Consider the following 57,671-nt stretch of genomic DNA (forward strand, 5'->3'; position numbering starts at 1 on the left):
TTCTTGATATGACATACCTGTCCACTCGTAACCAATTCCTTCAGGCAGGTTTTCAGTGGTGAGTTTTTCCATTAACAGCATCGCATCACCCGTACTTTTCCCAGGAGCTGCTTGGCCTTGAATGTTCATCGCAGGGACACCGTTATAACGCTCTAAACGTGGTGAACCATACTTCCAAGGGTCCTTGGATTCGTCCATAAAGGCAGAGAACGGAACCATTTTACCTTGGTTATTACGAACATATAGGTTACTGATGTCAGAAGGTAACATACGGCTTTCTGCGTCACCTTGTACGTAAACTTTCTTCACACGACCACGGTCGATAAAGTCATTCACGTAGCTTCCACCAAACATAGAACTCAATGTTGCGTTGATATCACTAATAGCAACACCTTGAGCCTGTGCTTTTTGTTGGTCAATATAAATACGGTATTGCGAGGTATCATCCTGACCATTTGGACGAACACCTTGAAGCATTTCTGGGTGCTGAGCAGCTAATCCAAGTAACTGATTACGGGCTTGCATTAATTTATCATGCCCCAAGTTACCTTTATCGACTAACTCAAAGTCAAACCCGTCTGCGGTACCTAACTCAACAATTGCGGGTAGGTTAAAGGCGTAAATCAATGCCTCTTGTTTTTGTGACAGTGCGATATTCGCGCGCTGTACAATCGCATCAACGTGGTTTTCATCACCTTTACGTTCGCTCCAATTTTTTAGAACGACGAAAGCGAGACCCATATTTTGTCCTTGACCTGCGAAGCTAAAGCCCCCTACGGTAAAGACCGATTCAACGTTTTTAGCTTCTTCGGTATGGTAGTAGTTATTTACTTCATCCAATACCGCTTGGGTTTGTTCCTGTGTTGATCCTGGTGGTAACTGGATCATAGACAAGAATACCCCTTGGTCTTCCGCGGGTAAGAAGGAAGACGGTAAGCGAACGAACATGAACGCCATACCAACCACTAACAGCAAGTAAATCACTAAATAACGGCCAGTGCCGTTAAGCATACGGCTTACACTGTCGGTGTAGTGGTGTGCTTGTTTTTCAAATGTACGGTTAAACCATCCAAAGAACCCTTTTTGGCTACCATGGCTGCCTTTTTCAATTGGCTTTAACATGGTGGCACACAGTGCTGGTGTTAAGATCATCGCAACCAGTACTGACAAGATCATGGACGATACAATGGTAATAGAGAACTGACGATAAATTGCCCCGGTAGAACCTCCAAAGAAGGCCATTGGGATAAATACCGCAGATAGAACCATTGCAATACCAACTAACGCACCTTGGATTTGACCCATTGATTTTTTGGTCGCTTCTTTTGGTGACAAGCCTTCTTCTTGCATAACACGCTCAACGTTCTCAACAACGACGATGGCGTCATCGACGAGAAGCCCGATGGCGAGTACCATCGCGAACATGGTCAAGGTGTTTATGGAATAACCAAATGCCGACAAGATAGCAAAGGTACCTAACAATACGACAGGTACTGCAATTGTTGGTATCAGCGTTGCACGGATGTTTTGTAGGAACAAATACATAACGACAACAACCAGCATGATTGCTTCCACTAACGTTTTAACTACTTCGTTAATTGAAATTTTAACGAATGGAGTTGTATCGTATGGATAAACAATCTCTAACCCTTGAGGGAAGAAAGGTTTCATTTCCTCAAGTGCAGCACGGACGTTATTAGACGTGTCTAACGCGTTCGCACCAGTTGCCAGTTTAATACCGATACCTGCTGCTGGCTTACCATTAAAGCGGGCAATCGTACTATAGTTTTCAGCACCTAATTGGACATCAGCAACATCCTTAATACGCACTTGTGAACCATCTTGGTTTACACGTAATAAAATATTGCTAAATTCTTCAGGGCTATTCAAACGTGTCTGCGCAATGATAGAAACGTTTAAACGCTGGTTTGCTATAGACGGTGAACCACCGAGTTGCCCTGCTGCGACTTGGTTATTTTGTACCTTGATCGCATTAATGACATCCGTTGTGGTCATGTTGTACTTAACGAGTTGCTCTGGTTTTAACCAAATACGCATTGCATATTGGGTACCGAACAGTTGAGTTTCACCTACACCGTTAACTCGGCTAAGTGGGTCTTTAATGTTTGACCCTACGTAGTCGGCAATATCGTATTGCCCCATTGAGCCATCGCTAGAAACGAAACCCGCAACCATTAAGAATGAACTAGTTGATTTATCGACACTAATACCTTGTTGCTGAACTTCTTGTGGCAACAATGGCATCGCCAGTTGCAATTTGTTTTGCACCTGTACTTGCGCGATATCACCATCAGTTCCTGCTTCAAATGTCAGCGTAATGCTAGCAGAACCTGATGAATCACTGCTCGATGACATATATACCAAGTTATCGATACCGTTCATATTCTGTTCGATAACCTGCGTTACTGTATTTTGTACCGTCTCAGCATCCGCTCCCGGATAGTTAGCTGAAATAGAAACAGCCGGTGGCGCGATGGTCGGGTACTGTGAAACAGGTAACTGGATAATTGCCAACAGACCAGCAAGCATGGTGATAATTGCAATTACCCACGCAAAAATTGGTCTTTCTATAAAAAACTTAGGCATTAATCAGCCGCTCCCTTATTTAGACTTTTCTTCAGGTTTTGCCTGATTGTCTATGGATTGCGTTTCTAAGTTTGCTTCCTTAGGATTCACAACAATTCCTGGTTTGATTTTTTGTAAGCCGATGACAATGACACGATCACCTGCTTGTAGACCTTCAGTTACCAGCCATTTGTTGCCAACTGCTTGTCCTGCTTTAACTTGTCTGACTTCAACTTTATTCTCAGCGCCAACAACCATGACTTGAGAAGTTCCTTGAGCCGTACGAGATAATCCTTGTTGCGGAACTAGAATCGCATTTTCAACAACACCATCTTCTAATACAGCACGAACAAACATACCTGGAAGTAACTCTTTGTTCGGATTAGGGAACATGGCTCTCATCGTGATAGACCCTGTTGTTTCATCAACAGTGACATCAGAGAATTCCAAAACCCCTTTTTGTGCGTATTCTTGACCGTTATTATTGATCAAACGGACAGGCGCTTGCCCTGACTCTTGCTGTACAGCACCTTTCGCTATCTCATTTCTCAGACGTAAGAAATCGTCACTCGACTGTGTTACGTCCACATAGATAGGGTCAAGTTGCTGAACACGCATTAATTCAGTGGCTTGTCCTGATGATACTAAAGCTCCCTCAGTCACACTCGATTTGCCAGTACGGCCGCTAATCGGCGCAGTAACTTTGGTATAATTCAGGTTAATACGTGCAGTTTCAACCGCTGCTTCAGCCGCTTTGACGGCAGCAAGTGCTTGTGCATAGGTTGAGGTCGCTTGGTCGTATTCCTGACGACTAATGTAATTAGTTCCTAACAATGGTTTATAACGCTTCACCGTTAAGGCAGCCAGATTTGCATTTGCTTGTGCTTTTGCTAGCTCCGCTTTTGCGCTGTCATAGGTTGCTTGGAATGGTGCTGGGTCAATTTGGTATAAAGATGTCCCTGCTTCTACGTCGCTACCTTCTTTATAGTTGCGCTTTAAAATGATGCCACTAACCTGAGGGCGAACCTCGGCAACACGAAATGCGGATGTACGGCCTGGTAACTCGGTTTTGAGAGTCAGAGGTTCGGCTTTAAGCGTAACAATTCCTACTTCAGGCGCCGGGCGTTCTCCGCCACCTTGTTGTTCATCGTTACAACCAGATAAAGCCAAGCCACCTGAAAGAACTAACAGAGCCAGAGGTAACACCCCTCTGTTTTTTCGCATAAGTTAACCTCAATTAATCAATATGAGTTCAAAACAAAAATAAGAAAAATGGTAAACAATATGATTTATCACTGTGCTATAGTACAAACATACACGAATGTATGTAAATCAGCTTTCGATAGAAACGGGTCACAATGGCACGAAAAACTAAACAACAGGCTGAAGAAACCCGTCAGGAAATATTAGATGCTGCCATCAAAACATTCTCTGAACGAGGAGTTTCTGCCACATCATTAGCCGATATTGCAAAAGCAGCGGGGGTTACCCGAGGTGCAATATATTGGCATTTCAAAAACAAAGTTGATCTCTTTTATCAAGCTTGTGAATTTGGTGATAACCAAATAATACAAGCTGAAGAATATTATCGTTCTAAATATACCAATGATCCACTTTCAATACTAAGAGAATTATTAGTTTATATTTTGACTGGTTTTATTGAAAGTCCTAAAAATCGCGCTTTGATGGAAATTTTCTTTTTGAAGTGTGAATTAGTGGGTGAAATGGCAGAGTTAGTTGATTTTAAACGCGCTAACTATGTTGCGAGTCAATGCCGAATAGTTGACAATTTGACTGCCTGTATTGATGCAGGTCAACTTCCTGCTGACCTTGATGTGGAAGCAGCCGCGATTATGATCCGTTCATTAATGTCTGGTTTATTAGAAAACTGGCTACTCCAATCAGAAAATTTTAATATTAATCAACATACAATTACATTGGTTGATACACTATTAGAAACACTAAAGTGTAGTACGACAATCCGGTTAAAACCAATTCAAACTGAATAAGTGGAGTCCATATGACCTCTATCTTGATTATTGCCAATGGGGCACCTTACGGCAGTGAAACACTGTTCAACTCATTGCGACTAGCGATAACGTTAAAAGAGCAAGAGCCGCAGTTAGATTTAAAAATTTTTCTGATGTCAGATGCTGTGGGCGCAGGATTGGCTGCTCAAAAGCCGAAAGAAGGCTATAATCTTCAACAAATGTTAGAGATTTTAACGGCACAAAATGTCCCCGTTAAATTATGTAAAACTTGCACAGATGCCCGCGGTGTAAGTGAGTTAACTCTTGCTGATGGTGTTGAAGTAGGCACGTTAGTTGAGCTTGCAAGCTGGACATTAACGGCAGATAAAGTATTAACTTTCTAATATTTTACGTAAAATATGTTTAATTAGGTGAAAGTAAGTGTGGGTAGGCGACTATCGGCACTTTGCTTAATTAAACAATATAATTATTTGTATAAAGGAATGCCATTATGATGAAACAACAATGGAAGTGGCGGCAGTTAGTATCGATAACACTGTTTTTTTTCATCATATCTTTTTCCAGTTCAATTACGGCATTAACATCAAATAACTTACCTGATAAGAATGAAATAAAAAGTGCGCTCAGCGCATTGAATAAAAAAAGTTCACTCAGTGAAGAAGATAAACTTGCTCTCGCTGATCTGGAAAAAACCTCAGATTTTTATAACGAGCTGGATAAACTCGAACAGCGAACGGCTGAACTGCAAAAAAAACTGAGTAACGCGAATGAAGAATCGAAACAAGCAGCACAAGGTTTGTTGCAAATAAAAAATGAAAATGAGCAGCGCACCGAAAATTTCCTACGAAAAATACAAGATAGTTCTCTTTCACAATTAGAAGCATTACAAGCCTCTTATTTAGAAAATCTGCAAACAGAACAAAATGACCTTGCAACCTATAGTAGCCAATTAATTGGCTTACAAACGCAGCCTGAAAGGGCACAAGCGATGATGTTGGAAAATGCGAGGCGCTTACAGGAAATTCGTAATGAGCTAAATAGTTCATTGAATGAATCTGTGAATTTAAGACCAACTCAAATTACCATGCTGCAAGTTGAACAGTATTTATTGCAGCAACAAAATGAATATCAAAAACGTATTCTACAGGCTAACACTCAATTACAAGATGTGCTGCAAAAACAGCGTGATTATACCGCCGCCTATATTGAGCAATTGGAACATCATATTCAGCAAGTACAAAACGCGATTAGCCATCGTCGCCTAAATGACTCCCAATCAACAGTGCGTGAAGCGTTGAGTACTTCTGAAACCGATATTGAAGCGCAACAGAATCCCATTATTCAAAAAGAAATTGCGATTAATAATGCGCTCAGTGACCGTTTAATCGCAGTGACAGAAAGTAGTAATAAACTGGTGCAAAATGGTATTCGAGTGAAAACATGGCTTGAAAGAGCGACGCAGTCAGAACGAAATCTAAAAGAACAAATTAATGTATTACGCGGTAGCTTATTGCTTTCACGAATTTTATTTCAACAACAAATTGATTTGCCTCCTGACATTTTAACTAAAAATTTACCTACAACGATTGCCGATTTGCGGCTTGAACAGTTTGATATTAACCAACAGCGTGATGAGCTTTACCAACCTAATGATTATATTACGAAGTTGGAACAGCAATTTGAGATAAAAACAGGGGATGAGCCAGCAAATAGCACATTATTATCAGCTGAAGATAAATCCTCGTTATTGAAACTATTGGAAGTACGTCGGGGGTTATTAGACGAACTTAACCAGCAGCTTGGTGGGCAAATTTCGCAAGCTATCAACTTGCAATTGGATCAAAACCAATTATTGAGTGTGGTGAGTTCTCTTGAAAACACATTAGCCCAGCAAATATTTTGGGTGAATAGTAATAAACCAATTGATTTGGAATGGGTTAAAGGTTTCCCTGAAGCCGCAGCAACACAAATTAATAGCTTTGATTTTAGTTTATCGAATCGCAGTATTAAACGGGGAATGAGTAATTCACTGTTAGTTGTTATTCCACTTGTATTGGTCGCGCTGTTGTTTATTTGGTTTAACCGTAAAATTAATAATCGATTGCAAGATATTGACCAACGGCTTTCCAGTTTGCGTAACGATAGTGTGTTAAGCACACCTTTTGCGCTACTGCTGACATTAATGCAAACCTTACCTATTTCACTGTTTTTACTGGCATTTGGCTATTGGTTCTTGAAAACAGGAAATGTACAAGGGCCATTCTTCTGGCAATTTTGCCAACAGTTGGCGATATTTTGGGCATTATTTGAGCTGACTTTTCGCGTGTTAAAACCGCAAGGTATTGCGCGAAAACATTTTGGTATCGAAAAAGAGAAAATATCCCAGACGCGGCGCCAAATGCTCCGGTTATCGATTCCGTTGGTACCACTCATTTTCTTCTCCACTTATGGGGTTACTAACCCACTGAAAGTGTCTGAGGACGTGATAGGTCAGTTGATCGTGCTGGTTTCTCTTATCCTGTTATGTATCTTTACTGTTCCTTTTTGCAAACAAGTTTGGCAAGAGAAGGGTAGCCACTTAACGCGTAGTATTGTCGTGACATTGCTGACATTTTCGCCATTAATTTTAGTGGGCTTAATGATGGCAGGCTACTACTACACCACTTTACGCTTAGCAAATCGTTGGATAGACAGTTTATACCTGTTATTGCTGTGGTATATCACTTATAGCGCATGTTTGAGGGGGTTAACATTGGTTGCCCGTAAATTGGCGTATCAGCGTGCTATTGAGCGGCGTGCGATGTTGAAGCAAGAAGAGGTTGAGAACGAACCTATTAAAGAACCCCCAATGACCATTGAGCTGATTAGCCAACAATCGTTACGTCTCACCACGATGGTGTTGTTTATTATCTTTGCATTGGCGTTTTACGCAATTTGGTCTGATTTCATCACTATTTTCTCTTTCTTAGATAGCGTGAATTTGTGGAGCTATACCGCCACATCGGCAGATGGGGGAAATATCTTACAATTCGTCACGTTAGCGAATTTAATTTTGGCTCTGGTGATCATTATTGTTGCTTGGGTGATGACGCGAAATCTCCCCGGGTTACTGGAGGTTTTGGTCTTATCGCGGTTAAAACTTCGTCAAGGCTCCACTTATGCCATCACGACAATATTGACTTATATTATTGTGGGAATTGGGGCGATCGCCTCATTAGGGATGATTGGTGTCACGTGGAACAAGCTGCAATGGTTGGCGGCAGCCTTAACGGTCGGGTTAGGGTTTGGTTTACAAGAAATTTTTGCTAACTTTGTTTCAGGGATCATTTTATTGTTTGAGCGGCCGATCCGCATTGGCGATACGGTCACTATTGGGACCTATTCAGGAACAGTCAGTAAAATTCGCATTCGTGCAACAACGATCGTCGATTTTGATCGTAAAGAAGTGATCATACCCAATAAAGCATTTGTGACTGAGCGGTTGATCAACTGGTCGCTATCAGACACCGTTACACGTATTACGATTGCGATCGGGGTAGCGTATGGTTCTGATCTTGATAAAGTAAAACGCGTTTTACTATCTGCCGCAACCAGTAACAGTAAGGTAATGACGGAACCTGCTCCCAATGTTTATTTCACCAGTTTTGGCGCGAGCACGCTAGATCATGAATTGCGTTTTTATGTGCGGCAGATAGGTGACCGTGGTGTGACCAGCGATGAAGTGAACCGTGCGATAGATAAATTATGTCGAGAAAATGATATTGATATTGCATTCAACCAGTTAGAAGTTCATTTGCATAATAGCAAAGGGGATGAAGTGCAAGAAGTGAAACGTACACCAAAAGACAGTGATGACAACCTACCAAGTTAATTAGATTTCATCTGTGCGGGTGGCTTGTGCCGCCTGCATCTGTTTGGAAATATAATCATTTTTAACAATATCAAGAGCTTTTAATACAATATCGGCTTCAATATCTGAATTCTCGAGTAAATAAATCAAATCAACGGCAAGTTGTACTTCTTGTGGGGCATCTTTGAGCGAATTCATAGCGTTCCCTTCTAATATTTAATCAAAGTATTGATTTTCTTGATGTTCAATGGCTTTTTCAATGCGCAAAAGTGCTTGGCGGCATCGGTACAAACGGCCTGCGAGTACAGCGAGTTCTTTTTGGCATTGGTGCTGCAAACGGTGGTCGGTTAGCTCACTTAAATGAAGTTCTTTTTCACTCACCATGGCTTGCAAGCGTCGTTCATAGTCTTGGTGTTGTGATAAACGTTCATATAAATCAACCTGTTCCCTTTTTTTAGTGAAACTAGACTCTTTTTCACGTAAAGTTTGTGTAGAGATCTCTCGTGAAATTGCCTGCATTTGATGGACAATTTTCTCAGTCAGAAAATTGACCTGCTCGCTGTGGTTTAACGTTACGCTATGGCACAATTGCTGGTATAAGGTCTGTAATTCGTTTTGGCAATCACCCAAACGGGTTGATTTGCGACTAAACAATTGCATATCGAAGCGTGAATGTGAAAACTCAAGATCCTTTATGGGTTCCACTCGTGTTTTCAATTCATCAATTTGCTTTTTTAACGCGTCCAAAAGAGCGGGAATTTTCATTTTTTGTTCTCATTAAGTGTCAAAAATAGCGGAATATTGATATTCAGCAACAAAACTGATGCCAAATTGACGGCTTCTTATTGCATTTTTATGGTACTTTACATAGATTCTACACTTTCGTGTTTACTACATGGCTTTTATTATGACCGCTAAAGAGCAACAACTGCAATTGATTAAAGAAAGTATCGCATCGATTCAAAATTATCCAATCGAAGGCGTGATCTTTCGTGACATTACGACTTTATTAAATAACCCTGCTGCATACCAAGCAACGATTGATATGTTAGTGGAACATTATCAAAATAAAGGCGTCACTAAAATTGTAGGAACTGAAGCGCGTGGTTTCCTATTTGGCGCGCCAGTTGCATTACGTTTAGGCGTAGGTTTTGTCCCTGTGCGTAAAAAAGGGAAATTACCACGTGAAGTATTGAGTATGACTTACGACCTTGAGTATGGCACCGATACGCTTGAGATCCATAAAGATAGCATCAGCCCTGAAGATAACGTCTTAGTTGTTGATGACTTACTCGCGACCGGTGGTACCGTGGAAGCAACGGTAAGAATGATCAAACAGCTTGGTGCTAATGTTGTTGATGCGGCATTTATCATCTGTTTACCTGATCTTGGCGGCGTTGAACGTCTACAAAAAGAAGGTGTTTCTTCTTATAGCCTTGTTGAGTTCCCAGGCCACTAATCTTTATTTTCCCTCTATTTTTATCACAGCCTCGCTGTATAGGTTGAGGCTGTGGTAGCATGGTACTATGATTATATATATTCACGTACCATGTTAAATGACAGTGGAATCCATGAGCTATCAGGTACTTGCCCGTAAGTGGCGCCCCCAAAAATTTTCAGACGTTGTTGGCCAACAGCACGTTTTGACTGCACTCGCTAATGGGCTAACGCATCAGCGGCTTCATCACGCCTATCTTTTCTCAGGTACACGTGGTGTAGGGAAAACGACAATTGCGCGCCTATTTGCTAAAGGTCTTAATTGTGAAACAGGGATCACCGCCTCGCCTTGTGGACAATGCGCTAATTGCCTTGAAATAGAACAAGGGCGATTTGTCGATTTAATTGAAATTGATGCGGCTTCCCGTACCAAAGTCGAAGACACTCGTGAATTATTAGACAACGTCCAATACGCACCCGCACGTGGGCGCTTCAAAGTTTATTTAATTGACGAAGTACATATGCTGTCTCGTCATAGTTTCAATGCGTTGTTAAAAACCCTTGAAGAACCGCCTGAACATGTGAAGTTTTTATTGGCGACGACGGACCCGCAAAAACTCCCCGTGACCATTTTGTCTCGCTGTTTGCAATTCCATCTAAAAGCGTTAGATGTCACGCAAATCAGTGAGCAACTTGAACTCATCCTAAATGCAGAAAATATTGAGCATGACCAACGTGCTCGCCAGCTGATAGCAAGAGCGGCTGATGGTAGTTTACGTGATGCATTAAGCTTAACTGACCAAGCCATTGCGATGGGGCAAGGGAAAGTCACGGCTGATATTGTCAGCCAAATGCTAGGAGCCCTTGATGACGAGCAGCCATTAGCCATTATTGAAGCACTAGTACGTGCCGATAGCATGGCGGTAATGGAGCAGGTGGAGCAAGCTGCCAGTCGCGGAGCGGATTGGGAGAACTTGCTGGTGGAAATTTTGTCGCAATTACACCGTATCGCGATGATCCAACTGCTTCCTGCTGAACAAGAAACAGACCCGTCATCGACAGAAGGGCGGCTACGGCAGGTCGCAAGGGTCATTTCCCCAGCAGACCTTCAACTGTTTTACCAAACGTTATTAGTCGGAAGAAAAGAACTCCCCTATGCCCCTGAGCGGCGTATGGGGGTTGAAATGGCACTATTACGTGCATTAGCTTTTCATCCTAAAAATGTGATTGCTGAAATTGAAGCACCGCCAAAAGTTATTCCACAAGCCGCTGTTCAATCTGCACCGTCTGCGGCATCAAATATGACGCAAAGGGTGCCTCCGACACAAGCGCGAGCAGAAAATCTGCCAGACAATAGCCCAACGTTACAGTTATTGAAGGCTAGACAGGCGTTACAATCTCCACAAAGTGAGGATCCTAGCCCAAAAAAGGCTAAACCGGTGACGCCTGAAAGGGCTAAGCCGGCGGCATCAGCACTGGAAAGGCTGGCCGCCGTGACCAGCAAACATCAACAAAATGTGGTTAATAAAGCGTCTCAGGCGGCAAAACCACAAAAACCAAAGCAATACCAATGGAAGCCTCAAAATGAAGAGGCGATGGCGCCAAAAGAGGCAGTGACAACGCCAAGCGGGATCAAAGAGGCGTTAGAATATGAAAAAACGCCTGAGTTAGCCGTTAAAATTATTGAGGAAGGGCGAGTTCGTGACAGTTGGTCAGGGAAAATTGCAAAATTAAATATTCCCAAACTGGTTGAACAATTAGCTTTGAATTCATATATAGAAGAGTTAAGCGAGTCGCAAATTGTTTTACATTTGCGCTCGGCTCAGAAGCATCTCGATAAACCATCGGCACACAAAGCGTTGGAAGAAGCTCTGAGCGAACTATATGGTCGTACTGTTGAACTGAAAATCGTTCATGATGATAATAGCGAGGTGAAAACCCCGCTAGAATGGCGACAGGCGATTTATGAAGAAAAACTGGCACAAGCGCGCCAGTCTATTATTGCGGATAAAACGATTCAAAAACTGCGCTCAATGTTTGATGCGCAATTAGATGAAGAGAGTATTCGCCCCGTTTAACGCTACAGTCTCATTGTTAAGCTGTAGCCTCAGTTGTGAGAGATAACTATGTTTGGTAAAGGTGGATTGGGTAACCTGATGAAACAGGCCCAGCAAATGCAAGATAAAATGCAAAAAGTTCAGGAAGAAATCGCTCAACTCGAAGCTACAGGTGAGTCTGGAGCTGGCTTAGTTAAAGTGACCATTAATGGTTCACACAACTGCCGTCGTGTTGAAATCGACCCTAGCTTGCTTGAAGACGACAAAGAAATGTTAGAAGATTTGATTGCCGCGGCATTCAATGATGCTGCACGTCGTATCGAAGAAACTCAGAAAGAAAAAATGGCGAGTGTTTCCAGTGGTATGCAATTACCACCAGGCTTTAAGATGCCATTCTAATGCAAACAAGTCCGCTTCTTGAATCGTTGATGGAAGCTCTGCGCTGTCTTCCGGGGGTTGGCCCCAAGTCAGCGCAGCGAATGGCTTTTCATCTTTTACAGCGTGACCGTAGTGGTGGAATGCGTTTAGCACAATCACTCACTCGAGCCATGTCTGAAATAGGCCACTGTCGTGATTGCAGAACATTTACAGAACAAGATGTTTGTAATATTTGTGATAACCCACGCCGCCAACAGAATGGCTTAATTTGTGTGGTTGAAAGCCCCGCAGATATCTATGCAATCGAACAAACCGGGCAATTTTCCGGCCGCTATTTTGTACTTATGGGGCATTTATCACCACTTGATGGCATTGGCCCTATGGATATCGGTCTTGATAGGCTCGAAGAGCGTTTGGCGTCAGAGACGGTCAATGAGGTGATTTTAGCAACTAACCCAACGGTAGAAGGGGAAGCGACGGCAAATTATATTGGGCAAATGTGTGGCCAATATGGAGTGGCGGCGAGCCGAATTGCACACGGGGTGCCTGTTGGCGGAGAACTGGAGCTTGTCGATAGTACGACGTTATCGCATTCGCTCTCCGGCCGCTCTCGATTGTAATATCCTCGTCATATTTCAAGCTGTAGGGGTGTTGGCTGCACTCGGCGACTCGGGTCACATACTGATGTATGCTCCCCGAGATCTCCTCATTTGCCGCCTACCTACAACTTGAACTATTTAGAGGATAGTATTGATTTCGTTTTTCTAAAATCACCCTACAGAATTCAGTTACTAATTTAAGCCGTAGGGGGCTGCACTCGGTGACTCAGGTCATATACTGGTATGCTCCTAGGGATTAACGCATTTGACGCCTAGCTACAGCACAAATTATTTAGAGGATATGTTTGGGGGTGATTAAAACGATCCCTTTCATCAACTTCCTTTAGAATGATGACGGATGTGATTATTTTCTTTCTAATCATTAGCTTTTGGTTCTGATGGTTTAAATTTTTTGTTCTTTTCGCTTGAATTTCTGTTTTTCGCCCCCAACTAATCTGCATCGATAAGTCAAACCTATCCAATTAGATTGATGAAATAGAGGCGATTAATGAGTATGAAAGGACAGGAAACGCGTGGTTTCCAATCAGAAGTTAAACAACTCCTCCAATTAATGATCCACTCTCTTTATTCAAATAAAGAGATTTTCCTACGCGAATTGATCTCCAACGCATCAGATGCGGCGGATAAACTGCGTTTTCGTGCATTATCTAAACCCGAACTGTATGAAAACGATGGTGAGCTGCGCGTGCGCATTAGTGCTGACAAAGACCAAGGTACATTGACCATCAGCGATAACGGTATCGGTATGAGCCGTGAAGAGGTGATTGAAAACCTCGGAACTATCGCGAAGTCCGGCACAAAAGCATTCTTAGAATCATTAGGTAGTGACCAAGTCAAAGATAGCCAAATGATTGGTCAATTTGGTGTGGGCTTCTATTCTGCATTTATCGTGGCTGACAAAGTAACGGTACGTAGCCGTGCGGCAGGTGCTCCTGCAAATGAAGGTGTGTTCTGGGAATCTGCTGGTGAAGGTGAATACACCATCGCTGATATTGAAAAAGCCGAACGCGGCACCGAAATTACCTTGCATTTGCGCGATGACGAAAAAGAATATTTGGATAACTGGCGCTTGCGTTCAGTGATTAGCAAATATTCTGACCATATTGCTTTACCAGTTGAAATCGAAGAAAAAAATGAAGAAGACGGTACGGTCACTTGGGAAAAAATTAACCAAGCAAAAGCATTATGGACGCGTAGTAAGTCTGAAATTTCAGACGAAGAATATACCGAGTTCTATAAACATATTTCCCATGACTACGCAGACCCGCTGACATGGAGCCATAACCGTGTAGAAGGTAAGCAAGAGTATACCAGCCTGCTGTATGTACCTTCTAAAGCGCCATTTGATTTATGGAATCGTGACCAACAACACGGCTTGAAACTCTATGTTCAACGCGTATTTATTATGGATGACGCAGAACAGTTCATGCCGAATTACCTGCGTTTTATTCGTGGGGTGTTGGACTCCAATGATTTACCGTTGAACGTTTCGCGGGAAATACTGCAAGACAGCGCATTAACTCGTAGTTTGCGCAGTGCATTAACCAAGCGCGTCCTGCAAATGCTGGAAAAACTGGCTAAATCAGATGCAGAAAAATACCAAACCTTCTGGCAACAATTTGGTTTAGTGATGAAAGAAGGCCCTGCGGAAGATATGGCAAATGGTGAAACTATTGCTAAACTCCTGCGTTTTGCAACGACTCATACTGATAGCAGTGTACAGAACGTCTCTTTAGACGATTATGTAAGCCGTATGGTTGAGGGCCAAGATAAAATTTACTACATCACGGCAGACAGCTATGCAGCGGCAAAAGGCAGCCCGCATCTTGAGTTATTCCGTAAAAAAGGCATAGAAGTCTTGCTGTTATCTGACCGTATTGATGAATGGATGATGAATTACTTATCGGAATTCGACGGTAAACAGTTCCAATCCGTAAGTAAAGCCGATGAGTCATTAGATAAGCTAGCGGATGAAAACAAAGCGGAACAAGAGGAAGCTGATAAGCAATTAGAGCCCTTTATTGAGCGCGTTAAGTCATTCCTTGGTGAGCGTGTTAAAGAGGTTAAACTCACGCATCGCTTAACGGATACACCTGCAATTGTCACGACAGATGTAGATGAAATGAGTACACAGATGGCGAAACTGTTTGCAGCAGCAGGACAAGCCGCGCCAGAAGTGAAATATAACTTCGAATTGAACCCAACGCACCCTTTGGTTAAAAAAGCAGCTGAAGTCACTGATGAGTCCGTGTTTGCTGATTGGGTTGATGTCCTGTTGGATCAAGCATTATTAGCAGAACGTGGTACATTGGAAGATCCAAACCTATTTATACGAAAAATCAATGAATTACTTCTAAAGTAATTTAATCTAGTATTTTCGTTATTGAGCATAAACCACGCTTTTGCTTGTGCTTTAGCGTGGTTTTTTTCTTTTGCGAAAAAAGATAAATGCGAAATCGTTTACGTGTGTTCTTGAGTAAAGCGGCATGCTAATGGTATGGTAGCTTGTTTTCTTTTCAAATTATAAAAATCTAAATAGCAAGGGGTTTACGCAATGCGTATCATTCTGCTTGGCGCTCCAGGCGCTGGTAAGGGCACTCAAGCTCAATTTATTATGGAAAAGTTTGGGATCCCTCAAATTTCAACCGGTGACATGTTACGTGCCGCTGTTAAATCAGGGAGCGAACTTGGTTTACAAGCTAAAGAGCTGATGGATAACGGTAAATTAGTTACTGATGAATTAGTTATCGCATTAGTTAAAGAGCGCATCAAACAAGATGACTGCCGCAATGGCTTCTTGTTGGATGGGTTCCCCCGTACTATCCCTCAAGCGGACGCCATGAAAGAAGCTGGCATCACTGTTGATAACGTGCTGGAATTTGATGTACCTGATGAAATCATTGTTGAGCGCATCATTGGTCGTCGTGTGCATGCACCATCAGGCCGTGTTTATCATATCAACTTTAACCCACCAAAGGTTGAAGGCAAAGACGATGTAACAGGTGAAGAACTAACCATCCGTAAAGATGACCAAGAAGACACCGTACGTAAGCGTCTGGTTGAATACCATGCATTAACTGCACCTTTAATTGCGTATTACCAAAATGAAGCTAAACAAGGGAATACCAAGTACTTCAAATTAGACGGTACGCGTAAAGTAGCAGAAGTTAGTGAAGAACTGGCGAAAATTTTAGGTTAATATTTGTACTTATCATGATGTGTATTGCAGTAATAGTCACTGCAATTCGAATTATTTTAAGTATAAGGTATTATATGGAGGCAGCGATGATCGCTGCCTTTGTTTTTTATACCACTTGGTGACAAAAATCGTTAATTAACTGTGCTAAAGTTGGGAATAATTATCAATTAGGAGTTGTTTCATGTCAGAAAAAAAATACGGCATTTTGTTAGCTAACCTAGGAACCCCTGATGCCCCAACGACCTCAGCAGTGAAACGCTATTTAGCCGAATTTCTTAGTGATAAACGCGTTATTGATGTACCCCGCTTGATTTGGAAACCCATTTTGCATGGGGCGATTTTACCGCTTCGTTCTTCTAAGGTAGCGAAATTATACCAATCTATTTGGTTAGAAGGTGGCTCGCCATTACTGGTTTATTCTTTACGTCAAAAGCAAAAGCTCGCTGAATTATTGCCGAATACTGCCGTAGAGATAGGTATGAGTTATGGTTCACCTTCAATTAAAAGTGCGGTGGATAGCTTGCTAGACCAAGGCGTGACCGATTTAGTGGTACTTCCACTGTATCCACAGTACTCCTGTACGACAACTGCAGCGGTGTATGATGCATTAACGAGAGCATTTGCAAGCAGACGTACCATTCCAAGTGTGCAATTTATTCGGAGCTATGCGACACATCCCGCTTATATTCAAGCGCTAGTCAGCTCGATAGAAGAAAGCTTTGCTCTGCATGGTGAGCCAGATAGGCTTATATTGTCTTTCCATGGTATTCCGCAGCGTTATTGTGATACCGGAGATATTTACCAGCAAGAATGCGAAAAAACGGCGGAGGCACTCCGTGAGGCGCTGAATTATCCAAGTGACAAAGTCATGCTTACCTACCAGTCACGTTTTGGACGTGAGCCTTGGTTGATGCCTTATATGGATAAAACGATGCATGAATTACCCGCGCAAGGAGTAAAGTCAGTTCAGGTCATTTGCCCAGGGTTTTCAGTTGATTGCTTAGAAACATTAGAAGAAATTAGCGAGCAAAATAAAGAGTTTTTTATGAGTAGTGGCGGTAATAAATATAATTACATACCGGCGTTAAATGATAATCCAAATAGTATTCATATGATTAATTCAATAATTCAAGATGTACTGAAATAAGTAATTCAGTAAATTAATGCAGAAAAGTTTGCTTATCGATATATCAATAAGCTGATTATAGACTATAATCACTTATCTGAAATTATAAATGATTGAATGAATGTTATGTCTTTTGGAATTAATATGAGCAATAAGCAGCAGCCACCACAAGGTAATATAGAGCAGAAGTCGTCTTCTGCTCATCAATTTCATATACAGCAAAACGATGAAATTGATTTGATGGCCTTGTTTTCCATTTTGTTAAAACATAAATTTTTGATTCTTATATTTACGATTGTTTGTATTGGGGTAAGTGTTGGTGTTGTTAAGTTATTACCTCAAAAATGGAGCAGTACTGCTATTGTTATTCCTCCTGCATCTGAAGAGCTTAAAGAAGTCAATGCATTTAAAGCGCAATTGGATGTCTTAGATATTCCTATTGATCTCAGTGCTCAACGTGTTTTTACTGCATTTATTGACCAATATCGTTCGAAAGTTAATCAAGAGAGTTATATAAGAAGTACTGAGTATTATCATAATCTTGCAGAGAAAATTGACCCAAAAGATGATGTTATCGCTCAGCAAAGGTTAGTAAACTCAATCATTTCTAATGATATTAAAATTCAAGATCTCTCAAAAGAGAAAAACAGTACTTCAAGTGATATTGTTTTGAGCTTTACTGCCCCTTTGCCAACGGAAGCCCAGGACTTACTTGAAGGTTATATTCGCTATAGTGCATCGAAAGTAAGGCAACAGTTAAAAGTTGAAATCGACAATATGATTTCAGAGAAACTTATTTATGCCAGTGAGTCACTAAAACGCGAAGTCAGCAAAATTCAAACGGAATACGATGTTAAGGTTGAAAGGCTTAAACGAGCTGTTGATATTGCAAAAGCGGCTGGAATTGAAAAGCCGATAGCCAGCGATTCTGTTGCTATCAATGATGACCCTGATTACCCTATTGCGTTAGGAACTGAAGCTTTAGAGAAAAAATTACTGATCGAAACCCAAAATCGTGATTTGGCATTGATGAGCGAAAACCTACAAAACCGTAAAATTTATATTGATGATTTACAAGAGTTAACCAGTAAAGAATTAAATTTTACGCCAGTTAAATTTATTTTAACGCCAGACTTACCGTTGCATAAAGATTCACCAAAATCATCGTTAATTGTTGCATTAAGCGCAATACTTGGTTTAATTTTGAGTTGTGCATTTGTGTTAAGTCGGGAACTTTACCGCGATTATAAATATCAAAATCAGTAAAATAACTTCCAAATGACAAACAATGGAGCCAGTGCCTTCTTTGCAGGTGCTGGCTTTACTTTATCGTGCTAGAATAGGGCGATGTTCCATTGTTAATCTTCTAATTATGAAATTCCCCGGTCAACGCAAGTCAAAACACTATTTTCCTGTTAGCCTCAGAGATCCTTTATTACAGCCTTTAAAAGAAACATTGGCGGATGATGAGAATTGTAAGTCCTATATCGTTGGTATCGATCAAACACTAGTCGATATTGAAGCGAAAGTGGATGACGATTTCATTCAGCGCTACCAGTTGAGTAAGGGACATTCATTGGTTATTGAAGATGATGCCGCTGAAGCTTTATATAAAGAACTTACAGATAATGCATTGATTACTCATGAGTTTGCGGGTGGGACAATTGGCAATACACTGCACAATTATTCAGTATTAGCCGATGACAGATCTGTGTTATTGGGCACAATGTGTAATAACATCCAAATTGGTAGCTATGCCTATCGCTATTTATGCCACACCTCAAGCCGTATGGATTTAAATTTTCTACAAGGTGTGGATGGCCCTATTGGGCGTTGTTTTACCTTAGTTACTGAAAATGGCGAGCGAACTTTTGCTATCAGTCCAGGCCATATGAACCGCTTGCACCCAAATAGCATTCCCGAAGATATCATTGCGGGGGCTTCCGCGCTGGTTTTAACGGCTTATTTAGTCCGCTGCAAACCCGGAGAAACTATGCCGGATGCGACTATGCAGGCTATTGCGTATGCGAAAAAGCATAATGTTCCCGTTGTGTTGACGCTTGGAACTAAATTTGTCATCGCTCAAGACCCTCAGTTCTGGCGTGATTTCTTAGCGGAACATATTTCAGTAGTTGCAATGAATGAAGATGAAGCACAGGAGCTGACAGGGCTGAGTGACCCATTACTTGCCTCTAATATGGCATTAGACTGGGTCGATTTAGTTTTATGCACAGCGGGCCCGTCAGGCTTGTATATGGCTGGCTATACGGAAGACGCTTATAAACGTACGACGCAGCACCCACTATTGCCGGGGGCGATTGCAGAATTTAACTTATACGAGTTTAGCCGAGCAATGCGTCAGCAAGATTGCCAAGTTCCATTACGAATTTTCTCACATATTGAGCCATACATGGGCGGGCCTGAGAAAATCATGAACACGAATGGGGCGGGAGACGGGGCTTTATCTGCATTACTTCACGATATTACTGCCAATTCTTACCATCGCTCTAATGTGCCTAATTCCAGTAAACATGAGCGCCAATACTTAACTTATTCATCTTTAGCCCAAGTGTGTAAATATGCTAATCGTGTAAGTTATCAAGTATTAACTCAGCATTCGCCTCGCTTGACTCGTGGCTTACCTGAAAAAGAAGATAGCTTAGAAGAATCTTATTGGGAACGTTAAAGCGAAATAATTCTCATTTTAATTAATGATATCGATTTTAAGGCACTTCAATATAATTGTTATTGAGGTGCCTTTATTTTTGAACAATTATTTTGATGAATTGTTGTCACTAAATTTTATTAATTGAAGTAATTATTTACATTCAAATTATGTATCTATAAATAATGTAATGGTTAATGATGACTAATATAAATAACCATATAGTGAGTGCAATGTTAATAATTGATGAGAGTTTGAATTAATTTCAGACCAATAAATAAAAGCTGCATACTACTTTATGAGTATTCATATTTAGCATGCAGCGAGTTGTATATTTAAATATATAAATATGGTTAATGTTAATTAATGTTGCTTCGCAACAGCGAGTTCACTTTCTTCTTTGGCTATTTCAGCCGCTTTTATATCTTCAGCTTCATAGCGCATTGCTTGTGGCACTGATATTTTAATCGCAATAAATACCGCTAAGAAGCCACCAACCAACTTACCAAGCAGAATAGGTAAAACAAGCGTGGGTTGGAAATTGGCCGTGAACGCAAGGTGGTCACCGATGGTGGCTTGCGCACAAACACCAAATGCAACGCAGAGTACTTTGTCTCTAGCTCGCATTTCTTTGAATAAATGATAAGTTGCAATAATGTTTGCCATAACCATAATAAAACCCAAAGACCCGGTATCACTCAGTTTTAAACGGTTACTTAATGCACGTACTAAAGGTTTACAGTAGCGTTGGAATAAATAACAAATTGGGAATGTACCCGCTAACATAATACCGATATAGCCCGCAATCTCGATGGCGCGGAATAACTCATTTTGGTCCGCAAACAGTGGGTCGAAGCCCCATGCCCCGAAAACTTTAGTGAATACCCCGGTAAAGTGTTCAACGATTGAAAATGCTAAGACTAATTTGACGAATGCATCCATGATTTTACCGAAAATCAGGAAACCCGTTACCATTAACATTGGGCGATATTTTAGCCCAGCAGCTAATAAAAAACAGAATACAAACAGCGGCATCAAGTATTGCAACATGGTAAAGAAATCTAAGGTTAATTGATGTGCTGCCGGTGAGTTCGTAGAGATAATATCCCTGACAGGAATATTATTGAACGTAATTAATAGCAGTGAAGCGAGTACGCCAAATGGTATTGAGATCAACCCAGCCATTGCACCAAGCGCAAGGTATTTATGATCTTTGCGATTTAGCATTGTTAACCCTACTGGGATCAGGTAAACAATAGTGGCCCCAGAGGTATAACCGATCAACATTGCGGTGATCCACATGTCTCGATTCGTCGTCAGTGCATCGGCTAGTTGGTAACCGCCCATGTCAACTGCAATAATCGATAAGGCCGCAATGGAAACGTCTGATCCAACAGAGGAAAAGACAGGCCCAAGAATGTAAGAGATTAACTGTGAGAGTAGTGGAACTGCAGCCATGATCCCCGCTTGGGCAAGAAACACGGGACCAATAGAAAAGATCCCGTTAACAAACTCTTTTCCAAGATCGCTGGTGGGTCTGACAATGGATGCGACTGCGCCAATGATGGCTCCGCACATGATCAAGTAAATAATGTAATTTCCGAATTCAGCCATGGTAGGGTTTCCTTTTATTATTTTAGTGTCTTAATTGGCGAGAACGGGCAATGATGTCGCGATATTGTTCCATCACACCTTGCATGTTCGTTCCATCAGGATGTGTCACAGTAGCGTTGCGTCTTACCGCCATTTCGTGAGTGATACCGATGCCTTTGCGAGCCAGCAAGGCTGCGCCTAGTGCGGTGACTTCACGGTTTGCTGGTGCTTCAATGTCTTTCTGTAATAAATTCGCTAAAAATTGTTTAAAATATTGATTTGAAGAAAGCCCTCCATCGACTGAGATTGATTGGCCTAACGGTGAAATTTTTTCCATTGCAAAAATAACTTCAGCGGAGCGCGCTGCGATGCCTTCCAAAACAGACTGCATCATATCTTTTTTGTCAGTATCTAATGAAAGCCCCGCCCAGAGACCCGCAGCACTGCGATCCCAGTATGGGCAGCCTAAACCAGATAACGCTGGGACAAAGGCGAGACCACGTTTAATCGCAGATTCAGCCCTGAAATCACCAAGCTCATCGAATGAGTCAAATAAACCGATTTTGCGAGCCCAATTGATGGCAGACGCTGCGTTGTACACGCCACCATCTAAGCCAAATACAGGGGGTTGATTGGGGAACTTCCAGCAGAGTGTGGGTAGTAAACCGCTGTCATGAGTTTGTGGTATATCTGTACCAGTCAATGCTTGCAAAAAAGCGCCTGTACCGAAGGTAATTTTTGCATCACCTTTTTCACGACAGCCATGGCCAAATGTGCCAGCAAATTGGTCAACAATAATGGCTGTGACTGGTGTGAGATGCCCATCGAGATTTACTGCACCAAAATCACCGATGTTATCTTTAATTGGTGGTAAGCAGTGGATGGGAACACCAAAAATGTCACACAGTTCTTGGTCCCATTCTAATGTATGAATGTTGAGTAATGACGTTCGAGATGCTGAGTTATAGTCGGTGACGAATACGCCACATAAACGGTCGAGAAAAAAAGCATCCATCGTACCGATACGTAGTTTATTTTTATCCGCTAATGTTTTTGCTCCGACGACATTTTCAATTATCCACCCCATTTTGCTGGCGGAAAAATACGGGTCGAGAGGTAATCCCGACTTAGATTGCACCAGTGGCTCTAACCCTGCCTCTTTGAGCATTGAGATGGTTTTCTCTGTCCGCAAGTCTTGCCAGACAATGGCATTGTATAAAGGACGCTTGCTGTCCGCATCCCATGCCACAATACTTTCACCTTGGTGACAAAGCCCAATAGCATCAACAACTTCACAGCTGTGTAAGCACTTAATGATGTTTGCCAGTATTTCCTCTGGGTCGTGTTCAACCCAACCACTATTCAATGTGATTTGCTTATGAGGAATGCTCATAGGGGAGTGGTAATGGCCGCCTTCTTCAAAGACAACGACCCGGGTTCCCGTTGTTCCCTGATCGATAGCCGCATAACGTTGATTGAGCATCACAGTATTCCCAGTGTTATAAATGTTGTAAATAGGTCTGTTTTTTTGCTTACTATCGTTTAATCGGAAATAAAATCCACAAAAAACTCACAGCAAGTTTCACTAATGTGACAAAACTCACAATAAAGTAACAATGTGAGTAAGTTTTTGGTTGTTGTTGTGCTTTGTGTTGTTTTAATTATTGTGATTGTGGGAATTATGTGGTTTTATGTGTGCAAGTTTTAAGTTAAGGATCTCAGCCATGGAAATTAATAATAAAAAGATTTGGGATGTCATTGTCATCGGCGGTGGTGTCATTGGCTGTGCAGTGACACGCAAATTCACACTGATGGGTGCCAACACGTTGTTACTCGAACGTGGAGGTGACATTCTTTCGGGAGCAAGTAAGGCAAATAGTGCGCTATTACATACAGGTTTTGACGCCACACCAGGGAGTCTAGAACTTGAGTGCATGCAAGAAGGGTATCGTGAATTCATTGAAATCAGAGAAAAAATGAATTTACCTCTTCTTGAAACAGGAGCATTAGTGGTTGCATGGAATGATGAGCAACTCAGTAAATTACCTGCGATAGTTGAGCAAGCGCACACTAATAATGTATTAGATGTGACAATTATTGATAAAGAAGAACTCTATCGTAGAGAACCACATTTAGCACAAGGCGCACTTGCGGCCGTTTCTGTGCCAGGTGAGGCGGTTATCGACCCATGGAGTACACCACTTTCGTATTTAACACAAGCTGTGAAACATGGGGCTGAATACCGTTTTCATTGTGAGGTAAGCGGTGGAGCACTCAATGATGGAATATGGCGTTTAACCACATCAAAAGGTGAGTTTTCTGCCCGTTTAGTCATTAACTGCGCAGGGATCAACGGGGACATTGTTGAATCAATTTGCCACCCATCACCGTTCCAAATAAAACCACGTAAAGGACAGTTCCTCGTTTATGATAAAGCCGCAGCAGCAGATATCAATGCGATTATCTTGCCAGTGCCAACGGCTATCACAAAAGGTGTTTTGCTATCAAAAACCATCTTTGGCAACCTCTTACTTGGCCCAACAGCGGAGGAACAAGATGACCGTTGGAAGGCAGAAGTAAAACAAGAAGTCCTTGAGGACTTAATTGCCCAAGGTTCACGTATGTTACCTTCATTGCACAATTACAGTGTGACCGCAACCTATGCGGGGTTACGTCCTGCCACAGAAGAAAAGTATTACCGTATTAATGATTATCCTGAAAAACAGTGGATATGTGCGGGGGGAATTCGTTCAACAGGCTTAACTTCGGCTTTAGGGGTGGCAAGCTATCTTGGTAAATTGTATCAAGAAAACTTCACACCACTTTTTGAATTATCACCGCCAGAAGCACTAATTTGGCCAACCATGCCAATGATTTCTGAATATCATCAGCGGGATTACCAATGCAAAAGCAATGGCGGTATTGTTTGCCATTGTGAATTAGTGACTCAGCGGGAGATTGAGGCCGCATTTGATTCGGATATTCCTCCCGAATGTTTGGGCGCTTTACGCCGCAGAACGCGAGTGATGATGGGGCGCTGTAATGGGTTTTATTGTAGTAGCCAGGTGGCTGAAATCATTAATGGTCGTTTCGACCACACACTGGCAGTGGAGGCCGTAAAATGAGTTTAAATTATGATGTGATTATCATTGGCTCGGGCCCTACTGGTGTTGCTGCTGCACAGGCTTTGCGTCGTCGCGGTATTCAAAATATCGCCATTATTGAACGTGAAGCGCAGGCAGGAGGCGTTCCGCGTCATTGCCAACACCCAACTTTTGGCATACTCGCATTCAAGCGCCCGATGAAAGGCAATCAATTTGCAGAAAAAATTGTTAATCAACTGGGAAATACACCAATTTTCACCCGTAGTACGGTAACGGCACTGCAGCCTAATGGAAAATTAACAGTTTCAACACCAGAAGGCCTTGTTGAAATGCAAGCTAAGCGGGTTCTGATAGCGACTGGGGTCAGAGAAACACCTAGACACCCGCGCTTAGTTTCAGGCTTGCGCCCTCAAGGGGTATTAACAGCCGGGGCATTACAGCAATTTGTTTATCTAAATGGTAAGAAGCCTTGCCGCAATCCAGTGATAGTAGGCAGTGAATTAGTGAGTTTTTCTGCATTATGGACACTAAAAAATGCAGGTGTTAAAGCCCAAGCGATGATTGAAAGTGGCGAACGGATTTTAGCGTTTAAACCCGCGACTTTATTTGCCAAAGCGATGGGAACCCCCGTTTATTTGAATAGTAAAATTACTGAAATTGGTGGATTAGATCGCGTGGAATATGTGGTTATTGAAACCAAAGGTAAAAGCCACAAAATTATGTGTGATTCGGTCATTTTTACGGGACAATTTGTTGGTGAAAACACCTTAATCCGTAAAAGCCATTTGGGGTTTGATGCGGCGACAGGAAAACCGGTAACAGACCAATATGGGCGTTGCTCAGATGCTAGTTATTATGCTGCGGGCAATATGTTGCATCCGGCCGATATGGGTGACCAATGCTATCAAGAAGGTTTAGTGACAGGAGGGCGGATAGCAGACGATTTATTAGCGAATCATCATCAACAACAATTGAAAGAAACCCAACATATTCCTGTGCAGTTTGACTCGAAAATTTGTTTTAGTGTTCCTGCATGTATTGATATTGATAATTTATCAGTGCGACAAATTGATTTTAATATCAAAGTTGAACAACCTGTGAGCGGAACTATTCGAGTTATGGCAGGAAATACCCTGTTATATGAAAAACGCCATCGCTGTTTACCAACACGACGTATTTTACTGAAAAATATTGATTTAACAAAAATACAACGGGACGCTACTGAAATTAGTATCACTGTTGTATAGTGCTGGAAAGTTAAATGGTTAAGAAGGATTAAACTATGTGTGAGGGACGTTCCTCAAAAGTACGTCATCAAACCATCATTGAGCTGCTTTCTACTCAAGGGCAGGTTTACGTACAGGAGCTTGCAAAACATTTTAATGTCGCGCAAGAAACTATCCGTCGTGACCTTAGTAAACTTGAAACTCAAAAGTTACTGAAAAAAGTCCATGGTGGAGCCGTTAATATCCAGTCAAAATTTGAGCGTAATTTTACGGAAAGAGCACAAGCCGCGGTTGATGAGAAAAAAGCGATTGCAGCAAAAGCGGCTGAGCTGATAAAACCTGGAGACACATTGTTTATTGATTTTGGCACAACCACCTTTGAATTTAGCCAAAGAATTAAGTTGATTGATAATTTAACCGTCATTACGAATTCGCCTTTATTGGCAAATACGTTACAAGAAAACTCAACCATCGAAACAATTTTGATTGGTGGGCAATTTAATGCAGCGCAAAATGCATGCTTAGGTGCGATTGCACTAAAAAATATTGCTGAATTTTTTGCTGATTACGCAGTGATTGGCGCAGGGGCGATACACGCGCTGCATGGTGTGATGGACCAGCACGTCGATGAAGCTGCGATTGCGCAAAAGATGATGGAAAATAGCGATAAATTAATGGTATTAGCGGATGGCACAAAGGCCAATAAGCATGCGATTAATTTTGTGACAAGTTGGGAAAACATTGACTATTTGGTGACAACCAGCAAAGAGTTTAAATTACCTGAAAATAAAAAACACCCTAAAACGAAGATTATTGTTGCGGATGTTGAATAAGCTTTAATTTTTATCATTCAATTATAAACACTCCCTATGAAATATATTTAATTATTTTTCATAGGGTTACTTTACCTAAAATTTGATTAACGCCAATACTAGGAATTATTATGAGCCTCTATTTTATTGCTTGCCCTTATTCAGACCCCGATAGCAATGTTGTGGAAATGCGCTTCCAAGAGTGCACTAAATTCGCGGCAGAGCTTGCGCTTAAAGGTATAGCAACTTATAGCCAAATCACGATGACCCATCCTATTAACCAGTACCTTGCCTCACAAGGACAAAAAGTCGCTTGGTCTTCTATTGATATGGAATTTCTAAAGCGTTGTGATGGGTTAATTGTGCTGACATTACCGGGGTGGGAGAAGAGCGGTGGTGTTGCAGCGGAAATTCAATTTTTTAAAGACCAAGGGTTGCCGGTTTGGACAGGGGATGAGTTCAAAGAACAAATGGCAGAATAACGTTTATTTATCGCTATCTTGATGATCCATGACGTTTTATCGTCATGGGTTTTTTTGTGCACAAAAAAGCCGTAACCCAAAGGCTACGGCTTTAAAGATAGGGCGGCGTTTAGTGGCTAGGTTTTAGATATTCATCTAAGTTTTTGCCTTCGACTTTTCTATTGTCGTTATCAATAAAATCATCAATAGAGCAACCGAACTCTTCCACATCATTGCACATGAGTGTCGCCATAGATTTAGCAATTTCATGTTCACCAATAATAATATGCTCAGCCCCTCGTTCTTTGATAAAGCTGACTTCATCATCATAATGGGCACGAACAATCACAGTGATATCTGGGTTCATTTCTTTTGCTGTTGCGACAATCTCCCCTGCTTCATAACCATTCGGAATGGTTAAAAGCAATGTTTTGGCGCATTCAATACGTGCAAGACTAATGATATCTTTATTTGCGCCATTGCCTAAAATTGCGCTAAAGCCATTTTCAGCAAGTTCTTCAAACCGAGCGCGGGTATCTTCAACAACAACAACCGGAATCTCCCTTCTACGCAGTTTGTCTGCAAGCATGCCACCGACTCGGCCGTAACCGACGATGATTGCGTGGCCGCAGATATCGACAGGAACTTGAGTTTCTTCTTCCAGAGTCTCTTCTAGCAGTTGCTCTTCGATAGTCTCGGTTTTCTCAAGGTACTTATCTAATAAGCTAAATAACACAGGGTTCAGCATAATAGAGACAATTGCGCCTGCTAATACCAAGTTTTGTGCGTCTTTATCCATCACGCCAAGGGTCAAGCCCATGCCTGCTAAGATAAAGGCAAACTCACCGATTTGCGCCAAACTGACGGAAATGGTTAGCGCTGTTCGCCGTGAGTGCCCAAACATCCTGACAAGAACCAAGGCCGCTGCAGATTTACCAATAATGATAATGGCCAGAACCCCTAAAATCCCTAAAGGTTGTTCAATTAACACGACTGGGTCGAATAGCATCCCAACCGAGACAAAGAACAGAACAGCAAAGGCGTCACGTAATGGCAGAGTGTCTTGTGCGGCGCGATGGCTGAGCTCAGACTCATTTAATACCATCCCTGCGAAGAACGCACCGAGGGCAAATGAAGCATCGAAAATCGCCACAGCGGCATAGGCAATACCTAATGCAAGTGCGAGAACAGCAAGGGTAAATAGTTCACGAGAACCTGTTGATGCGGTACGTGATAAAATCCATGGGATCACTTTACGACCCACGACAATCATAATGAATATGAATAGAACTACTTTACCAATTGTCCATGCAAGGCCTAATGCAAGCTCACTGAAACTTGCGTCATCCGTGTTCATAATAGCGGCTGCGGCAGGCAGTAGAACAAGTGTTAAGACCATGGCTAAGTCTTCAACGATCAGCCAGCCTATAGCAATTTGCCCACGCTGGCTTTCAATCAATTGACGTTCTTCTAAGGCCCGTAGTAATACGACGGTACTGGCAGTGGATAAACACAGGCCAAATACAACGCCTGTAAATATTCCCCAACCAAATAGCATAGAGAGGCCAAGACCCAATAAGGTGGCTACTGCGATTTGTGCAATGGCTCCGGGAATGGCGATAGCTTTAACAGCAAGTAAATCTTTTAATGAAAAATGTAGGCCTACCCCAAACATCAGTAAGATAACACCGATTTCAGCAAGTTCAGGTGCCAGTGCTGCATCAGCAACAAAACCGGGGGTAAATGGGCCTGCGAGAACACCGGCTGCAAGGTAGCCAACTAAAGGGGAAATTTTTAATCGCTGCGCGATCATACCTAACAAATATGCAAGGGCGAGACCACCAACAATGGTTGTGATTAAGGGCGTTGAATGCTCCATTTAGTCTCCTCTGGTGAATATAAAAATAGAAAGGTGGGTACATGCCGTTGACTTTTAAAATGAGGCCTTCATTTTAAAATGCAATTTGCATGTTTTTATATTCTAACTTTTTTTGAGATAAATTTCCTTAAAAAAATGAAATGTTTTTAAAAAAAAGACAGCTTAAAGGTGCTAAATCGTTACAAGCGCTATGTTTGTGAGATTTTTATCTGGAATTTGTTTGGATTGAGGAAGGAAAGACCCATACTTATTTTTAGGTAAGTATGGGTAAAATAAGAAAATAAAACTATTTGTTACCAATATTTGGCAGTAATACTGTAAAAATCCCAAGTAATGGTAAGAAAGCGCAATAATGATAAACTTGTTCAATACTGGTTTGGTCTGCGATATGACCTAAAACTGCTGCACCAACGCCCCCCATACCGAAGGCCAGCCCAAAGAACAATCCTGATACCATGCCGGTTTTACCGGGGATCAGCTCTTGTGCGTAGACTAAAATAGCTGAAAATGCGGAGGCTAAAATCAAACCAATAATGACGGTAAGTACCCCAGTCCAATAGAGGGATGCGTAGGGTAAAATTAAAGTAAATGGCGCAACACCAAGGATTGAGAACCAAATAACGTATTTACGCCCTATTTTGTCACCTATTGGCCCGCCAATCATTGTGCCAGCGGCAACGGCAAATAAGAAAACAAACAAATGAATTTGCGCATTTTGCACTGAAACACCGAATTTATCGATCAGATAAAAGGTGTAATAGCTGCTGATACTGGCCAAATAGAAGTATTTGGAGAAAATCAGGACTAATAGTACAGCTAAAGAGCCAACAATGACTTTACGTGGTAAGACTTTTACATTTCCCGCGCCGATCGGTTTTTTACTTGCGGCACGATGTTGGTGTTTATACCAACTGCTGACTTGCAGCAAAATAACAATTGCAAGTAGGGCAGCCAGTGAGAACCAGCCAATATTGCCTTTGCCATAAGGTTCAATAATCAGCGCTGCAAGTAATGGCCCAAGGGAGGCCCCTAAGTTGCCACCCACTTGGAAAAAGGATTGTGCGAGGCCATGACGTCCCCCTGATGCCATACGTGCAACACGTGAAGACTCAGGGTGGAATACGGAAGAGCCCGTTCCAACGAGTGCCGCGGCCAGTAATATAGTCGGGAAGGTTTCAGCCATTGCTAGCAATATTAATCCCGTTAACGTGAAGCTCATACCTATTGGCAGAGAATATGGCTGCGGGTGTTTATCGGTATAATAGCCGATAATAGGTTGCAGTAATGATGCAGTAATCTGATAAGTGAGGGTGATCATCCCAATTTGGGCAAAACTTAATGAAAAATCAGATTGTAATAAAGGATAAATGGCTAAGATCAGTGACTGGATCATGTCATTAAGTAAATGAGAGACACTGATGGCAGTTAGGATACTAAAGACCGTTTTCCCCGTTTTGTTTATTGGCTTTGACGGGCTTGGGTTGTTAGGGTTTGTGGTTTGCTCACTCATATTATTATCAACTTTCTGTGTTACATAATTGTTATCAATATAACTGAAATACAATTTATTTAAATGGATAAATAAATCACGTGAATAATTAGTGTCGGTTAATTATTTGATGATGATCTCATTTTTATGAAACGAATTTCTTATTCTGCAATAGGTATCAAATCCTGATCATATTTTTATGCTATAAGACAGCAGGTAGTGACAAACTATAATCTAATATGACTGAATAAAAATTCCTATATCAGCAGGGAGAAATGTATGAAGTTTGCATTTAAGGCATCCGCATGCGCATTAACGGTATCGTTAGCGTTAATACCCGCAACTATGGCAAATGCGTGGGAAAAAGACAAAACATACAATATTACCATTCTACATACCAATGACCATCACGGCCATTTCTGGCACAACGACCATGGCGAATATGGTTTAGCCGCGCAAAAAACGGTGGTTGATGAAATTCGTGACGAAGTCGCTAAGCAAGGTGGTAGTGTTTTACTGCTCTCTGGTGGTGATATTAATACCGGTGTACCAGAGTCTGATTTACAAGATGCAGAACCCGATTTTAAAGGAATGAACTTAGTGGGTTACGATGCGATGGCATTAGGGAACCATGAGTTTGATAACCCGCTTGAGACGCTGCGTCAGCAAGAAAAGTGGGCAACCTTTCCGTTTTTATCCGCCAATATTTATCAAAGCAGCACAGGCAAACGTCTTTTCAAGCCTTATCAAGTTTTTGATAAACAAGGTGTAAAAATTGCAGTGATGGGGCTGACAACTGACGACACTGTACGTATCGGTAACCCTGCTAACTTCCCTGATGTTGAATTCCGTGTGCCTGCGGATGAAGCTAAAAAAGTAGTTGAAGAGCTCCGCGCAACAGAAAAACCAGACATTATCATCGCAGCGACTCACATGGGGCACTATGACGATGGCAATCATGGCTCCAATGCTCCAGGTGATGTCGAAATGGCGCGTAGCTTACCCGCAGGCTATTTAGATATGATAGTGGGTGGTCACTCACAAGACCCTGTTTGTATGTCTCAAGAAAAGAAAAACTACAAGCAAGAAGACTATGTACCAGGTACACCGTGTGCGCCAGATAACCAAAATGGGACTTGGATTGTTCAAGCTCATGAATGGGGTAAATATGTTGGCCGTGCGGATTTTGAGTTTAAAAACGGCAAGTTTACGCTCAAGCACTACCAGTTAATCCCAATTAACTTGAAGAAAAAAGTGACAAAAGAAGATGGAACGAGCGAGCGAGTTTACTATACGCAAGAAATTGCTCACAACCCTGACATGATGAAATTATTGACACCTTATCAAGAAAAAGGTGACAAGCAACTGAGTGTTAAAGTGGGATCTGTTGAAGGCAAACTCGAAGGCGATCGCAGCAAAGTGCGTTTTGTACAAACCAATATGGGGCACCTTCTGTTAGCTGCACAGAAAGAACGTGCAGGAGCTGACTTCGCGATCATGAGTGGTGGCGGTGTTCGTGACTCTATCGAAAGTGGCGATATCACTTATAAAGATGTTCTTAAAGTTCAGCCATTTGCCAATGAGTTAGTTTATGTGGATTTCAAAGGTGATGAAGTTATCCCATACCTGACCGCAGTTGCGAATATGAAACCGGATGCAGGTGCATATTGCCAGTTCTACAATGTGAACTTAACGCTGAATAAAGATGGCACGATCAGTGATGTCAAAATTGATGGTAAGCCTGTTGACCCAGCGAAAACCTATCGTATGGCAACGTTGAATTTTAATGCGATTGGTGGTGACGGTTACCCGAAAATTGACAACCATCCTAACTACGTTAATACCGGCTTTGTCGATGCGGAAGTGCTCAAGGGGTATATTGAAAAACATTCCCCTCTGAAAGCGGCAGATTATGAACCCAAAGGTGAAATTATTTATAATAATTAAATCATTATTACCTTGAAAGCCTCACTGCTCGCGGTGGGGCTTTTTTAGCTAAAGGTGATTTAACAGCCACCAGAACCATTATGGCTTAGTGCTATTTACGTATTTCAGCGAAGGTTGCATTCAGTACTTTTGCGAGATCGTTAGGAGCAAGTTCAATATCTAATCCACGCTTTCCACCTGAAATAAACAGTGTGGCATATTGCTGAGCTTGGTCGTCAATTACCGTTGGCAGGCGCTTTTTTTGGCCTAATGGACTAATGCCACCAAGTAAATACCCAGTAGTCTTTTGGGCTATTTGTGGATCTGCCATTTCAACTTTTTTGACTTTAAACACTTTGGCGACCTGTTTTAAATCTAATTGCCCTGAAACAGGTGTAACAGCGACGGCTAACGTTTTTTGATCACCATTGAGCGCAACCAATAAGGTTTTAAACACCTGTTTGGCATCTAACCCAAGTTTTCGTACCGCTTCATCACCAAAGTTATTTTCATTTGGGTCGTGGTCATAAGGATGTAAAGTGAAGGAAATTTTTTGTTTTTCGAGTAATTTCACGGCTGGGGTCATTTTGAGCCTTCTATTTATAACTTATAGCTTAATTTCGCAAATATTCTACCAGACTATTTTCACCAAACAGATGTAATGCACCAACAGCGACAACATAGTTACCATCAGGAAGTGACTTAAGCTGCTCACTCCAATTCGCATTTCGTTGCTTCATCAATACTTGGTAAATGTCTTCGCTAAACGTATTGGGTAAAGCCGTGCGGTTATTGGGTTGGTAATCTAGCCACCAGCTTATCATTGTCTGTAGCGAGCGCGCATTTTCACGCCAGTGGTTCAATGAGTCTTGTAACAACGCTAGCCCATTATTAGGCAAAGAAAGCAGCAATTCAACTTGAGAGGCGGTTCCTTCTAACTCAATAACTGGTTTGAGTTGTGATTGCGCATTACGGATAAGTTGGTAGTCAATACCATAATGGCCTCTGAGCCCTAGCTCTTGAGCTTGGGTCGCTTGCAAGATCAGGGCGATTTGCCATGAGGGTAAGGTATCAAAGCGTTCGGGGGATTGGCGGAGCTCTAAACAATATTGTTGAAAAAGATGATATTCACCATCGGTTAACCGCTGTTCTACAGGAAGATGCTCTGCTACATCATTAGGAAATGGGGAGTGAGTTTCAGTGATATCTGCCTCAACAATTAAGGCATCTGCGAAATTAAGTTTATCTAATAATGTGGCAGACAAAGGAAACATATTCTCTGTTCCCATATGGATACTCCCCACAACGTGCAATTTAAGGTTTTTTGATAGCCGAATATCAACCGCAGGGTAAGGGTAAACTGGAGCAGTTTCCGTATGAAGCCAGTTTTTTAAATTTTCAATCAGTTTGCCCACGATTTCGTCCCTGCGCTATTTCTCATTTTACTAGGTTAAACAATCTTGCCGCAATTTGCGAATGCTCATCACCGATTACGCATTTTTTAGCTGACTGATTTTTCGTGGAGGCGAGACAAAGTAAAAAAATGCCCCTAATAAAGGGGCATCATAGGGTTAGTTATTCTTACTAATGCCTTTAAATACACTGAGTAAAGCGAATAAGCTAAAGGAACTAAACACCATTTCGATCCCAATTAGTGTTGTCAGTAAGGTAATTGATGTAATTGGACCATTACCGATGAGTAAATAGGCAATAAAGAAATCTAACAGCCCAATGATGATTTGTAACCAGCCACCTGCAGAGCTAATTTGTTGGAAGCCGACATAGAGCCGGATCACCCCACCAACAATAAATAACGCGGCCACCAAAATAGCCAACGCCACTAAACTTTGTAACGGATCTTTAATAAACGAGTAGCCGACAATAATATAAATAAGACCAATAACAAAACCAAATAACCGTGACCAACCAGTATAAATCACCGTACTCAAGATGCTGACTATCGCACCAACACCGCCAATAATCAGCAATACACCCAGTACTGTACTGACGGCAATACCGGAGATCATCGGGTTGATAATACAAAAAAGCCCACCAGCTAACAGTAAAATGGATAAGATCACCAGAAAGGTGCGTTGTTTTTTAAACTCTTCTCCCGCAAGTTTGGCGAGTTTCTCACGATCAATATTAAGCATTTTGTACTCCAAATATTAAATAACTAACTATTTATAAGTATAGGCTTAGCTTTCACATAATAACATCTTAGTTAGTATAAATTTAATCAGCTTTAGTTGTCTTCGTGTAGATTTGCATCATTTTTTATACTTTAAATAACACAGAGAGTCATGTGTAGCGTAAATAGAATCTGCTAACTACCAATATTATGGTTAATTTAGTTAACGATCTAAAATATCTAAATATTTTTCTTGATCTAAATTTGGGAAATGGCGAGTCGCAGCAGTTAAAATAATTTCTTTCATCAGTTTTTTTGCATTATGGCTGTCTTTTAAGCGGATCGCATCAAACAATAATTTATGCATTTTAACTGACTCGGTTGTTTCCCTCGCACTTTTTTCTTGCGTATGTTTGAACGACAAAATGAGTGCTTCTTGGATGGCATTCCCGATTGAAAATAAAAAAGGATTATGACAGGCTTTGAGTAATGCGTAGTGGAAGTCAATATCACCTTGTTCGAATAAAGCCAAAGAATCTTGCTCATGGCCTTTTTGCATTAAAAACCAGGCTTTCTCTAGGTCTGCTAAATCTGCTCCTGTAGCAAAGCTGGCAGCTAGTGCGGAAGCATTAGGTTCAAACATGAGCCTTAATACAACGAGTTGTTTGAATAGTTCAGGAGAAACTCCTGCTTTGCCAACCCATTTAAGTAGGTCGTAATCAAGAAAATTCCATTCATCCCTTGGATTAATAACACTTCTTTTCTTTGGCTGAATAGAGATAAGCCCTTTACTGGAAAGTTGCTGTAGTGCATTGCGAATTGATGTTCTTGATGCGGAAAATTGTTGTGCGAGCTCATTTTCACCAGGTAGCATATTATCTTTATAATACCCAAGAATAATTTGCATCCCGATTTGTTGCATAATCGATTGAGCTAATGTTTGCTGAGGCTCGGCCATTAAATTAAAACCTTATTTTGATGTAATATTGATGACTGTAACAATCTATCATGATTGGCGTTCAACTGCCTGCTGATCTTTGTTCGTGTGACTAAAATAACGTAACTGATATAGATTCTACCGCCAGTTATACGGTTTATTTTTTACTGTAAGGTGAGGTTGATACTTACAAAAAAGTAGACGTAGATAACAAATAACAAAAACTAATCCCTCCGTAAATACCAATAAATTCAACATTATCAAATGATTATCATTTTTTTATTATTTTCACCTAGTTGACACAATAAAATCATGTGATACAAATTACATTAACTTGTATTACAAGATTGAGGTGGACAAAGTGTATTGGATTGCGGTGGATTGGGGTACTACAAATTTTCGTGCTTTTTTAATGAAAAAAGATGAAATCATTGATGAGGTTATTGGAACTGAAGGAATTTTATCCGTTACTGAAAACCAATTTGATGTTGTTTTATACCGTAATATTGAGCATTGGCTAACATCGAAAGGGAACCTTCCTATTTTATTAGCAGGAATGGTTGGCTCCCAAAAAGGTTGGTATGAAGTTCCATATCAAGAAGTACCAATAACCGCAAAGGGGTTAGCCGAGTCACTGAAAGAATTAACCACATACTGGGGTAGTAAAGCGTGGATTGTTCCAGGTATTCAAAATTTAAGCCAGTATGCATTACCAGATGTTATGCGTGGAGAAGAAACCCAATTACTTGGATTAGCAGACAGTGCAGATACTTATGCAATTCTGCCAGGAACACATAGTAAACACAGCGTTATTTCCCACGGTGAAATAAAAACGTTTACTAGCTTTATGACAGGGGAGCTCTATTCCTTATTAATAAACTCATCAATGATTGGTAAAGGATTGCCAAAACAGATTGATAATGAAAAGTATTTCTTAACAGGAATCGAAAAATCTAAGGAAAATATTCCATTTACACATTTAATTTTCTCTGCCAGAACTAAACAATTAAATAAAGAAATACCTGCTGAATTTGTTGGCAGTTATTTGTCAGGTATTTTAATTGGAATTGAATTAAAAAATGTAGAGTATGAAAATAAAATATGGGTAATTACAAATGAGTCATTAGGTGAAAAATATATCGTTGCAGGTAAATACTTTGGCCTAAATATGGAATATGTATCTGGTAATGGGTGTTTTCTAAAAGGTGCATTTAAATTAATTAATCAATTAGGTAATTAAAATGAAAAATGGAACAGAGTTCGAAGTACATTGGAGTAATAATAAGTACCCATTCATTGCTATATTGAGAGGGTTAACGGTAGAACATGCAATTCCAGTTTGTAGTGGTTTGATTGATAAGGGGATAAAATATATAGAAGTGCCCTTGAATACTGATTATGCATATGAAGTTATTGAGTTATTAATTAAAGAATTTGGTAATCAAGCAACTATAGGTGCAGGAACTGTTCTCAAAATAGAACAGGTTCAAAAAATCAAAGATATTGGTGGGGAAATTATTATCTCACCTAATTTGAATGAAGATGTTGTTCGAAAAACTAAAGATCTACAAATGATTAGTTGCCCGGGCGTTTACACAGTGACTGAAGCTTTTAATGCAATAGAATATGGTGCAGATATTTTAAAATTTTATCCCGCAGATATGATAACACCAAAAGTACTTAGTGCAATGTTAACTGTTCTGCCTAAAAAAGGCTTATATTTTCCAGTTGGAGGGATCTCTGCGGACTCTAATCAATTAAATGCTTATATAGAATCAGGGGCTAATGGATTCGGTATTGGCGGAGGCCTATATAAGCCAACAATGAGCGTTGAGGAAGTCTTGAAAAATGCAGATAAATTAATAGATGCATGGAATAATCGATAATGCCAAAAAGTATTTTTGCATTTGATACTAAAGTTATAAGAAGCCCTCAAGCTGAATTGGGTGAGTCACCAATTTGGTGTCATCACACTAATTCGCTACTTTGGGTTGATATTAAAAAAGGGAAATTATTTCGGTTTTATCCTGATTTAAGTGATGTTATAGAAATACAGGATATTCCAATATTAACGAGTGCCGTTTTACCAACGAACATAAAAAATTTTTTTATTTTGATTAATATCAATGGAGTTTATGTTTTAAATTATAAGACTAAAGAGTTGAGTATTTACTTTGAATTTGAGTTTAACAATGAAGGAATAAGAACTAATGAATGCCAAATTTCACCTGATGGAAATATTTTTATCAGTGTGATGGATAAAAATGCCAATAATCCTATAGGTAGGATTTATGAGTTCAATGTTAAAAGAAAGGAATTGAACTGTATTCATTCTAATTTACTTATCCCTAATACTATGCAGTGGTTTGGCGGTGGATTTTGGTTTGCAGACTCAGGGCGTAAAGTTTTTTATCGAAAAGATTTAAACACAAATGAGATTAAAGAGTATCCAGTTAATTATATTGCAGATGGTTCGGCTCTAACCAAAGAAGGTATTTTAATTAATGCTTGCTGGGGAGATAAATGTCTTGCTTTATACGATTTGAATAATTCAATGCAATTAATAGGAAAAATAATAGTTGATTCCTCTCAACCAACGAGTTGTATATTTTCAGGAATTGACCAATCAACCCTTTATGTAACTTCTGCTTATGACGGGTTAAAAAAAATAACCACAAATGATGGAAGGGTAACTTCCATTAAAACAAGTTTTATTGGTCAACCTAGTAACACATTTGTACTGTAAAAATTGATGGAGAAAAAAATGAGTAATTGTGGAGGGTGTTCTTCTTGTAATACACACTTTAATCCTAGTTTACAAGGAGACAGTGGGGCCTTAAAACGAGCTTTATATAAAGCGAGTGGCCATACAACAGAACAATTAAAACGCCCAGTTATTGCGGTCGTTAATAGCTACACCAATGCAACGGCGGGCCACGTTAATCTTAATGAACTTACCGAAAATGTATTAAAAGGGATCGATGAAGGAGGCGGTGTTGGTATGGTTTTCGGTACTATCGCGCCTTGTGATGGTATTGCTGAAGGGCATTTTGGTATGCGTTATGTCTTAGCATCCCGTGAAGTTATCACAGCTTCTATTGAATGCATGATGAGGGCGCATCGATTTGATGGAATGGTGCTACTCGGTTCTTGTGACAAGATAGTTCCAGCCATGCTAATGGCCGCAGCGCGTTTAGATGTTCCTGCGATCCTTGTTAATGGTGGACCAATGTATCCAGCTGAATATAAAGGAAAACATTGGGACGGAAACATTATAACGGAAGCTATTGGGTGGAAAAAACAAGGGTTAATCGATGAAGCAGAATTTGAACATATAGAAAATATCGCAGAGCCTGGGCCTGGTTCATGCACAATGTATGGTACAGCGAATACGATGTGCTGCATTGCAGAAGCGATGGGGATGTCTTTATCTGGTGGTAGCACGTTGCCTGCGGTGTCGAAGGAGCGTAGGTTGATTGCTATTGAGTCAGGAAAAAAGATAGTTTCTTTAGTACTGAAAGATATCACCGCACGTCAAATTATTAATAAGAAATCCATACATAATGCAATGGCTTACCTATTGGCAACAGGCGGGTCAACGAATGCCATTCTTCACTTACAAGCGATTCATTATGAAGCAGGGCTAGGGCACTTGCCTTTAAAATCATTTGATGAATTGAGTTATAAAGTTCCTCTAGTATCTGCTTTATATCCCGCATCAGAGCACGACATGATTGATTATTGGGAAGCTGGTGGCGTTCCTGCAGTCGAGCATGAAATTTCATCTATTTTATTTTCAGACACAATGACTGTTGATGGTGAAGAAAAAGGTGCTTTGTTAGCCAGAAATATGAAGACAACACGCCCAGAAGTCATAAAAACATTGAGTGATCCTGTGCGCAAAGAGTCAGGAATTGCAGTTCTGACGGGTAATTTGTCGCCTCTAGGTTGTGTGGTTAAACCTGCCGCGGTTCCTGAAAACTTGATGTTTTTCGAAGGTAAAGCAATCACTTTTAATAGTGAACAAGAATCTGTTGATGCAATTATGAATGGTCAAGTAAAACCTGGTAGCGTTCTTGTCCTACGTTATGAGGGGCCAAAAGGTGGTCCAGGCATGCCTGAAATGTACCTACCAATGAAATTACTAGAAGGTATGAATTTATCAGACAGTTGTGCATTAATTACAGATGGAAGATTTTCAGGCTCTAATCGAGGTTTGTTTGTTGGTCATATGTCTCCTGAGGCTGTAGAAGGGGGAATTATTGGTTTAATTGAAGATGGTGATTCTATAGTTATAGATATTCCTAATCGACAAATATCACTAAAAGTGTCAGATGAAATTTTAGATTCAAGAAAGCAACACTGGATTCCAGTTCACAAAGAAGTTCCTCGTGGTTTTTTACGTTTATATCGAAAAAGTACTTCTTCAGCAGCTCTTGGCGCTATATTTATTGACGATGAGGATCTGTAATGAAATATCAAGTTAATGACATAATTGGTGTTAATCCAATTATTGCAGCACCATTTGATAGATATGGTGAAATAGATGAACAGGGTTTTTCTAACATTATTTCTTATTTAAATTCGATTGGTGTTAATGGTGCAACGCTATTTGGCGTTGCAAGTGAATTTGCTAAATTTAATGATTATGAACGTGATTTATTAGCGGATATTTATCTTAATCAATCAGAGGTTAATTTTTATAAGGCATTATCGGTCACTGATCACTCAACTGAAAATGCAATTAAAAGAGCCAAAAAATATGAACAGCTTGGTGCGGATGCTCTGATGCTACTTCCTCCCTTTTTTTTGAACCCATCTCAAGCCGCCGTCGAGAAGCATATTCAAGAGGTATTAGAATCAGTATCAATTCCTGTTATGTTGCAATATGCTCCTAATGAAACAGGGTTTCTCATTACGCCATCAAAAATGGCACAGTGGAGTGAAATTTATCCTAATGCGGTTTTCAAAATAGAATGTAACCCTCCGACAGAATATACCCAAGAATTTTTGAGCTATGTACCTGATGCTGTAGTGCTTAACGGCTATGCAGGTCTATATATGCTTGACATGCTAGATATTGGTGGGAAAGGTGTAATGCCAGGGTGTTCTTTCTCGGAAATTTATGTCGAAATATATCGTCTTTGGGTAAATAAAGAGAAAGATAAAGCGCAAAAGCTACATGGACGATTATTGAAATATATTAATCAATGGATGACACATTGCGAATATATTATTCAAGTAGAAAAAACAATTCTAAACAAAAGAGGGATTTTAAAAAGTGATTATTGTCGAAGACCTAATTATTCACTTAATAATGATGACATGAAAACAATCGCTGAATTTATGAATGAGTTTAACTTAACGCCAATTAACGGTGGAGGGTGATATGGGTAATTCATCACTGATTTCTGAAAATGATAAAATAATAGAGAAAGAAAAAGATAAGGTTTATAGAAAAGTTATATTTAGGTTAATTCCTTTTCTTGTTCTATGTTATTTTTTTGCCTACCTAGATAGAGTGAATGTTGGTTTCGCAAAATTACATATGCAGGAGGACCTTAGCTTTAGTAATACAGTTTATGGGCTCGGTGCTGGTATATTTTTTATTGGCTATTTTTTATTTGAAGTGCCTAGCAACTTATTAATGCAGCGATATGGTGCGAGATTTTGGATCGCTAGAATAATGGTCAGCTGGTCAATATTATCTGTACTAACTATGTTTGTTCAAACGCCGACTCAATTTTACGTTGTCCGTTTTTTATTAGGTGTTGCGGAAGCAGGGTTCTTTCCTGGGATTGTGTTCTATTTGACGCTATGGTTTCCATCATGGCGTTCAGCTAAAACATTGGGGCTATTTATATTAGTAACGCCTTTATCGACAATTTTAGGTAGTCCATTATCAGGTTTTATTTTAAAGATGTTTGATGGTGTTGGGCCCTGGTATAACTGGCAATGGCTTTTCTTAGTTGAAGCAATACCTTCATTTTTATTGGCATTTGTTGTTTTAAAATATTTAGATAACGATGTTAAGTCAGCAAAATGGCTAACAGATGAAGAGAAATTGGTCATACAAGATGATCTAAAAAAAGATGGAGAACAAAAGAAAAAAAACAGTGATGGAAAAGTCGCTGCTAGTCTGAAAGATTTGTTAAAAAACAAGCATGTTTGGCTATTATCACTAATTTTCTTTAGTTTTAACATTGGTTATTATGGAATTAATTTTTGGTTGCCATCCATAATTAAATCGTCTGGGATAACTGATGACTTATCAATTGGTTTTATAGCGGCATTACCTTATTTGTTTGGTTCTATATTTATGTTGTGGAACAGCTATCACTCAGATCTTAAAAAAGAGAGACGTTGGCATATTGCTATTCCAGCGATATTAGGTTCTATAGGGTTAGTCTTTAGTTCTTTAAATGAAGGTTCGACAATAGCAATGATGTTTTGGATCTGTGTTGCTATCTCAGGAACTTTAGCTCTAATTCCTACTTATATTAGTTTACCGGGTGCAATTTTCTCAGGAACTGCTGCAGCTGCTGGTATAGCGTTAGTTAATTCGGTTGGAAATCTGGCAGGTTTTTTTGGGCCGACGGTTTTAGGATGGTTAAATGATTTAACAGGTAGTTCTGGTATCGGGTTACTTATATTAGCCGGTTTTTTATCTTTATGTGCACCGTTGATATTTCTCATTCCAGCTAAATTAGTTAATCCTGAAATAAAAAATAATTAATAAACATAGCAAAAGATAGAACAGGTATCTTAATATGAATAATAATTCTAGAGTTGTTGTTGTTACTGGCGTCAGTCAAGGTATTGGCTATAGTATTTGTGAGACGTATTTGAAGAATGGAGATATTGTCATTGGATGCGCTTGTGAACCCAAAAATAAAAATATTTCTCTCTTAACAGAAAAGTACACTGATAGTTTTTTTTATTATGAAGTTGATGTTTCTAAAAAAAATGAAATTACAAACTTTTCAAAAATGGTAAGTGAAAAATTTGGAACAATTAACGTTTTAGTTTCAAATGCAGGAAAAAATATATTCAAAGGTATTGATTGTGACGAAGAAGATTGGGATCACAATTTTGACTTGAATTTAAAATCACATTGGAGAATGGCTAAAGCATTCAAGCCGTCATTAGAAAAAAGTAATGGTGTAATTATTATTATTACATCTAATCACGCGTATCACACATTACCAGAATGTGCACCCTACAATATAAGCAAAGGGGCTCTTCTATCTCTCGTTCAAAGCTTAATGTTAAATTGGGGACCCACAATAAGAACGGTCGGTATTGCACCGGGTTTTATTGATACAGAAGGTAATCAAACCTATTTTGATTCTTTTGCAGATTCACGTAAAGCACGCCAAGAAATTGAAAATAAACACTGTGTTAAGCGAATCGGTAAGCCGGAAGAAGTGGGCAAGCTTTGTTTATTTTTATCGAGTAGTGATGCTGGTTTTATTGCAGGGACAACTATTTTAATTGATGGCGGTCGTAGTGCCGTTATGCAAGATTAGTGTGGAGAATACACTATGAACACAGAAATAATTGGTTTAAGTACATTAGATTATGTGATTTTTATTACTTATGCGATTGTTATTATTGGAATTGGTTTATGGGTCTCCAGAACTAAAAATGGTCAAACAAAAACGACTGAAGATTATTTCCTTGCAAGTAAAAGTCTACCTTGGTGGGCTATTGGTGCCTCAATAATTGCAGCGAATATATCTGCAGAGCAATTTATCGGTATGTCCGGTTCTGGTTTTTCAATTGGATTAGCGATTTCAGCATATGAATGGATTGCTGCGATAGGGTTAGTGGTTGTTGCTAAATTTATATTACCAATTTTTTTAAAAGAAGGAATTTATACAATACCGGAGTTTGTTGAGAAACGTTACAATAAATCGTTAAAAACAATTCTAGCTATTTTCTGGATAGGGTTATTTGTTTTTGTGAATTTAACCTCAGTATTATACTTAGGTGCATTAGCATTAGAAACTATTCTAAATGTTCCAATGATGTATGCGATTGCAGGATTATCAATATTTGCTGTCGTCTATTCAGTTTATGGTGGGTTATCTGCTGTAGCATGGACTGACGTCGTTCAAGTTTTTGTTCTTATCCTTGGCGGTTTTTTAACTGCATTTTTAGCGATAGACTATATTGGTGGAGAACAAGGCTTTTTCTCAGGATTAGGTCAATTAACGCAAGCGGCACCAGAGCATTTTGAAATGATCCTTAGTAAAGACCACCCGCAATTTGAAAATTTACCAGGTATCGCTGTTTTACTTGGGGGATTATGGGTCGCTAACTTGTACTATTTTGGATTTAATCAATATATTATTCAAAGAGCATTAGCTGCTAAATCCACAAATGAAGCGCAAAAAGGATTAGTTTTTGCCGCATTTATTAAATTCTTATTGCCTATCATTGTGGTTATACCGGGAATTGCGGCTTATGTTATTGTAAATGACCCTGCTTTATTGGCAGGATTAGGAGAGTATGCGACATTTAATTTACCAAGTTTTGAACAAGCGGATAAAGCTTACCCATGGTTAGCTCAATTTTTACCCGCAGGTGTTAAAGGACTTGTATTTGCAGCTTTAACTGCAGCAATTGTCTCTTCATTAGCTTCAATGCTTAACTCTATCGCGACAATATTTACGATGGATATCTATAAAGAGTACATTGCGCCTAAAGCTAGCCAAAAAGTTTTAGTTAATGTCGGTCGTTTCTCTGCAATTATTTCATTAATTATTGCGAGCTTTATTGCACCATTACTGAAAAATCTAGGGCAAGCATTTCAGTATATCCAAGAATATACAGGTTTAGTCAGTCCTGGTATTTTAGCGGTCTTTTTATTAGGGATATACTGGAAGAAAGCAACATCTAAAGGCGCTATTTGGGGAGTAGTTCTATCAATTCCATTCGCTTTATTCCTGAAGTTGATGCCATTCGGTATGCCATTCTTAGATCAAATGCTATATACATTTCTGTTTACTATTGTTTGTATTTTCGTAGTGAGTTTAACAAATAATACAGGCGATGATGATCCGAAAGCGATTATATTGACCGCGAAAGAATTTAAAACGAGTGCAGCATTTAATATCTCGTCATATGCCATCTTTATTATCTTCGCTATGCTATATGCAGTTTTTTGGTAATTTCCGTAGTATTAGATACTCTTAATATAAAGGGCCTCAGCAATTTGAGGCCCTTTTATATGCTATTTATTAGCATAGGCAACGAAATATAAATAAGTTAGCCATTATTTCTCAGGTTTAAAGCGTAATAAGCGGTTGGCGTTACTGACCACGGTAATGGATGATAAGGCCATTGCTGCACCTGCAACAACAGGGTTAAGTAAAGTCCCCGTAATTGGGTATAAAATACCCGCCGCGATTGGAATGCCTAATGTGTTATAAACAAAGGCACCAAATAGGTTTTGCTTCATGTTACGCAGTGTTCCTTTTGAAATAGACACTGCATCGGCAACGCCATGTAAGCTTTGGCGCATTAAGGTAATGGATGCGGTCTCAATCGCGATATCACTACCGCCACCCATCGCAATACCAACGTCAGCTCGGGCTAGAGCAGGGGCATCATTGATACCATCACCGACCATCGCCACTTTGTGGCCTTTGGCTTGTAAGGCTTCAATTGCAGCGGATTTTCCGTCTGGCATGACGCCTGCAATCACTTCATCAATACCCGCTTCTTTGGCTATCGCATTGGCGGTTACTGGGTTGTCTCCGGTTAACATGACTAAACGGAAACCTTGTTTATGTAAACGCGCCAGCGCACTTATGCTGTCTTCACGTAATGGGTCACGGATAGATAATAGCGCAGCAACTTTTCCATCAATAGCTAGCAATACAGGGGTTACGCCTTGAGTCGCTTGTTGGTGTAGCGTTTCTTCCACGTCACGGGTATCAACATTATTTTGCGCTAACAGTTTTTGGTTACCTAACAAAATAGTTTGGCCGTTAATTATTGCACTAATACCTAACCCAGCTAAGGTTCTAAACTGTTCATTAGCCGGCAGCGTTAAACCTTTTGCGCGATTTAAAACAGCGCGAGCTAGTGGGTGATTAGAGCCATTTTCTAATGAAGCGGCATACTGTAAGGCGGTGTCTTGTTCGAACCCATTAAACACATGGATATCTGTAACTTGAGGCATTCCTTCAGTCAATGTACCTGTTTTATCAAACACAATAGTATCTAATTCACTGGCTTGCTGTAATGCATCCGCATCGCGTACTAACACGCCAAACTCAGCTGCTCGGCCCACGCCAGAAATAATCGACATTGGTGTTGCAAGGCCTAGCGCACAAGGACACGCAATAATTAATACGGTTGTTGTGATAACGAGTGCGTAAGTAATTTGTGGTGCAGGCCCAACAAAGTACCAAATAGCACCTGAAATTAAGGCAATACCCACAACAATGGGGACAAACACGGCTGAAATTCGGTCAGCAAGTTGGCCAATTTGTGGTTTACTACTTTGTGCTTGGCGAACAAGGTGGATAATTCGTGCTAAAGTCGTTTGGCTACCGACAGCAGCGGCACGAAATAGTACGGTACCATCTTGTACCACGGTTCCGGCATGGACTTGATCCCCTTTACTCTTTTGCTGTGGGATCGGCTCACCGGTTAGCATGGCTTCGTCTAGCCAGACCTCGCCTTCGATAATTTCACCATCAACAGGCACACGGTCACCGGTTGCTAAGCGTAAAACCATCCCTTTTTTGACTTGCTCCAGTGGCATATCCACTTCGCCTTGCTCTGTGAGAACACGTGCTGTTGGCGGCGTCAAATCTAGCAAACGTTCAAGAGCTTTTGATGAGCGCTGGCGAGCGCGTTGCTCTAAGGCGTGACCTAGGTTGATAAGACCGATGATCATGGCACTGGCTTCATAATAAAGGTGTCTGGCTTGATCAGGGAACCATTCAGGCCAAATATTCACCACAATAGAATAGAGCCAAGCTGCTCCTGTTCCTAACGCAACTAAGGTATCCATAGTGGCGCTGCCATTTTTCAGGCTTTGCCATGCATTGCGATAAAAGTGCCCACCTGCAAATACCATGACTGCAAGGGTTAATACACCAATGGTGAGCCAAATGGTATGGTTTTGCTCAGTCAGCACCATGTTATCGCCCATCATCCCCCACACCATCACAGGGATACCAAGGGCAAGTGCTAATGCTGATTGCCAACGGAAGCGATGCATATTAGCTTGAGCAACTTCTTGTTGGCGCTCACGACGCTTGGCTTCATCTTGAATGATCTCTGCGCCATAACCTGCTTTGACAACAGCATCGATTAAATCATTAGGTTCAGCGGTTCCGGTGACTAGAGCGCTACGCTCAGCTAAGTTGACTCGTGCATTTTCAACACCCGGTACGCTATTTAAGGCTTTTTGAACTTTATTGACACAACTGGCACAGGTCATGCCATCAAGCAGTAACTGTACACTGTCATCCATTGGGCTAATTTCAGGTTGTTCACCTAAATCAGACTCTTGTGCCGGGATCTCACAGATTGCCGCTGAATCAGCTTCCGGCTGTTCAGTTGTGGTACTCAGCGGCTCAGTTTTTGGGTGAGATCCCTCCTCTGTAGCTTGGTAGCCAGCGGCTTGAACAGCCGCAATTAAGGCTTTTGCGGATGCGGTACCATGGACAACAGCGGTTTGGGTATCGACAGTTGCGCTATCAACGCCGTCAACGGCTTCTAGCGCTTGCTGCGTTTTAGCGGCACATTTCATGCAACTTAGACCCGAAAGGGCTAAAGTGATCGCCTTAGTTTGGGCAATTTCTGCGTTATAGCCCGCTTGTTGAACGGCAGCGATTAACGTTTGCGCATCAGCAGTGCCATATACCTTGGCGCTGGTGGTATCGACAACAGCGGCAGCGACACCGTCAACCTCTTCGAGAGCTTTTTGTGTTTTACCTGCACATTTCATACAATTGAGGCCGGAAAGCTGTAACTCGGTATCTGGAGTGTTAGCCACTTCAGCTTCATAACCTGCATCAACGATGGTTTTAATTAAGTCAGCGACATTGGCATCACTTTCCATCACGGCATAATCGATAGTGACTTTTAAGTTAGCGACATCGCCACGCCCTTCGAGCGCTTTAGTGACTGAACCGACACAATGCATGCAGCTTAGTCCCTGTAGTTTTAAAATAATCATGTTACTCATTTTGCAGCCTCCAAAACCCGTTTGATGTATTGGGTCTATAACTTTATCTACAATTAGGTCTATAATTCGACAATGAACAAAGGTTACACCTTCCAGCAAGGTTAAGGTCAAGAGGAATTATGAATATTAGTGAAATTGCCAAAAAAACTGGCCTAACTGCAAAAGCTATTCGTTTTTATGAAGACAAAGGGCTAATTACCCCCCCTGAAAGAGGGGAAAATAGCTACCGTTATTATCAAGAACGTCATTTAAACGAACTTGTATTGCTCAAACAGGCAAAAGATGTGGGTTTTACCTTGGATGAATGTGGCGAACTATTAGGTTTGTTTCGTAATCCAACCAGACATAGCGCAGATGTAAAAACGACAACGATATCCAAGATAAATGAAATAGAGCAGACAATCGTTAAATTGTCTGCCATTCGAGATACATTACAAGAGCTTGTGGACGTGTGCCCTGGGGATGATGGTGCAGATTGTCCGATTATTGACCACTTGGCGCGTGGGTGTTGTCACCATGCGAAGGCTTAACCTGCAAGGTGATGCCGTCTACTGCGATGACGACGACTTCGGTGTTGGCACTTAATGGCGTGTCGCTATAGACACGCCAACTGCCATCAGCAAGGCGTACACGGCTAAAACCTTCTTCAGTATCTGACAACAAACGGCCTTTAACACCGATGAGTTGATGGCTAATTTGGTTGACGTTATCAGCCTTGTTTTTTTGCCTATTACTCAACCATTTTCGCCATAAAACAGCGGAGATCACGGTAAAAATAGCAAACAAGACCCCTTGCCACTCCCAACCGATGAATGGTAGAGCCCAAACGATAACCCCAACAAGTACCGCCGCAATACCCGACCATAAAAGGTAGCCTGCGGTTCCAAGAAGTTCACCAATCAGTAATAGCCCACCAAGACACAGCCAAAACCATGCGGGTTGAGCACTGATAAGCTCTATCATTCTTTTACCTGCTTTTTCATGGCACTGGTTTTCTTGCTTTCGCCGATTAGCTCAGTGATCCCACCAATTGCGCCCATTAAATTACTGGCTTCTAATGGCATCATGATGACTTTGCTGTTTTCGGCAGAACCAATACTGGTCAGTGCATCGGTGTATTTTTGCGCCACAAAGTAGTTAATTGCTTGCATATCCCCAGCGGCGATCGCTTCAGATACCATTTGTGTCGCTTTTGCTTCCGCTTCCGCGGCTCTTTCACGCGCTTCGGCTTGTAAAAATGCCGACTGACGTTCCCCTTCGGCTTTGAGAATTTGTGACTGTTTTTCACCTTCAGCTTTCAAAATTGCCGCTTGGCGGATCCCTTCGGCTTCAAGAATATCGGCACGTTTAGTACGTTCAGCCTTCATCTGAGCATTCATCGCACTAATCAATTCTTTTGGTGGTTTCACGTCACGAATTTCGATACGGGTAATTTTGACACCCCAAGGGTTGGTTGCTTCATCCACCACGTGCAACAAACGGCTATTAATGGAATCACGTTGTGACAACATTTCGTCCAGTTCCATGGAACCTAATACGGTACGAATATTGGTCATCGTCAAATTCAGGACTGAAAGCTCAAGGTTACTGACTTCATAGGCAGCACGTACTGGGTCAACGACTTGGATAAAGCAGACGGCATCAATCGTGACGTTGGCATTATCGCGAGAAATAACTTCTTGAGATGGGATATCAAGGACTTGTTCCATCATATTGATACGACGGCCAATTTTGTCCATAAATGGCACAATAATATGCAAGCCCGGTTGTAGCGTACGGGTATAGCGGCCGAAGCGCTCAACCGTCCATTGGAAGCCTTGAGGTACTGTTTTAACACAGGTAAAAACAATAACGACAGCGACAAAAATGATAATCGGTATTGCACCAAAGGCGAACAAGTCCATATTTAACCCTTAATTAGTAAAGTAGTGAATATACTTGGCGACGGTATTTACTGGCAATGGCGTCACCAGTACCCATTGCAGACATAATATCCATCATGGTTTTTCTTACTGCGCCGTCACCTGCACCCAAGTCGGTACGTAAAAAACCGAATAACATTTCCAGCGCTTCTTCGTTGCGGTTTACTTCATGCAGTTTTAGGGCTAATTGAACCGCTAACGTTGTATTTTGCGGATTTTGATTGAATTCATCTTGCAATTGTTGAATTTCAGGGGTGTCCGCAGCTTGCTTTAATAATTCAATTTGTGCGATTAAACCTTGGTAGCGACTGTCTTTATCCTGTAATGGGACAGCTTCTAAAGTAGCTTGTGCGTCATCAACGAGATTTAAACCAATTTGGGTTTCTGCCAATAATAATGTGATATCGCTATTTTTGGGGTTCAGCTGATGCGCTTCTTTTAGCAGTGGCAGTGCTTCTTGTATTTTACCTTCTGCTATTAATTCAGCGGCTTGTGCTGCTTTCATTTCTTCTGGGCTTGGCAGCACACGAGCTAAAATTTCCAATACCACTTCTTCTGGTTGTGGCCCTTCAAAGCCATCAACAGGGCGACCATTTTGCAACACATACACAGTAGGGATCGCTTTTAAGCCAAACTGGCTTGCGATCATTTGTTCTTCATCACAATTAACTTTAGCTAAAATAAATGACCCTGCGTAGTCGTTGGCAATTTTTTCCAACATGGTACCGAAATCTTGGCAATGAGGGCTACGCGGTGACCAAAAGTAAAACATGACGGGTAAGTTCATTGATTGTTCAATGACTTGGTGTAGGTTCGTTTCGTTAATATCAATTATCTGAGCGTTAGCAAACATAAGAAGTCTCTTTTGAATTTGTTATCAATAGAATTTGTGAGCAATAGTAATAAAGTGGGGCTGATTTTGCTTTTTTCAAGCTTTTTTCCCCTGATTTGCCAGTATTTTATCCATTATTTTGTCAGGTAGAATACGTTTTAAGATACGCACAGCGACGGTTAATAACGTGACAGAATAGCGTACTTTTGGGCGGGGGCTTTCTAACGCATGGATCAGTTTTTCTACCACATGTTCTGGTGTTAAGGTGAAACGTGAAGCAATACCTGGGTTTTTAACGGGTTTATCTTTTTGTGTTTGTTCAACATTTTGAGTAAAAGCCGTATGGATCGGGCCCGGTTCAATTAAACTCACTTTCACCCCTGTTCCTACCAATTCTAAGCGTAGCGCATCAGACCATGCTTCCAGTGCGTATTTGCTGGCAGCATAAGCGCCACGACCGGGGGTTGAAATTACTCCCATCACTGAACTAGTTTGGATAATTCGCCCTTCATGGTGCGCTAGCATTGCAGGCAATAGCAAAAAGGTTAACTGGTGAACACCAAAAAAGTTAGTGGAAAATTGCGCTTCAAGTTGTTCGCGGCTGACACTATTTAACGGGCCATACACCCCAAAACCAGCGTTATTGAATAACCCGAAAAGGCGATGATTACAGAGTGTTAGCACCGTTTGCGCCGCGGTTTCTATGCTATTCTTATTATCGAGGTCAAGGGAGACCGTGTCATAACCTAGCTCTTTTAGGCGCAAAATATCGCTTTCTTTACGGCAAGCAACAATCACATGGTAGCCACGCTGCCGAAGTGTCTGTGCAGCACAAAAGCCAATACCGCTTGATGCACCTGTGACTAGGACTGATTTTTTGTTTCGTGCCGATGTTTGCATAACTTTACCTTGGTTTCATGCAGCTGAATCTATTTCGGGTATAAAAGAGCGTTTTAATACCCTTGTTTAACGTCTGTTTTATTTACTAGACGGTAAAATGTGTTCGAAAAGCTGTTTTTCCATAAAATCAGCAATGGATGGCTGGGCTTCAACGGTAGGGTGAATACCATCTTGTTGTATCCATTCAGGCTTAGTTATCACGGTTTCCATATAAAACGGGAGTAATGGAATTTGATTACTTTGCGCCAATTTCGGATAGACTTTTTCGAAACTTGTCGTATAACGTTTGCCATAGTTAGGTGGAATGCGAATTTGCATTAAGAGCGGTTTCGCACCCGATTGCACGATTTGATCGATAATTTGCTGTAAATTATCTTCGAGTTGCTCTACAGGGAGACCTTGTAAGCCATCATTTGCACCTAATTCGATCAATACCCAGTTAGGTTTGTTTTGTTCGAGTAAAACGGAAAGGCGTTCTAACCCCTGTGCAGAGGTATTTCCACTAATACTACCGTTAACAATAGCAACGGGTGGGGAAAGTTTCTGCCAACGTTCGGCAAGCAAGGAGGCCCAAGCCTGCTCAGCCGGTAAACGGTAGCCTGCACTTAGGCTATCACCTAAGATTAATAGCTTAGTTGACGCAAGTGCGTGCCCACTTGCAGTCAGTAACAGGAGAAATACCAATATATGTCGGCGAATAATATTCTTGAAGTTCATCATCTCATTAAACGTGTTGGTCAAGGTGAACATGAACTGACTATATTGCAAGGTGTTGAGCTAATTGTCGAGTCCGGGCAAACAATTGCTTTAATTGGGGAGTCAGGTTCGGGGAAATCAACCTTGTTAGGGATTATTGCGGGGTTGGATGACGGCTCGAGTGGAACGGTTAATTTATTAGGCCAAGACCTCACTAGAATGGACGAAGAACAACGGGCACGCTTACGGGCACAAAGTGTCGGTTTTGTGTTCCAATCTTTTATGTTGATCCCAACCTTAAATGCCATTGAAAATGTGCAACTTCCTTCTTTGCTACGTGGCGAATCTGAGTCTGAAAGTTATCAACACGCGGCGAGTTTACTGACGGATTTAGGCTTAAAAGATCGCCTAAAACATATGCCACCACAGTTGTCAGGGGGTGAGCAGCAGCGTGTTGCACTTGCTCGTGCCTTTAATGGCCGCCCACAGATTTTATTTGCCGATGAACCAACGGGAAATCTCGATCGCCACACAGGGGATAAAATTGCAGATTTACTGTTTGATATGAACAAAGAGCATGGAACAACCTTGATTTTAGTTACCCACGATAACGAGCTGGCTGCGCGCTGCCAACGCCGTTTGCGCTTGGTCGATGGGCAGTTGAGGGAAGAAGTATGATTTGGCGTTGGTTTTGGCGTGAATGGAAAACACCCTCGTTATTGATTGTTTGGCTTGCGCTTACCCTTGCGGTTGCTTGTGTACTGGCTTTAGGGCGAATTAGCGATCGCATTGAAAATAGCATGAGCTACCAAAGCCGTGAACTGTTAGCGGGTGACTTAGTTTTACGATCTTCTCACCCAAGCGACCCTGCATGGTTACAAGAGGCCCAAAAAGAGGGGTTAACGCTAAGCCAGCAAATATCATTTTCTACCATGGCTTATGCGACGGAAGATGAAGACGCTCGGCCACAACTGGTGTTAGTGAAAGCAGCGGATAAGGCATATCCATTATATGGCGAGCTCATCACAGAACCGGCTGGGTTAACCCCGACAAAAGGGGAAATATTAGTCGCACCACGGTTATTAGAATTATTGAACCTCAATGTAGGGGATAACATTGATATCGGAGATGCGACGCTAAAAGTTTCGGGTAAACTAATTCAAGAGCCTGACAGCGGTTTTAACCCATTCCAGATTGCCCCAAGAGTATTGATAGCAATTGAAGATGCACCATTAACAGGGGCAATTCAATTAGGTAGCCGGTTAACTTATCGCGACATGTTTGCCGGCGATCGCCAGCTTATTGATGTATTTCAACAAAAATATGACCAAGACCTACGAAATGATCAGCGTTGGTTTACGTTAAGCGAAAATAACGGTGCAGTGGGGAAAACCTTCCAACGTGCCCAACAGTTTTTATTGTTGTCAGTTTTATTAACCCTGCTGCTAGCCATTGCTGCGGTTGTGGTTTCAATGACGCATTACTGCCGTAGCCGCCATCAATTAATTGCAGTATTAAAAACCTTAGGGGCAGGGCGTAGCGCATTACGTCAGTGGATTATTGGGCAGTGGTTAGTGATTTTAATTGCTGCGGCTTTACTCGGCTCATTATTAGGTTTGGCTTTTGAAGGCATTTTAATGCAAATCTTAGGGGCTATGTTGCCGAAGGAGTTACCGCCTGCAAGTTTAATGCCTTGGGTTTGGGCGATCGGTACATTATTTATTATTGCGATAATTGTTGGCAGCCGCCCCTATTACCAACTGATGGCAACCCAGCCTTCAAGGGTATTACGTGAAGATGCCAAATCACCCGTTTGGCCGCTATATTATTATCTGCCAATTGTTATTTTAATTGTGGTTGGCGGCTTATTTGTGTTTGCTGGCGTTAACCCTCTGTTGTGGTCAATTTTGGCCGGTATTGTCGTGGTTGCCATTCTACTTGCGCTGATTGGTTGGGTTGGCTTATGGGGGCTGCGTCATATTAAGTTTCGCCAATTAAGTTTGCGTTTATCCGTTAGTCGCCTATTGCGCCAGCCGTTACAAACCATCACACAAATGAGTGCATTTTCGCTGTCATTTATGTTGTTGGCGCTGCTAATTTTAGTGCGTGGTGATTTACTTGACCGTTGGCAGCAACAGTTACCCGCAGATAGCCCGAACTATTTTTTGATCAATATGAACCAGTCACAGCTTGAGCCTGTCACTAAGCTATTGGCTGAGTTTGATGTGAAACCCACCGAGTTCAACCCTGTGGTGTTAGCGCGCTTAACCGATATTAATGACCAGTCAGCAATTGAATGGGCCGATCAACGTGATCCAAATAATAATACGGTGCGACGTGAATTGAGCCTAACTTGGCAATCTGATTTAGCGCCAGCTAATGTGGTTGATAAAGGAACTTGGCCACCAAAAGCAGGTGAAGTCTCGATTGAACAAACGGTCGTTAAAGAGCTTGGGTTGAAATTAGGTGATAAACTCACATTTAACGCAGGGGCCCAGGTCTTTAGTGCAACAGTTAGTAGTATTCGTACGGTTGATTGGGAAAGCCTACGACCAAACTTCTATTTTATTTTCTCTGAAGAAAGCCTTTCTCAGATGCCGGCCACTTGGCTGAGCAGCTTCCACTATGAAGGCGATGGGCAGCTATTAACGCAACTTAGCCGCCATTACCCAACCATTAATGTGCTCGACACCGGTGCAATTATCACCCAAATTCAGCAAATTCTTCAGCAAGTGAGCCAAGCTCTTGAAGTGATGGTAGTGCTGGTTATCTTCTGTGGGCTGTTGCTATTATTAGCTCAAATTCAAGTCGGTATGAGCCAACGGGAACGTGAATTAGTGGTGTACCGAACTTTGGGAGCCAGTAAAAAATTGATGCGTCGAACCCTGTGGAGCGAATTTGCATTACTTGGCTTAATGGCAGGGCTTGCCGCGGCATTTGGGGCAGAAATTGCTTTATGGTTGTTGCAAAGTAAAGTGTTTGATTTCCCTTGGCAACCTGAGTGGCGTATGTGGGTGCTATTACCCTTAAGCGCGGCTTTCTTACTGTCCATTTGTGGTGGTTGGTTGGGGTTACGTTTATTAGGGACGGGGAGTCAGCACCGTCGTTTGAATGGTTAAATACTCGTCATACTTCAAGTTGCAGCGTTGTTGATTACGTTCAGCTAGCTGCAACTAGAATTATTTAGAATATAGTGGTGTTAGGGAAATATTTTAATGCCACTATTTATTGAACATTATAAAAACAACTTGTTTTTCAGTAAAATAACTGTCTCTAATCCTTCATAAAAGCTTCATTCATCGACGTTATGATTCCGCCATCAATTATTGATAGCCTTATAATGGAAACATAACAATGCAGAATAACCATTCGATTAAACGTAAGCTGGGCTCGTTATCTTTATTGGCTAGTTTAATTTCATTTAGCATCACAGGGTTTGCACAACAAGAAGTGACCGCAACGTTAGCGGGGCACTCCATTCTTCCAGTTAATTCAACGGTTTCTTCCCCCGAAAATGCACCTTCAGACATGCAAGTGAGTGGTAAATTTACCACTGGCGCTCGTGTTGATAGTTTAGGGAAAGTGGAAGGTAAATCTGCAGATCGCCCAACAGGAATGCATATTCCAATTAAAGGCCAGCCACGGCAAGGGCACTCGGGTATCAAACGCATGGTGGATGGCACTTACTGGGTTTTAACCGACAATGGATTCGGCAATAAAGTAAATTCCCCTGATTCTATGTTGTATGTCACTCAATATGATATTGATTTTCAATCAGGTAATACAACGCCATTAAAAACGGTTTTCTTCCATGACCCTGATAAAATTATTCCTTTTCATATTACGAATGAGAGTACAAAAGAACGCTATTTAACAGGAAGTGATTTTGACCCTGAAAGCTTTCAATTTGCAGGTGGTGCTCTATGGGTTGGCGATGAGTTTGGCCCTTATCTAATCAAAATGGATTTGGATGGCAAGGTATTAGCCTTGTTTGAAACACAAGTAGATGGAAAGAAAGTTGTTTCTCCTGATCACTACCAAATCACAACACCGGGTAAACCTGCTGATAAAGTGAATTTCCAAGTCAACCGTTCGAAAGGTTTTGAAGGTATGGCGTCATCACCAGACGGTTCTAAGCTCTACCCAATGCTAGAAGGTGCGATTTGGCTTGATGACAAGCAAGATCATGAAAATGTTGATGGTAAACGCGCAGCACGTATTCTTGAGTTTGATGTGAAAAAGCAAGATTGGACGGGTAGAAGCTGGTTGTATGTCTTTGAAGACAATCAAAATGCCATTGGTGATTTCAATCTTATTGATGATACCCACGGCCTAATCATTGAGCGTGATAATGGTGAAGGTACAGCAGATAAAGCCTGCACGGCGGGAAACAGTAATACTGAAAATTGCTTTAGTCATTTAGCTAAATTCAAGCGTGTATATCGTATTGAATTTTCAGATAGCAACGTAGGGAAAGCCGTAGATAAGCAAGCTTATATTGATTTAATGAATATCAAAGACCCAAGTAATATGGCAAGAAAACCATTAAATAATGGCGTGTTTACCTTCCCATTCTTCACCATTGAAAACGTTGATGTGGTTGATAGCGAACACATTATTGTTGGTAATGACAATAATTTTCCGTTTTCATCTAGCCGTGAACCAAATAAAGCGGATGATAATGAATTTATCTTATTAAAAGTCCCCGAGCTGTTAAAACCCTAATTAATTTTACGCCTCTCTTTGATTTTTCGGAGGCGCAAATAAACGCTATGTTTTGATCCAATATCTGGTCTTAAGCTTATTTTCCCTTTGGTTTCAATTTTTCCCGAGCTAATCACTCGGGATTTTTTATTTGTGATTGAGAGCAGAATAAATTAAATAATTATAGTTTAAGATTTTTTTTAGATACTATGAATAAAATAGGAATGATAACAATATTATGTTTTTATTTAATCCACTTATTTAAACTTAGGTCATATATTCTGTCCGCTGAGTTTATCATTTCAGGTCTATGTGCGACAAAAATACGTGTTATTTTTAATTCCGCTATAGCATTAGTTATATTTTTTTCATTAATAATGTCTAGGTCGCTTGTTGCTTCATCAAGTAATAGAATTTTAGGTTCTCGATAAAGGGCTCTTGCGATTGAAATTCTTTGTTTTTGACCTCCAGATAATGTATTTCCAATGTCACCAACCATTGTGTCATACCCCCTAGGGAAAGTATTAATATCATGGTCAATAGAGGCTAATTTTGCACATTTTACCATTTTTTTATGGTCAATGATTTCATTAAAGCTGCTAATGTTTTTAGATATTGAACCCGCTAATAGTTTATCATCTTGCATTACAAAAGAAATGTGATCCCTAATTTGATTTTTCCCGATTGTAGAAATGCTGATCCCATTAATTAAAACATCTCCATCAGTAGGGGAATATAAACCGGATAATATGTGTAATAATGTTGATTTTCCACACCCAGAAAAACCAACTATAGCTATACTTTCTCCGGGATTAACTTCAAAGCTAACATTTTTTATAATAAAGGGTTCATTTTGAGAACGATGGTAGGATAGATTTATAATTTTAAGATGACCATTAGTATTGTTATGAATTTTTTTCTCCTTGATCTTCAATG

Annotated in this window: 49 protein-coding genes (2 of these 49 cut by a window edge); 29 read left to right on the top strand and 20 right to left on the bottom strand. The window is 40.9% G+C overall.

The window, feature by feature from the left end; genetic code table 11:
- Both PR809_RS05820 and PR809_RS05825 read right to left on the bottom strand, forming a co-directional pair.
- A protein-coding gene (locus PR809_RS05820; protein WP_102139403.1) for an efflux RND transporter permease subunit crosses the window boundary here: on the bottom strand, window positions 1–2,607 show its 5' portion. It extends 552 nt beyond the left edge of the window; 2,607 of the gene's 3,159 nt are visible here — the first part of the coding sequence; the start codon lies at window positions 2,605–2,607; its stop codon lies beyond the left edge, outside the window.
- Between the two features lie 15 nt (window positions 2,608–2,622).
- Complete coding sequence (locus tag PR809_RS05825; protein ID WP_102139402.1) at window positions 2,623–3,810, bottom strand: efflux RND transporter periplasmic adaptor subunit; 1,188 nt, start codon at window positions 3,808–3,810, stop codon at window positions 2,623–2,625.
- A 134-nt stretch (window positions 3,811–3,944) separates the two neighbouring features.
- Between PR809_RS05825 and acrR the strand changes: the two genes are divergently transcribed.
- The 3 genes from acrR to mscK all read left to right on the top strand — a co-directional run bounded on the left by acrR (window position 3,945) and on the right by mscK (window position 8,448).
- Window positions 3,945–4,595 carry a multidrug efflux transporter transcriptional repressor AcrR gene (gene acrR, locus PR809_RS05830; RefSeq protein WP_102139401.1) on the top strand — a complete coding sequence of 217 codons (651 nt, stop codon included), beginning with the start codon at window positions 3,945–3,947 and terminating at the stop codon, window positions 4,593–4,595.
- 11 nt (window positions 4,596–4,606) lie between these two features.
- A complete protein-coding gene (locus PR809_RS05835) occupies window positions 4,607–4,960 on the top strand; it encodes a DsrE/DsrF/TusD sulfur relay family protein (RefSeq protein WP_102139400.1) in 354 nt (117 codons plus the stop codon).
- 107 nt (window positions 4,961–5,067) lie between these two features.
- Window positions 5,068–8,448, top strand: a complete 3,381-nt coding sequence (gene mscK, locus PR809_RS05840; protein ID WP_206275916.1) for a mechanosensitive channel MscK — start codon at window positions 5,068–5,070, stop codon at window positions 8,446–8,448.
- Here the strand turns inward: mscK and PR809_RS05845 are convergent, their stop codons facing one another.
- On the bottom strand, window positions 8,449–8,625 hold the full coding sequence (locus PR809_RS05845) for a DUF2496 domain-containing protein (RefSeq protein WP_166265695.1): 177 nt from the start codon (window positions 8,623–8,625) through the stop codon (window positions 8,449–8,451).
- Between the two features lie 18 nt (window positions 8,626–8,643).
- The gene (gene priC, locus PR809_RS05850; RefSeq protein ID WP_102139397.1) at window positions 8,644–9,192 is read right to left on the bottom strand and encodes a primosomal replication protein PriC; all 549 of its coding nucleotides are present in this window, start codon (window positions 9,190–9,192) and stop codon (window positions 8,644–8,646) included.
- Between the two features lie 142 nt (window positions 9,193–9,334).
- Between priC and apt the strand changes: the two genes are divergently transcribed.
- The 9 genes from apt (at window position 9,335) to PR809_RS05895 (ending at window position 19,930) form a co-directional block, all read left to right on the top strand.
- Window positions 9,335–9,886 (top strand): adenine phosphoribosyltransferase, encoded by a 552-nt coding sequence (gene apt / locus PR809_RS05855; protein WP_102139444.1) that lies wholly within the window; start codon window positions 9,335–9,337, stop codon window positions 9,884–9,886.
- A gap of 112 nt (window positions 9,887–9,998) precedes the next feature.
- Entirely contained in the window at window positions 9,999–11,942 is a 1,944-nt protein-coding gene (gene dnaX, locus PR809_RS05860; RefSeq protein WP_206275917.1) for a DNA polymerase III subunit gamma/tau, read from the top strand.
- A 48-nt stretch (window positions 11,943–11,990) separates the two neighbouring features.
- A complete protein-coding gene (locus PR809_RS05865) occupies window positions 11,991–12,320 on the top strand; it encodes a YbaB/EbfC family nucleoid-associated protein (protein WP_004260403.1) in 330 nt (109 codons plus the stop codon).
- A complete protein-coding gene (gene recR, locus PR809_RS05870; protein ID WP_102139395.1) occupies window positions 12,320–12,919 on the top strand; it encodes a recombination mediator RecR in 600 nt (199 codons plus the stop codon). The genes PR809_RS05865 and recR overlap by 1 nt, the downstream gene beginning before the upstream one ends.
- Window positions 12,920–13,412: 493 nt before the next feature.
- The gene (gene htpG, locus PR809_RS05875) at window positions 13,413–15,281 is read left to right on the top strand and encodes a molecular chaperone HtpG (RefSeq protein WP_195698830.1); all 1,869 of its coding nucleotides are present in this window, start codon (window positions 13,413–13,415) and stop codon (window positions 15,279–15,281) included.
- A 192-nt stretch (window positions 15,282–15,473) separates the two neighbouring features.
- Window positions 15,474–16,118, top strand: a complete 645-nt coding sequence (adk, locus tag PR809_RS05880; protein WP_102139393.1) for an adenylate kinase — start codon at window positions 15,474–15,476, stop codon at window positions 16,116–16,118.
- Window positions 16,119–16,299: 181 nt separating this feature from the next.
- The gene (hemH, locus tag PR809_RS05885; protein WP_102139392.1) at window positions 16,300–17,265 is read left to right on the top strand and encodes a ferrochelatase; all 966 of its coding nucleotides are present in this window, start codon (window positions 16,300–16,302) and stop codon (window positions 17,263–17,265) included.
- 123 nt (window positions 17,266–17,388) lie between these two features.
- Window positions 17,389–18,510: an LPS O-antigen length regulator Wzz(fepE) gene (wzz(fepE), locus tag PR809_RS05890; protein WP_181490076.1), complete on the top strand. Its 1,122-nt coding sequence runs from the start codon at window positions 17,389–17,391 to the stop codon at window positions 18,508–18,510.
- A 106-nt stretch (window positions 18,511–18,616) separates the two neighbouring features.
- Window positions 18,617–19,930, top strand: coding sequence for an inosine/guanosine kinase (locus PR809_RS05895; protein ID WP_102139442.1), 1,314 nt, complete (start codon window positions 18,617–18,619; stop codon window positions 19,928–19,930).
- Between the two features lie 342 nt (window positions 19,931–20,272).
- Here PR809_RS05895 and eutH read toward each other — a convergent pair whose 3' ends face one another.
- Both eutH and PR809_RS05905 read right to left on the bottom strand, forming a co-directional pair.
- Window positions 20,273–21,523: an ethanolamine utilization protein EutH gene (gene eutH / locus PR809_RS05900; protein WP_102139391.1), complete on the bottom strand. Its 1,251-nt coding sequence runs from the start codon at window positions 21,521–21,523 to the stop codon at window positions 20,273–20,275.
- 22 nt (window positions 21,524–21,545) lie between these two features.
- Entirely contained in the window at window positions 21,546–22,985 is a 1,440-nt protein-coding gene (locus PR809_RS05905) for an FGGY family carbohydrate kinase (RefSeq protein WP_102139390.1), read from the bottom strand.
- Window positions 22,986–23,226: 241 nt separating this feature from the next.
- Between PR809_RS05905 and PR809_RS05910 the strand changes: the two genes are divergently transcribed.
- From PR809_RS05910 to PR809_RS05925, 4 genes are all read left to right on the top strand, one after another.
- Complete coding sequence (locus tag PR809_RS05910) at window positions 23,227–24,627, top strand: NAD(P)/FAD-dependent oxidoreductase (RefSeq protein ID WP_166265683.1); 1,401 nt, start codon at window positions 23,227–23,229, stop codon at window positions 24,625–24,627.
- Window positions 24,624–25,853: an NAD(P)/FAD-dependent oxidoreductase gene (locus PR809_RS05915; protein ID WP_102139388.1), complete on the top strand. Its 1,230-nt coding sequence runs from the start codon at window positions 24,624–24,626 to the stop codon at window positions 25,851–25,853. The genes PR809_RS05910 and PR809_RS05915 overlap by 4 nt, the downstream gene beginning before the upstream one ends.
- A gap of 35 nt (window positions 25,854–25,888) precedes the next feature.
- Window positions 25,889–26,665 carry a DeoR/GlpR family DNA-binding transcription regulator gene (locus PR809_RS05920; RefSeq protein WP_102139387.1) on the top strand — a complete coding sequence of 259 codons (777 nt, stop codon included), beginning with the start codon at window positions 25,889–25,891 and terminating at the stop codon, window positions 26,663–26,665.
- A gap of 110 nt (window positions 26,666–26,775) precedes the next feature.
- On the top strand, window positions 26,776–27,126 hold the full coding sequence (locus tag PR809_RS05925) for a DUF1937 family protein (RefSeq protein ID WP_102139386.1): 351 nt from the start codon (window positions 26,776–26,778) through the stop codon (window positions 27,124–27,126).
- A 109-nt stretch (window positions 27,127–27,235) separates the two neighbouring features.
- Here PR809_RS05925 and ybaL read toward each other — a convergent pair whose 3' ends face one another.
- A complete protein-coding gene (gene ybaL / locus PR809_RS05930) occupies window positions 27,236–28,984 on the bottom strand; it encodes a YbaL family putative K(+) efflux transporter (protein ID WP_102139385.1) in 1,749 nt (582 codons plus the stop codon).
- A gap of 286 nt (window positions 28,985–29,270) precedes the next feature.
- On the bottom strand, window positions 29,271–30,494 hold the full coding sequence (locus PR809_RS05935; RefSeq protein ID WP_102139384.1) for an MFS transporter: 1,224 nt from the start codon (window positions 30,492–30,494) through the stop codon (window positions 29,271–29,273).
- 258 nt (window positions 30,495–30,752) lie between these two features.
- Here PR809_RS05935 and ushA point away from each other — a divergent pair, with 258 nt between their 5' ends.
- Window positions 30,753–32,420, top strand: a complete 1,668-nt coding sequence (ushA, locus tag PR809_RS05940; RefSeq protein WP_206275918.1) for a bifunctional UDP-sugar hydrolase/5'-nucleotidase UshA — start codon at window positions 30,753–30,755, stop codon at window positions 32,418–32,420.
- A gap of 91 nt (window positions 32,421–32,511) precedes the next feature.
- Here the strand turns inward: ushA and ybaK are convergent, their stop codons facing one another.
- From ybaK to PR809_RS05960, 4 genes are all read right to left on the bottom strand, one after another.
- Window positions 32,512–32,985 carry a Cys-tRNA(Pro)/Cys-tRNA(Cys) deacylase YbaK gene (ybaK, locus tag PR809_RS05945; protein WP_102139382.1) on the bottom strand — a complete coding sequence of 158 codons (474 nt, stop codon included), beginning with the start codon at window positions 32,983–32,985 and terminating at the stop codon, window positions 32,512–32,514.
- A 28-nt stretch (window positions 32,986–33,013) separates the two neighbouring features.
- Window positions 33,014–33,814, bottom strand: coding sequence for a TraB/GumN family protein (locus tag PR809_RS05950; protein WP_102139381.1), 801 nt, complete (start codon window positions 33,812–33,814; stop codon window positions 33,014–33,016).
- A gap of 156 nt (window positions 33,815–33,970) precedes the next feature.
- Entirely contained in the window at window positions 33,971–34,552 is a 582-nt protein-coding gene (locus PR809_RS05955) for an HdeD family acid-resistance protein (RefSeq protein WP_166265677.1), read from the bottom strand.
- 201 nt (window positions 34,553–34,753) lie between these two features.
- Window positions 34,754–35,488 (bottom strand): FadR/GntR family transcriptional regulator, encoded by a 735-nt coding sequence (locus PR809_RS05960; protein ID WP_166265674.1) that lies wholly within the window; start codon window positions 35,486–35,488, stop codon window positions 34,754–34,756.
- Between the two features lie 340 nt (window positions 35,489–35,828).
- Between PR809_RS05960 and PR809_RS05965 the strand changes: the two genes are divergently transcribed.
- From PR809_RS05965 to PR809_RS06000, 8 genes are read left to right on the top strand one after another with little or no spacing between them, the layout of a single operon-like run.
- Complete coding sequence (locus PR809_RS05965; RefSeq protein ID WP_206275919.1) at window positions 35,829–36,707, top strand: 2-dehydro-3-deoxygalactonokinase; 879 nt, start codon at window positions 35,829–35,831, stop codon at window positions 36,705–36,707.
- Window position 36,708: 1 nt separating this feature from the next.
- Complete coding sequence (locus PR809_RS05970) at window positions 36,709–37,353, top strand: 2-dehydro-3-deoxy-6-phosphogalactonate aldolase (protein ID WP_206275920.1); 645 nt, start codon at window positions 36,709–36,711, stop codon at window positions 37,351–37,353.
- Window positions 37,353–38,213 carry an SMP-30/gluconolactonase/LRE family protein gene (locus PR809_RS05975; protein ID WP_206275921.1) on the top strand — a complete coding sequence of 287 codons (861 nt, stop codon included), beginning with the start codon at window positions 37,353–37,355 and terminating at the stop codon, window positions 38,211–38,213. Before PR809_RS05970 ends, PR809_RS05975 begins: the two co-directional genes overlap by 1 nt.
- Before the next feature lie 18 nt (window positions 38,214–38,231).
- Window positions 38,232–39,938 (top strand): dihydroxy-acid dehydratase, encoded by a 1,707-nt coding sequence (gene ilvD, locus PR809_RS05980; RefSeq protein WP_166265661.1) that lies wholly within the window; start codon window positions 38,232–38,234, stop codon window positions 39,936–39,938.
- Entirely contained in the window at window positions 39,938–40,855 is a 918-nt protein-coding gene (locus tag PR809_RS05985) for a dihydrodipicolinate synthase family protein (protein ID WP_166265658.1), read from the top strand. The genes ilvD and PR809_RS05985 overlap by 1 nt, the downstream gene beginning before the upstream one ends.
- A gap of 1 nt (window position 40,856) precedes the next feature.
- Complete coding sequence (locus tag PR809_RS05990; protein ID WP_206275922.1) at window positions 40,857–42,203, top strand: MFS transporter; 1,347 nt, start codon at window positions 40,857–40,859, stop codon at window positions 42,201–42,203.
- Window positions 42,204–42,237: 34 nt separating this feature from the next.
- Window positions 42,238–42,996: an SDR family NAD(P)-dependent oxidoreductase gene (locus tag PR809_RS05995; RefSeq protein ID WP_166265652.1), complete on the top strand. Its 759-nt coding sequence runs from the start codon at window positions 42,238–42,240 to the stop codon at window positions 42,994–42,996.
- Between the two features lie 15 nt (window positions 42,997–43,011).
- Complete coding sequence (locus PR809_RS06000) at window positions 43,012–44,643, top strand: sodium/sugar symporter (RefSeq protein ID WP_166265649.1); 1,632 nt, start codon at window positions 43,012–43,014, stop codon at window positions 44,641–44,643.
- Window positions 44,644–44,747: 104 nt separating this feature from the next.
- Here the strand turns inward: PR809_RS06000 and copA are convergent, their stop codons facing one another.
- On the bottom strand, window positions 44,748–47,681 hold the full coding sequence (gene copA / locus PR809_RS06005; protein WP_206275923.1) for a copper-exporting P-type ATPase CopA: 2,934 nt from the start codon (window positions 47,679–47,681) through the stop codon (window positions 44,748–44,750).
- A 119-nt stretch (window positions 47,682–47,800) separates the two neighbouring features.
- On the opposite strand from copA, the gene cueR reads away from it, so the two are divergent.
- Window positions 47,801–48,211, top strand: a complete 411-nt coding sequence (cueR, locus tag PR809_RS06010) for a Cu(I)-responsive transcriptional regulator (protein ID WP_206275924.1) — start codon at window positions 47,801–47,803, stop codon at window positions 48,209–48,211.
- Here the strand turns inward: cueR and PR809_RS06015 are convergent.
- The 5 genes from PR809_RS06015 to tesA form a co-directional block, all read right to left on the bottom strand.
- On the bottom strand, window positions 48,165–48,644 hold the full coding sequence (locus tag PR809_RS06015) for an NfeD family protein (protein ID WP_206275925.1): 480 nt from the start codon (window positions 48,642–48,644) through the stop codon (window positions 48,165–48,167). The genes cueR and PR809_RS06015 overlap by 47 nt on opposite strands.
- The gene (locus tag PR809_RS06020; protein ID WP_004260315.1) at window positions 48,641–49,585 is read right to left on the bottom strand and encodes an SPFH domain-containing protein; all 945 of its coding nucleotides are present in this window, start codon (window positions 49,583–49,585) and stop codon (window positions 48,641–48,643) included. The genes PR809_RS06015 and PR809_RS06020 overlap by 4 nt, the downstream gene beginning before the upstream one ends.
- A gap of 13 nt (window positions 49,586–49,598) precedes the next feature.
- On the bottom strand, window positions 49,599–50,456 hold the full coding sequence (locus tag PR809_RS06025) for a co-chaperone YbbN (RefSeq protein WP_195697607.1): 858 nt from the start codon (window positions 50,454–50,456) through the stop codon (window positions 49,599–49,601).
- Between the two features lie 75 nt (window positions 50,457–50,531).
- Entirely contained in the window at window positions 50,532–51,335 is an 804-nt protein-coding gene (locus PR809_RS06030; RefSeq protein WP_206275926.1) for an SDR family oxidoreductase, read from the bottom strand.
- A 78-nt stretch (window positions 51,336–51,413) separates the two neighbouring features.
- Window positions 51,414–52,055: a multifunctional acyl-CoA thioesterase I/protease I/lysophospholipase L1 gene (tesA, locus tag PR809_RS06035; protein WP_102139375.1), complete on the bottom strand. Its 642-nt coding sequence runs from the start codon at window positions 52,053–52,055 to the stop codon at window positions 51,414–51,416.
- Here tesA and ybbA point away from each other — a divergent pair.
- From ybbA to PR809_RS06050, 3 genes are all read left to right on the top strand, one after another.
- Complete coding sequence (gene ybbA, locus PR809_RS06040; protein ID WP_206275927.1) at window positions 52,023–52,709, top strand: putative ABC transporter ATP-binding protein YbbA; 687 nt, start codon at window positions 52,023–52,025, stop codon at window positions 52,707–52,709. The genes tesA and ybbA overlap by 33 nt on opposite strands.
- On the top strand, window positions 52,706–55,150 hold the full coding sequence (gene ybbP, locus PR809_RS06045) for a putative ABC transporter permease subunit YbbP (RefSeq protein WP_206275928.1): 2,445 nt from the start codon (window positions 52,706–52,708) through the stop codon (window positions 55,148–55,150). The genes ybbA and ybbP overlap by 4 nt, the downstream gene beginning before the upstream one ends.
- A gap of 235 nt (window positions 55,151–55,385) precedes the next feature.
- Entirely contained in the window at window positions 55,386–56,756 is a 1,371-nt protein-coding gene (locus PR809_RS06050) for an esterase-like activity of phytase family protein (RefSeq protein ID WP_272524485.1), read from the top strand.
- 223 nt (window positions 56,757–56,979) lie between these two features.
- Here PR809_RS06050 and PR809_RS06055 read toward each other — a convergent pair whose 3' ends face one another.
- Window positions 56,980–57,669 (bottom strand): ATP-binding cassette domain-containing protein, encoded by a 690-nt coding sequence (locus PR809_RS06055; protein WP_272524486.1) that lies wholly within the window; start codon window positions 57,667–57,669, stop codon window positions 56,980–56,982.
- Window positions 57,641–57,671 carry the final stretch of a cysteine peptidase family C39 domain-containing protein gene (locus PR809_RS06060; RefSeq protein ID WP_272524487.1) on the bottom strand. The gene runs 1,376 nt beyond the window's last position, so only the last 31 of its 1,407 coding nucleotides appear in the window; the start codon falls outside the window, past its right edge — the gene reads right to left on this strand; it ends in the stop codon at window positions 57,641–57,643. The genes PR809_RS06055 and PR809_RS06060 overlap by 29 nt, the downstream gene beginning before the upstream one ends.

The sequence above is a fragment of the Providencia sp. PROV201 genome (genome assembly GCF_028479545.1).
GTDB classification, from domain to species: Bacteria; Pseudomonadota; Gammaproteobacteria; order Enterobacterales; family Enterobacteriaceae; genus Providencia; species Providencia huaxiensis.

Excerpts from the sequence above, each read along its gene's own strand:
- eutH (WP_102139391.1), bottom strand. The coding sequence starts at position 21,523 with ATGGCTGAATTCGGAAATTACATTATTTACTTGATCATGTGCGGAGCC.
- dnaX (WP_206275917.1), top strand. The coding sequence starts at position 9,999 with ATGAGCTATCAGGTACTTGCCCGTAAGTGGCGCCCCCAAAAATTTTCA.
- PR809_RS05905 (WP_102139390.1), bottom strand. The coding sequence starts at position 22,985 with ATGCTCAATCAACGTTATGCGGCTATCGATCAGGGAACAACGGGAACC.
- PR809_RS06015 (WP_206275925.1), bottom strand. The coding sequence starts at position 48,644 with ATGATAGAGCTTATCAGTGCTCAACCCGCATGGTTTTGGCTGTGTCTT.
- ybbP (WP_206275928.1), top strand. The coding sequence starts at position 52,706 with ATGATTTGGCGTTGGTTTTGGCGTGAATGGAAAACACCCTCGTTATTG.
- ushA (WP_206275918.1), top strand. The coding sequence starts at position 30,753 with ATGAAGTTTGCATTTAAGGCATCCGCATGCGCATTAACGGTATCGTTA.
- PR809_RS05935 (WP_102139384.1), bottom strand. The coding sequence starts at position 30,494 with ATGAGTGAGCAAACCACAAACCCTAACAACCCAAGCCCGTCAAAGCCA.
- PR809_RS05995 (WP_166265652.1), top strand. The coding sequence starts at position 42,238 with ATGAATAATAATTCTAGAGTTGTTGTTGTTACTGGCGTCAGTCAAGGT.
- PR809_RS05990 (WP_206275922.1), top strand. The coding sequence starts at position 40,857 with ATGGGTAATTCATCACTGATTTCTGAAAATGATAAAATAATAGAGAAA.
- PR809_RS05865 (WP_004260403.1), top strand. The coding sequence starts at position 11,991 with ATGTTTGGTAAAGGTGGATTGGGTAACCTGATGAAACAGGCCCAGCAA.
- htpG (WP_195698830.1), top strand. The coding sequence starts at position 13,413 with ATGAAAGGACAGGAAACGCGTGGTTTCCAATCAGAAGTTAAACAACTC.
- ybaK (WP_102139382.1), bottom strand. The coding sequence starts at position 32,985 with ATGACCCCAGCCGTGAAATTACTCGAAAAACAAAAAATTTCCTTCACT.
- PR809_RS06000 (WP_166265649.1), top strand. The coding sequence starts at position 43,012 with ATGAACACAGAAATAATTGGTTTAAGTACATTAGATTATGTGATTTTT.
- PR809_RS05925 (WP_102139386.1), top strand. The coding sequence starts at position 26,776 with ATGAGCCTCTATTTTATTGCTTGCCCTTATTCAGACCCCGATAGCAAT.
- acrR (WP_102139401.1), top strand. The coding sequence starts at position 3,945 with ATGGCACGAAAAACTAAACAACAGGCTGAAGAAACCCGTCAGGAAATA.
- PR809_RS05920 (WP_102139387.1), top strand. The coding sequence starts at position 25,889 with ATGTGTGAGGGACGTTCCTCAAAAGTACGTCATCAAACCATCATTGAG.
- ybaL (WP_102139385.1), bottom strand. The coding sequence starts at position 28,984 with ATGGAGCATTCAACGCCCTTAATCACAACCATTGTTGGTGGTCTCGCC.
- tesA (WP_102139375.1), bottom strand. The coding sequence starts at position 52,055 with ATGATGAACTTCAAGAATATTATTCGCCGACATATATTGGTATTTCTC.
- ilvD (WP_166265661.1), top strand. The coding sequence starts at position 38,232 with ATGAGTAATTGTGGAGGGTGTTCTTCTTGTAATACACACTTTAATCCT.
- PR809_RS06025 (WP_195697607.1), bottom strand. The coding sequence starts at position 50,456 with ATGTTTGCTAACGCTCAGATAATTGATATTAACGAAACGAACCTACAC.
- PR809_RS05970 (WP_206275920.1), top strand. The coding sequence starts at position 36,709 with ATGAAAAATGGAACAGAGTTCGAAGTACATTGGAGTAATAATAAGTAC.
- PR809_RS05910 (WP_166265683.1), top strand. The coding sequence starts at position 23,227 with ATGGAAATTAATAATAAAAAGATTTGGGATGTCATTGTCATCGGCGGT.
- PR809_RS06050 (WP_272524485.1), top strand. The coding sequence starts at position 55,386 with ATGCAGAATAACCATTCGATTAAACGTAAGCTGGGCTCGTTATCTTTA.
- ybbA (WP_206275927.1), top strand. The coding sequence starts at position 52,023 with ATGTCGGCGAATAATATTCTTGAAGTTCATCATCTCATTAAACGTGTT.
- PR809_RS05985 (WP_166265658.1), top strand. The coding sequence starts at position 39,938 with ATGAAATATCAAGTTAATGACATAATTGGTGTTAATCCAATTATTGCA.
- PR809_RS05835 (WP_102139400.1), top strand. The coding sequence starts at position 4,607 with ATGACCTCTATCTTGATTATTGCCAATGGGGCACCTTACGGCAGTGAA.
- copA (WP_206275923.1), bottom strand. The coding sequence starts at position 47,681 with ATGAGTAACATGATTATTTTAAAACTACAGGGACTAAGCTGCATGCAT.
- adk (WP_102139393.1), top strand. The coding sequence starts at position 15,474 with ATGCGTATCATTCTGCTTGGCGCTCCAGGCGCTGGTAAGGGCACTCAA.
- PR809_RS05960 (WP_166265674.1), bottom strand. The coding sequence starts at position 35,488 with ATGGCCGAGCCTCAGCAAACATTAGCTCAATCGATTATGCAACAAATC.
- cueR (WP_206275924.1), top strand. The coding sequence starts at position 47,801 with ATGAATATTAGTGAAATTGCCAAAAAAACTGGCCTAACTGCAAAAGCT.
- priC (WP_102139397.1), bottom strand. The coding sequence starts at position 9,192 with ATGAAAATTCCCGCTCTTTTGGACGCGTTAAAAAAGCAAATTGATGAA.
- PR809_RS06020 (WP_004260315.1), bottom strand. The coding sequence starts at position 49,585 with ATGGACTTGTTCGCCTTTGGTGCAATACCGATTATCATTTTTGTCGCT.
- hemH (WP_102139392.1), top strand. The coding sequence starts at position 16,300 with ATGTCAGAAAAAAAATACGGCATTTTGTTAGCTAACCTAGGAACCCCT.
- PR809_RS05955 (WP_166265677.1), bottom strand. The coding sequence starts at position 34,552 with ATGCTTAATATTGATCGTGAGAAACTCGCCAAACTTGCGGGAGAAGAG.
- PR809_RS06030 (WP_206275926.1), bottom strand. The coding sequence starts at position 51,335 with ATGCAAACATCGGCACGAAACAAAAAATCAGTCCTAGTCACAGGTGCA.
- PR809_RS05895 (WP_102139442.1), top strand. The coding sequence starts at position 18,617 with ATGAAATTCCCCGGTCAACGCAAGTCAAAACACTATTTTCCTGTTAGC.
- apt (WP_102139444.1), top strand. The coding sequence starts at position 9,335 with ATGACCGCTAAAGAGCAACAACTGCAATTGATTAAAGAAAGTATCGCA.
- PR809_RS05915 (WP_102139388.1), top strand. The coding sequence starts at position 24,624 with ATGAGTTTAAATTATGATGTGATTATCATTGGCTCGGGCCCTACTGGT.
- recR (WP_102139395.1), top strand. The coding sequence starts at position 12,320 with ATGCAAACAAGTCCGCTTCTTGAATCGTTGATGGAAGCTCTGCGCTGT.
- PR809_RS05975 (WP_206275921.1), top strand. The coding sequence starts at position 37,353 with ATGCCAAAAAGTATTTTTGCATTTGATACTAAAGTTATAAGAAGCCCT.
- PR809_RS05825 (WP_102139402.1), bottom strand. The coding sequence starts at position 3,810 with ATGCGAAAAAACAGAGGGGTGTTACCTCTGGCTCTGTTAGTTCTTTCA.
- PR809_RS05845 (WP_166265695.1), bottom strand. The coding sequence starts at position 8,625 with ATGAATTCGCTCAAAGATGCCCCACAAGAAGTACAACTTGCCGTTGAT.
- mscK (WP_206275916.1), top strand. The coding sequence starts at position 5,068 with ATGATGAAACAACAATGGAAGTGGCGGCAGTTAGTATCGATAACACTG.